This is a genomic window from Roseibium polysiphoniae, from assembly GCF_014842925.1.
Classification (GTDB): Bacteria; Pseudomonadota; Alphaproteobacteria; order Rhizobiales; family Stappiaceae; genus Roseibium; species Roseibium polysiphoniae.
Genome location: NZ_JACYXJ010000002.1, coordinates 454,822 through 512,492, shown reverse-complemented (window position 1 = coordinate 512,492; position 57,671 = coordinate 454,822). Strand labels below are relative to the sequence as shown.

48 protein-coding genes and 1 pseudogene (2 of these 49 only partly in view) are annotated in these 57,671 nt (G+C 58.5%); 28 read left to right on the top strand and 21 right to left on the bottom strand.

The genetic code is table 11. The features are described from left to right. The 8 genes from IG617_RS06075 to IG617_RS06040 form a co-directional block, all read right to left on the bottom strand. Window positions 1-2 carry a 2-nt sliver of a M20/M25/M40 family metallo-hydrolase gene (locus tag IG617_RS06075; RefSeq protein ID WP_192108262.1) on the bottom strand. The gene continues 1,129 nt to the left of window position 1, outside the view, so a 2-nt sliver of its 1,131-nt coding sequence is all that appears in the window; its start codon straddles the left edge of the window (only 2 of its three bases are visible, at window positions 1-2); the stop codon falls past the left edge of the window. A gap of 266 nt (window positions 3-268) precedes the next feature. Next, window positions 269-772 (bottom strand): cyanase, encoded by a 504-nt coding sequence (gene cynS / locus IG617_RS06070; RefSeq protein WP_254170447.1) that lies wholly within the window; start codon window positions 770-772, stop codon window positions 269-271. 165 nt (window positions 773-937) lie between these two features. Further along, complete coding sequence (locus IG617_RS06065) at window positions 938-1,792, bottom strand: sulfurtransferase (RefSeq protein WP_192108261.1); 855 nt, start codon at window positions 1,790-1,792, stop codon at window positions 938-940. A gap of 35 nt (window positions 1,793-1,827) precedes the next feature. Continuing rightward, on the bottom strand, window positions 1,828-2,982 hold the full coding sequence (locus tag IG617_RS06060) for an acyl-CoA dehydrogenase family protein (protein WP_192108260.1): 1,155 nt from the start codon (window positions 2,980-2,982) through the stop codon (window positions 1,828-1,830). Between the two features lie 83 nt (window positions 2,983-3,065). Next, window positions 3,066-3,602: an OsmC family protein gene (locus IG617_RS06055; RefSeq protein ID WP_192108259.1), complete on the bottom strand. Its 537-nt coding sequence runs from the start codon at window positions 3,600-3,602 to the stop codon at window positions 3,066-3,068. Window positions 3,603-3,639: 37 nt separating this feature from the next. Then, the gene (locus IG617_RS06050) at window positions 3,640-4,500 is read right to left on the bottom strand and encodes an ABC transporter permease (RefSeq protein WP_338109940.1); all 861 of its coding nucleotides are present in this window, start codon (window positions 4,498-4,500) and stop codon (window positions 3,640-3,642) included. Next, window positions 4,497-5,783 (bottom strand): ABC transporter substrate-binding protein, encoded by a 1,287-nt coding sequence (locus IG617_RS06045; protein WP_254170446.1) that lies wholly within the window; start codon window positions 5,781-5,783, stop codon window positions 4,497-4,499. The genes IG617_RS06050 and IG617_RS06045 overlap by 4 nt, the downstream gene beginning before the upstream one ends. Window positions 5,784-5,814: 31 nt before the next feature. Next, window positions 5,815-6,648: an ABC transporter ATP-binding protein gene (locus tag IG617_RS06040; protein WP_192108258.1), complete on the bottom strand. Its 834-nt coding sequence runs from the start codon at window positions 6,646-6,648 to the stop codon at window positions 5,815-5,817. Between the two features lie 292 nt (window positions 6,649-6,940). On the opposite strand from IG617_RS06040, the gene IG617_RS06035 reads away from it, so the two are divergent. After that, the gene (locus IG617_RS06035; RefSeq protein ID WP_338052169.1) at window positions 6,941-7,558 is read left to right on the top strand and encodes a TetR/AcrR family transcriptional regulator; all 618 of its coding nucleotides are present in this window, start codon (window positions 6,941-6,943) and stop codon (window positions 7,556-7,558) included. 19 nt (window positions 7,559-7,577) lie between these two features. Here IG617_RS06035 and IG617_RS06030 read toward each other — a convergent pair whose 3' ends face one another. Further along, window positions 7,578-8,471: a LysR family transcriptional regulator gene (locus IG617_RS06030; RefSeq protein WP_192108256.1), complete on the bottom strand. Its 894-nt coding sequence runs from the start codon at window positions 8,469-8,471 to the stop codon at window positions 7,578-7,580. A gap of 141 nt (window positions 8,472-8,612) precedes the next feature. Between IG617_RS06030 and IG617_RS06025 the strand changes: the two genes are divergently transcribed. The 17 genes from IG617_RS06025 to hpxZ all read left to right on the top strand — a co-directional run bounded on the left by IG617_RS06025 (window position 8,613) and on the right by hpxZ (window position 26,982). Then, on the top strand, window positions 8,613-10,235 hold the full coding sequence (locus tag IG617_RS06025; protein ID WP_192108254.1) for an ABC transporter substrate-binding protein: 1,623 nt from the start codon (window positions 8,613-8,615) through the stop codon (window positions 10,233-10,235). Between the two features lie 3 nt (window positions 10,236-10,238). Continuing rightward, the gene (locus IG617_RS06020; protein ID WP_192108252.1) at window positions 10,239-11,267 is read left to right on the top strand and encodes an ABC transporter permease; all 1,029 of its coding nucleotides are present in this window, start codon (window positions 10,239-10,241) and stop codon (window positions 11,265-11,267) included. Beyond that, window positions 11,264-12,148: an ABC transporter permease gene (locus tag IG617_RS06015; protein ID WP_192108250.1), complete on the top strand. Its 885-nt coding sequence runs from the start codon at window positions 11,264-11,266 to the stop codon at window positions 12,146-12,148. Before IG617_RS06020 ends, IG617_RS06015 begins: the two co-directional genes overlap by 4 nt. Further along, window positions 12,145-13,794 carry a dipeptide ABC transporter ATP-binding protein gene (locus tag IG617_RS06010; protein WP_209008285.1) on the top strand — a complete coding sequence of 550 codons (1,650 nt, stop codon included), beginning with the start codon at window positions 12,145-12,147 and terminating at the stop codon, window positions 13,792-13,794. The genes IG617_RS06015 and IG617_RS06010 overlap by 4 nt, the downstream gene beginning before the upstream one ends. Window positions 13,795-13,823: 29 nt before the next feature. After that, window positions 13,824-15,647: an allophanate hydrolase gene (atzF, locus tag IG617_RS06005; protein WP_192108248.1), complete on the top strand. Its 1,824-nt coding sequence runs from the start codon at window positions 13,824-13,826 to the stop codon at window positions 15,645-15,647. A gap of 33 nt (window positions 15,648-15,680) precedes the next feature. Further along, window positions 15,681-16,664: an isopenicillin N synthase family dioxygenase gene (locus IG617_RS06000; RefSeq protein WP_192108246.1), complete on the top strand. Its 984-nt coding sequence runs from the start codon at window positions 15,681-15,683 to the stop codon at window positions 16,662-16,664. Window positions 16,665-16,908: 244 nt separating this feature from the next. Further along, window positions 16,909-18,021 (top strand): BMP family ABC transporter substrate-binding protein, encoded by a 1,113-nt coding sequence (locus tag IG617_RS05995; protein WP_192108244.1) that lies wholly within the window; start codon window positions 16,909-16,911, stop codon window positions 18,019-18,021. 124 nt (window positions 18,022-18,145) lie between these two features. Then, complete coding sequence (locus IG617_RS05990; RefSeq protein ID WP_192108242.1) at window positions 18,146-19,258, top strand: ABC transporter permease; 1,113 nt, start codon at window positions 18,146-18,148, stop codon at window positions 19,256-19,258. Beyond that, entirely contained in the window at window positions 19,258-20,181 is a 924-nt protein-coding gene (locus tag IG617_RS05985; RefSeq protein WP_192108240.1) for an ABC transporter permease, read from the top strand. The genes IG617_RS05990 and IG617_RS05985 overlap by 1 nt, the downstream gene beginning before the upstream one ends. A gap of 11 nt (window positions 20,182-20,192) precedes the next feature. Continuing rightward, complete coding sequence (locus tag IG617_RS05980; protein ID WP_192108238.1) at window positions 20,193-21,212, top strand: formamidase; 1,020 nt, start codon at window positions 20,193-20,195, stop codon at window positions 21,210-21,212. A gap of 6 nt (window positions 21,213-21,218) precedes the next feature. Then, window positions 21,219-21,956, top strand: coding sequence for a biuret amidohydrolase (gene biuH / locus IG617_RS05975; RefSeq protein ID WP_192108236.1), 738 nt, complete (start codon window positions 21,219-21,221; stop codon window positions 21,954-21,956). Beyond that, window positions 21,953-23,500 (top strand): ABC transporter ATP-binding protein, encoded by a 1,548-nt coding sequence (locus IG617_RS05970; RefSeq protein ID WP_192108234.1) that lies wholly within the window; start codon window positions 21,953-21,955, stop codon window positions 23,498-23,500. Before biuH ends, IG617_RS05970 begins: the two co-directional genes overlap by 4 nt. Continuing rightward, window positions 23,497-24,183 (top strand): cysteine hydrolase family protein, encoded by a 687-nt coding sequence (locus IG617_RS05965; protein ID WP_192108232.1) that lies wholly within the window; start codon window positions 23,497-23,499, stop codon window positions 24,181-24,183. The genes IG617_RS05970 and IG617_RS05965 overlap by 4 nt, the downstream gene beginning before the upstream one ends. Continuing rightward, window positions 24,180-24,365 carry a DUF4089 domain-containing protein gene (locus tag IG617_RS05960; protein ID WP_192108230.1) on the top strand — a complete coding sequence of 62 codons (186 nt, stop codon included), beginning with the start codon at window positions 24,180-24,182 and terminating at the stop codon, window positions 24,363-24,365. The genes IG617_RS05965 and IG617_RS05960 overlap by 4 nt, the downstream gene beginning before the upstream one ends. Further along, window positions 24,362-25,762, top strand: a complete 1,401-nt coding sequence (locus IG617_RS05955; protein ID WP_192108228.1) for an AtzE family amidohydrolase — start codon at window positions 24,362-24,364, stop codon at window positions 25,760-25,762. Before IG617_RS05960 ends, IG617_RS05955 begins: the two co-directional genes overlap by 4 nt. Before the next feature lie 21 nt (window positions 25,763-25,783). Beyond that, window positions 25,784-26,557: a 5-formyltetrahydrofolate cyclo-ligase gene (locus tag IG617_RS05950; RefSeq protein ID WP_192108226.1), complete on the top strand. Its 774-nt coding sequence runs from the start codon at window positions 25,784-25,786 to the stop codon at window positions 26,555-26,557. 32 nt (window positions 26,558-26,589) lie between these two features. Further along, window positions 26,590-26,982: an oxalurate catabolism protein HpxZ gene (gene hpxZ, locus IG617_RS05945; RefSeq protein ID WP_192108512.1), complete on the top strand. Its 393-nt coding sequence runs from the start codon at window positions 26,590-26,592 to the stop codon at window positions 26,980-26,982. Here hpxZ and IG617_RS05940 read toward each other — a convergent pair. The 5 genes from IG617_RS05940 to IG617_RS05920 form a co-directional block, all read right to left on the bottom strand. After that, complete coding sequence (locus IG617_RS05940; RefSeq protein WP_192108224.1) at window positions 26,979-28,553, bottom strand: amidohydrolase family protein; 1,575 nt, start codon at window positions 28,551-28,553, stop codon at window positions 26,979-26,981. The two genes, hpxZ and IG617_RS05940, sit on opposite strands and share 4 nt — an antisense overlap. Window positions 28,554-28,582: 29 nt before the next feature. Further along, a complete protein-coding gene (locus IG617_RS05935; RefSeq protein ID WP_192108222.1) occupies window positions 28,583-29,806 on the bottom strand; it encodes an amidohydrolase family protein in 1,224 nt (407 codons plus the stop codon). Continuing rightward, window positions 29,803-32,319, bottom strand: a complete 2,517-nt coding sequence (locus tag IG617_RS05930; RefSeq protein WP_192108220.1) for a branched-chain amino acid ABC transporter ATP-binding protein/permease — start codon at window positions 32,317-32,319, stop codon at window positions 29,803-29,805. Before IG617_RS05930 ends, IG617_RS05935 begins: the two co-directional genes overlap by 4 nt. Before the next feature lie 9 nt (window positions 32,320-32,328). Then, a complete protein-coding gene (locus IG617_RS05925) occupies window positions 32,329-33,204 on the bottom strand; it encodes a branched-chain amino acid ABC transporter permease (RefSeq protein WP_192108218.1) in 876 nt (291 codons plus the stop codon). A 91-nt stretch (window positions 33,205-33,295) separates the two neighbouring features. After that, window positions 33,296-34,480: an ABC transporter substrate-binding protein gene (locus tag IG617_RS05920; protein ID WP_192108216.1), complete on the bottom strand. Its 1,185-nt coding sequence runs from the start codon at window positions 34,478-34,480 to the stop codon at window positions 33,296-33,298. Window positions 34,481-34,719: 239 nt separating this feature from the next. Here IG617_RS05920 and IG617_RS05915 point away from each other — a divergent pair, with 239 nt between their 5' ends. Further along, the gene (locus IG617_RS05915; RefSeq protein ID WP_192108214.1) at window positions 34,720-35,136 is read left to right on the top strand and encodes a nuclear transport factor 2 family protein; all 417 of its coding nucleotides are present in this window, start codon (window positions 34,720-34,722) and stop codon (window positions 35,134-35,136) included. A 27-nt stretch (window positions 35,137-35,163) separates the two neighbouring features. On the opposite strand, the gene IG617_RS05910 is transcribed toward IG617_RS05915, so the two are convergent. The 4 genes from IG617_RS05910 to IG617_RS05895 form a co-directional block, all read right to left on the bottom strand. Beyond that, on the bottom strand, window positions 35,164-35,856 hold the full coding sequence (locus tag IG617_RS05910) for a GntR family transcriptional regulator (RefSeq protein WP_192108212.1): 693 nt from the start codon (window positions 35,854-35,856) through the stop codon (window positions 35,164-35,166). 205 nt (window positions 35,857-36,061) lie between these two features. Beyond that, complete coding sequence (locus IG617_RS05905; protein ID WP_192108210.1) at window positions 36,062-36,427, bottom strand: cupin domain-containing protein; 366 nt, start codon at window positions 36,425-36,427, stop codon at window positions 36,062-36,064. Between the two features lie 23 nt (window positions 36,428-36,450). Further along, window positions 36,451-37,944, bottom strand: coding sequence for an aldehyde dehydrogenase family protein (locus IG617_RS05900; RefSeq protein ID WP_192108207.1), 1,494 nt, complete (start codon window positions 37,942-37,944; stop codon window positions 36,451-36,453). Window positions 37,945-37,946: 2 nt separating this feature from the next. Then, window positions 37,947-39,215 carry a mandelate racemase/muconate lactonizing enzyme family protein gene (locus IG617_RS05895; protein WP_254170445.1) on the bottom strand — a complete coding sequence of 423 codons (1,269 nt, stop codon included), beginning with the start codon at window positions 39,213-39,215 and terminating at the stop codon, window positions 37,947-37,949. Here IG617_RS05895 and pdxR point away from each other — a divergent pair. The 9 genes from pdxR to IG617_RS05850 all read left to right on the top strand — a co-directional run bounded on the left by pdxR (window position 39,185) and on the right by IG617_RS05850 (window position 52,938). Further along, window positions 39,185-40,666 (top strand): MocR-like pyridoxine biosynthesis transcription factor PdxR, encoded by a 1,482-nt coding sequence (gene pdxR / locus IG617_RS05890; RefSeq protein ID WP_192108205.1) that lies wholly within the window; start codon window positions 39,185-39,187, stop codon window positions 40,664-40,666. The genes IG617_RS05895 and pdxR overlap by 31 nt on opposite strands. Window positions 40,667-40,779: 113 nt before the next feature. Next, window positions 40,780-41,856, top strand: a complete 1,077-nt coding sequence (locus IG617_RS05885; protein ID WP_192108203.1) for an extracellular solute-binding protein — start codon at window positions 40,780-40,782, stop codon at window positions 41,854-41,856. Between the two features lie 167 nt (window positions 41,857-42,023). Continuing rightward, window positions 42,024-43,145 carry an ABC transporter ATP-binding protein gene (locus IG617_RS05880; protein WP_192108201.1) on the top strand — a complete coding sequence of 374 codons (1,122 nt, stop codon included), beginning with the start codon at window positions 42,024-42,026 and terminating at the stop codon, window positions 43,143-43,145. Continuing rightward, window positions 43,145-44,014 carry an ABC transporter permease gene (locus IG617_RS05875; protein WP_192108199.1) on the top strand — a complete coding sequence of 290 codons (870 nt, stop codon included), beginning with the start codon at window positions 43,145-43,147 and terminating at the stop codon, window positions 44,012-44,014. The genes IG617_RS05880 and IG617_RS05875 overlap by 1 nt, the downstream gene beginning before the upstream one ends. An 11-nt stretch (window positions 44,015-44,025) precedes the next feature. Next, window positions 44,026-44,886, top strand: coding sequence for an ABC transporter permease (locus tag IG617_RS05870; RefSeq protein ID WP_192108197.1), 861 nt, complete (start codon window positions 44,026-44,028; stop codon window positions 44,884-44,886). A gap of 7 nt (window positions 44,887-44,893) precedes the next feature. Beyond that, on the top strand, window positions 44,894-46,516 hold the full coding sequence (locus IG617_RS05865) for a GMC family oxidoreductase (protein ID WP_192108195.1): 1,623 nt from the start codon (window positions 44,894-44,896) through the stop codon (window positions 46,514-46,516). 11 nt (window positions 46,517-46,527) lie between these two features. After that, entirely contained in the window at window positions 46,528-47,829 is a 1,302-nt protein-coding gene (locus IG617_RS05860) for an FAD-dependent oxidoreductase (RefSeq protein WP_192108193.1), read from the top strand. A gap of 905 nt (window positions 47,830-48,734) precedes the next feature. After that, window positions 48,735-49,577 (top strand): helix-turn-helix domain-containing protein, encoded by an 843-nt coding sequence (locus tag IG617_RS05855; protein ID WP_192108191.1) that lies wholly within the window; start codon window positions 48,735-48,737, stop codon window positions 49,575-49,577. A gap of 568 nt (window positions 49,578-50,145) precedes the next feature. Beyond that, complete coding sequence (locus IG617_RS05850; RefSeq protein ID WP_192108189.1) at window positions 50,146-52,938, top strand: Ig-like domain-containing protein; 2,793 nt, start codon at window positions 50,146-50,148, stop codon at window positions 52,936-52,938. Window positions 52,939-53,337: 399 nt separating this feature from the next. On the opposite strand, the gene IG617_RS05840 is transcribed toward IG617_RS05850, so the two are convergent. From IG617_RS05840 to IG617_RS05830, 3 genes and pseudogenes are all read right to left on the bottom strand, one after another. Beyond that, window positions 53,338-54,039, bottom strand: a complete 702-nt coding sequence (locus IG617_RS05840) for a DUF1499 domain-containing protein (RefSeq protein ID WP_209008284.1) — start codon at window positions 54,037-54,039, stop codon at window positions 53,338-53,340. 103 nt (window positions 54,040-54,142) lie between these two features. Further along, window positions 54,143-55,501: an efflux transporter outer membrane subunit gene (locus IG617_RS05835; RefSeq protein WP_192108186.1), complete on the bottom strand. Its 1,359-nt coding sequence runs from the start codon at window positions 55,499-55,501 to the stop codon at window positions 54,143-54,145. Further along, window positions 55,498-57,671, bottom strand: a pseudogene (locus IG617_RS05830) (efflux RND transporter permease subunit) (it continues 933 nt past the right edge of the window). Before IG617_RS05830 ends, IG617_RS05835 begins: the two are co-directional and overlap by 4 nt.

The window sequence follows — 57,671 nt, the reverse complement described above, 5'->3', positions numbered from 1 at the left end:
ATTGAGACCTCTTTTTGACCATGAAATGCGGAGAAGCCCGCGAGAAGATGGAGTGAGACGCGCTGGAAGTTGCGCGCTGCTCATCAAACATGATCATGGCACAGGCTGAGAACCGCTTCAAACAGCCTGATGCCCTAAACGTCGCATTCAACACATCTGGCTGGTCACTCTCGGCGAGAACATTGCGCAGTTCACCAACGCATCAGAGCCTGCCAGCTGAAGCGCTCCGCCGAACCCGAGGACGGTCCGGCAGAGTTTGCCGAGGACATCACCACTGATTGTACGGCAGGAACTTTCCGCACATGGTGATCTTGACCCTGTCGCCCTTGGGGTTTTCTTCCCGCTCGATCTTCAGGTCAAAATCAATCGCACTCATGATCCCGTCGCCAAATTCCTCGTGGATCAGCTCCTTGATGGTGTCACCATAGACATAGGTGATTTCAAAGAAGCGGTAGATCAGCGGATCCTTGGAGACAGTCTCAGCTTCCTGCGCCTTCTTGGGCGGTAGCTGCAACGCAATTTCCACATCCTTGGTCCGATTGCCAAGGCCCAGAAACGCCGCCACTTTTGCCGCCGCCTCGGCGGGCAGTGCATTCTGGCCAAGACATGCGGAAACGACAAAGACATCAGACATGCCGGCGGCGGCCGAAATGTCGGCCCAGCTCGCCTGCCTGGCGAATTTCGCTGCCAATACCAGCTCGGTCATTTCCAGCTTCGTCATCAGCGGTGCCAATGTCACATCAGCGGACGGCATGGTCGTCACGGTGCTCATAATTGCTCTCCAGTAATAGGTTGTCGGTTCATTTGAATAAGTCATGCAGGCAGAGGCCGGCATGCCCGCCAGACCACCCGCGGCATGCGGTCGTGGCTCTCGGGCTCAGCTCCTTTGCCGAGCAATGCGCCGGCGGCAGGCTGCCACCACCAGCGCAGTCTGCTCTTAGAACGGCAGACCTTCTTCGATCGGGAGCGCGGGATCCCGGGACCACTCATTCCACGAGCCGAAGTAGATCTTGACGTCTTTCACGCCAGCTTCCTTCAGCGCCAGGTAGGTGTTCGATGCGCGAGCGCCCTTGAAGCAATAGAGCGCGACGGGCGTCTCCGGCGTGATGCCAACCGTGGCGCATTCAGCAAGCACCTCTTCCTTGGACTTGATCATCGGCCCGGACGCCGTCGGCTTCATCATCCGGTACCATTCGATCCATTTGGCACCTGGAATGCGACCCTTGCGCGGGCAAAAGTCCTTGCCATAGGGCGAAGAGCTTTCGGCGATCCACTCATCAATGTCGCGCACGTCCAGCTTGACGACTTCTTCGCTGTCGACAGCGCTCATCATGTCGCTGACATTCATCATCAGGTCAGCGCCTGCATCAGAAACTGGGAAGGCCTTTGGCTCCGGAGCAACAGCGTCGGTTGATGCTGTAAGACCAGCCGCGGTCCAGGCTTCATAGCCACCATGGAGAACCTTGATCTTCGGATAGCCGAGATACTGCAGCAGGAAGTACCCCCGGCAAGACTGTCCAAACCCAGACGCCATGGATTGCTCGTAGATCACGGCCGTCTCCGCACCCGACAAGCCGACAGAGCCGAACTCTTCGGCGAACTTGCCACGCAATTCGGCAATGCCTTCCGGTGATGACGTCGCCAGGTAGGTGAAGATGTCATGCAGGTTGACAGCACCGGGGATATGACCGGCGGCATAAGCCTCTGGTGCCCGCGTGTCGATCACGACACAGGGTTCACTGGCGCACAGGCTTTCAAGGCCTTCGGGAGAAATCAAAGTACCATCGGTCATTGTCACTACTCCTTCTTCAAAAACAATCGGTGAGATCAGGCGGCCCCGAGATCGGACAGCATTTTTCTGAGTTGCTTGGTGGCAGGCGTCACGATGGCGACGAAATAGGCCTCGCGCAGCCGGCGCTGAGCAGCACCGCGGCGGACATAGCCACGCGCGCCGCAATGGAGCATCGCGTTGTGTGCAGCAGCGACGGAGGCATCACCGGCGGCCAGGCGCGCCTTGATGACGCGAATGAAATACTCCTTCGACGGGTCGAAGGGCGTGCGTGCGAGCTCAAAGACCTCGCGCTCCATGGCGTCCAGCTGAACCCTGAAGTCTTCCGGCTGATCTGGAAGATGGCAATTGACGTGGGACAGCGTCTGGCCGGCCTGTTCCATCAGATCGATGCATGACCGGATCATGCCGAAGGCCATACCTGCCTGAAGCAGGATGAAACCAGCGCGGATGCGCGGAATATACTCGTCGATCGGGTCGGCGAGCACACTTTCAGCCGGAATAAACGCCTTGCGCAGCTGGATAGCAAAAGTCCTCGTGCCGTCCAGTGCAACGAAATCATCGTTTTCCGAGATCTTCACGCCCTCGGCTGAACAATCGGCAACGGCCATGACCTTGCGATCCTCCTCGCCGGGAAGTGCAAAGACGATGCCGAAATGATGATCTTCACCAAGGTTCGAGACCCAGGGCAAAGTGCCCGTGACCTCAAACCCGCCATCAACCCTGACGCCCTTGAGGCGAAGCTTCTCGATGCCGAAGAGCGATTTCATCGGGTTGGACAGACCCGTGCCGCCAAGAACCTCACCGCTGGCCACCTTCGGGCCGAGGTTTTTCTTCAGCAACTCGTTGCCGGAGTTGGCGATGTACCAGGCGAGCGCATCCTGACACCAGACGCAAAAGGCGGTCGAGAGGCACTCTTCTCCGACAATGGACATGGCGCGGATCGCGGTCTCCAGATCAAAGGCGTCAGGAGAAGGCGACGATGCGGACGTCATCGGCGCATGCTGCCCATAGGCCCCGGCTTCCCCAAGCGCGCGCATCACGTTTTCCGGATAGACACCCTTGAGATCGATATCGTGAACGAGCGGCGCGAGGTCGGTCTTCGCGATCTGCGTCACATTCGCCAAGATGCTTTCGATCCTGTTCGGCGAGACCACATCGTCGACCGTTTTAAGCTGTACCTGTGCGTTCATCTTCGCGCCTCCTCGTTCCCCTGATCCGGGTTTGATTTCGGGAAGGTCCGCCCGGCTCTGAACAGGCCAGGCGGACCGTTTGATCAAGCGGAGGCCGCAACCATGGTCACGGGCCGCGAGAAGGTGTTGAACACCGGTGACCACTGACACACATGGGCGACCAGCTCGTCGATGGTCTCCTGGGGCGCGTCGGCGTCCATGTGGACATTGATCCTCACGTCCGTGAAACCGACCGGCTTCTCGCTGACGTCGCCGGTTCCCCAGACGGCGGTGATGTTGAGATCACCTTCGAGCTCAACCTCGAGCGAATTGATCGTGATGCCCCGGTGAACGGCATTGGCGTGCAGGCCGACGGCAATGCAGGAGCCCAGAGCTGCCAGAGACGCTTCCGAAGGGTTCGGCGCCGTGTCGTCACCCAGAAGACCCGGCGGCTCGTCGACGATGTAGGGCTCTAGATCGCGGATATAGTTGGCATGGCGAAAGCGACCTTCGGCAACGGTCTTGCACTTCAGGGTCTTGACCGCTTTCGGGTCTTTCTTGCCATTCTCGATCAGGGCATCGAGACCACCCTTGTCGATCGGCGCCAAACACCCGGTCAGGGCTGTTGCGGGTTCGGACATCTATTTCTCCTTCTTGGTTTCCTTGGGCAAAATGAAATCAGGATGATCGCAGCCAGCTGAGCTTTGCGATGGCCAGCTGCAACAGGGAATCGAGGCTGAAACCGATCACCCCGATGATCACGACGGTGGCCGCGAGCCGGTCGTATTCGAGCGTGTCGCGGGCGTCATTGATTGCGTAGCCGAGGCCGGATGTGACCCCGAGGTACTCGGCTGGAACCAGGATGATCCAGGCCACACCGAGTGCCAGACGAATGCCGGACAGGATGTCCTGCGAGATCGCCGGCAGGATGATGACAAACAGCAGGTGCCAGGGACGCGCACCGAGATTGCGCGCAACCTTGAACCAGGATGGTTCGATGCGCCTCAGTCCAGAAGCTGTTGAGAAGAGCACCGGCCAGATGGCGGCAACCGTAATCAGGAAGACAATTGCACCTTCCCACGTGGCAAAGGCCATGACGGCAATCGGCATCCACGACAGCGGCGAGATCATTCTCAAGAACTGAAACGGCACATTGGTGAGCTTGCGAAAACCCGTGATCGCCCCGACCAGAATGCCGACCGGCACCCCAATCGCGATGGCCCAGAACAAGCCGGAAGCAACCCTGATCAGGCTGGGGATCGTGATCTGAATGGCTTCTCCTGTGCGGATCATCTCCGACAGCCGTTCCAGGGTTTGGGCCGGTGCGAAATCGGCGAAGGCGTAGAGGTCGTCAGACGCCTCGACAATGCGGCCTCCAACCCACCAGACAGCGAGGAGCAAGGCGAGACCGGCGAGCGAATAGCCGAGGCTCTCCAGCGCATTCTTCATGCCGTCCGACACCAAGGGTTTGCCGCTGGTCGCTCTGGACGCGGGTGTAAAACCCGCCTCCGGGTTCAGGGCGTGGCTCGTCTCGCTCACAGCGACAGAACCTCCTCGCGGTTGAACGGGTCGTCCGGATTGACCGAAGGATCGTTCTTCCACTCAGGATATTTTTCGAGGGAAGCCTTGACGAAACTGCGGTCCACCAGATCGCCGGCAACGAAAGAGGGATCGAGATCGGCCAGGAAGTTCTTGTCGCCGCCCACAACCGTCTGCTTCATCTGCTCGACGGTCAGTTTGGTGGCTGAGGGATAAGGCCAGGGCTGGAAGTCGATCCGGCCATTGCCCCATTCGTCAACGTGCTGGACCGCCCCACTCTCGCGATAGGCCGGCAGGTCATATTCGGTCATTGCGCGCTTGACCACCGGACCTGGCGCCGGCAGGTAGCCTTCGCCATTCTTCGAGATGATCTCGGCAACTTCCGCCTTGTTGGTCGATGCGTAGATGGCACCCCGGACCACGGCGTTGACCACTTTCTGGGTCCACTCGGGTCGGGCCTTTGTTGCCTCCTCATGCATGCAAAGCACACAGCACGGGTGGTTTTTCCAGATATCACCGGTAAAGCGCAGCATCCGCGCGCCGGCTTTCATCTCTCCCAGGGCGTTGAACGGCTCGGCAACAATGTATGCGTCGAGCTTCCGGGCTGCGAGCGACGCCGGCATTTCCGGCGGCGCCATGACCTGAAGGTTGCACTCGTTTTCCGCCAGGGGCTCTCCCGGTCCCTTGATCACCGGAGTGACGCCGGAGGCTCTCAGCGCATACTGAAGCACAATATTGTGCATCGAATACCAGAACGGCACTGCGACCTGCTTGCCGCCCAACTGGGAAAAATCGGTGATGTCGGTGTGTTTGCCGACGACAAGGCCGGACCCGTTGGTATGCGCCCAGGCCATGATCTTGACCGGGAAGTCGTTGTTGTAGCGCATCCAGATCGGGATCGGATTGAGGAAGTGCACCACGTTGAACTTGTTGGATACAAAGCCCTCGATCAGCGGTGACCAGCCACGGATCAACGTCGGCCGCTCAGCCTCCAGTCCCTCATCTGCAAAGAAGCCCTTCGCGTGCGCCACCAGCAAGGCGGTGGCATCGGTGATGGGCAGATAGCCGATGCGCACCACTTCATCATCCTGGGCGTAGGACATCTGCGGCAGTGACGAAAGAAGCCCCGACAGCGACGCGAACAGACCGCCCTTGGCGAACATGTTCAGCATTTCGCGGCGGGAATAATCACCCGCATAGGCCTCGCCGGCCCATTTCTGCATGGCCCAATCAAATTCCTCAGTTTTCAAGCTTTCGAGATAGGTGCTTTCGGTCTTGCTCATGATCTGATGCCTTTGCGGTCTGAAACAGGGGTCAATTGGCTGCCAGTCGTTCAACTGGCGCTGGTGCGTTCAAGCTCTTGTCGGAAATGAAACCTTGCGCCTCGGCCATCGTCAGGCCGGCAGCCGCCTCATAGGCCGCCACAAGCTGGCGGCGCACATCGGAAAATTCCTGCATGGAGGGCAGTCGGCCCCCGGGGATCGGGATCGCAATCTCGGCATCGATGTCGCCCGGGTCGGCCTTCAGCACCAGTGCACGATCCGCCATCATCACAGCCTCATTGATGTCATGGGTGACAAGTATGAGCGTGATGCCAAGATCCTTGCAGATCCGGCGAATATCTCTTTGAAGGGCATGACGGGTAAAAGCATCGAGGGCCGAGAGGGGCTCATCGAGAAGTAGAACGTCGGGTTTCAAGGCCAATGATCGTGCAAGGGCAACCCGTTGCTGTTGCCCGCCGGAAAGATCCTGAACGTTGCGCTTGGCATAGTCGCCGAGTTCAACCAGCTCCAAAACCTCGGGAATGCGGTGGCCGGCCTCCTTCATCTTGCCATTGAAACGCAAGCCAAGTCCGACGTTCTGTTCAACGCTCATCCATGGATAAAGGCTGGGCGCCTGGAACATCATGATCCGGCTCGGCGACGGCTCAGTGATAAGCGCGCCATCCACCAGGACTTTGCCGACAGACGGCACAGACAGACCAGACAAAATGTGCAGGAGGGTAGATTTGCCGCAACCAGAGCGGCCAATCAACGCCAGAGCCTCGCCAGGGCGGATTTCCAGATCTATCTGTCCGAGGACTTTTGCCCCTCCACCCTTGTAGGTATGCGAGACACCGATCGTCTGAATGTGGGCACCGCCAGCCATGAACTGCTCCAAATAGAAAACATACCGTTCTGTTTCCTATAAGCAGAGACCGTGCCAAAGTGCGCCAAACATCCTTACCTATTGTTATTGCTGAATGTTTGACGAAGCAGTCGAGATCCCAGGCGAAAACGCACTGCACAATTAGCGACCGTCCGCCCGGTTAAAGCGCCTATTTCTGCGCCCGGTGTACCTGAAGTTCACCGAAACAATGCCCATTCCCTGATTGAAATGCGTGCGCAGCTCCGTTAGTCAAAAGAAACAGATCGGTCGGTATTCTGAAAAAGGCTTCGAAGTGTCTCTCGCTGAAAATGACGCATCAAATGCAATTGCGACTTCCAACCTAGCATCAGGACGCGGGGCCGCCCGCGAACGGCTTCTGCTCGCCGCATCTGACTTGTTTTGCAAGCAAGGCATCAACGCAACTGGCGTCGATGCGGTCATCGCGGCGGCCGGCACAGCCAAAACGACCCTCTATAAGGCCTTCGGCTCCAAGGAAGGACTTGTCGAAGCCGTGCTGGAACGCGAGGGCGAAACCTGGCGCAAATGGTTTGTCGCGGAGGTCGATGCCCTGCCCGGTTGCCCGGCTGACAAACTCGTTCACCTGTTCGATGTCCTGAAGAAGTGGTTTGCCGAGGAGCATTTTTACGGCTGCCCCTTCATCAACGCGGTTGCCGAACACGACAAGGATGACGACCGGATGCGTGCAATTGCGCTTCGGCACAAGACGGTCGTTCTCGACAAGATTCGCGAGTTGGCGCGTGAGGCGCGGCCGGAAGACGCGGAAGGCCTGACCCATGAAATGGCGCTGCTGATCGACGGGGCCATTGTCGCAGCCCTGATCACCCGCGATCCGAACATTGCCGATCACGCCCGCAATGCGGCTGCTCGAATATTAAACAACTACAACTAGTTATCGGCCTTGGCGGCGACTATAGGTCGGCAAGTGCGAGCGCCAGCTGATTGGCGAACCGTGCCGAGGCCACCGGCAGCGTACGACCCTTCATCTGCAGCAGAGACAGATTGCCCGGCGAAATATCGCGCACGGACAAAGGCTTGAAGGCAAGCCGGTCGTCGAGGCCGATATTCAGGCCGATGGGAAACTGAAAACCGATGGCCTGATCATTCTGGACGTAATGGCGCATGAACTCGAACGACTCTGCCTCGATCGTCGGCGCTAGTTTCTGGGACATGCGGCCGACCGCTAAGTCAAGAAGGTAGCGAATGCCGATCGCGGGCGGCGGCACCACATGCGGATACGCCAAACAGTCTCTGAGCCGAAGTTCGTCCTTCGCCGCCAACGGGTGGTTCCGCTCCATCACCGCATAGACCGGCTGAGTGATCGACATGATCACATCGAATTCGGCCAGATGACGCGGCTCGAACACAAGCGCAAGATCGCTGTTGTAGTTGCGCAGCTCCATCTCCGCCGCATCCCTGTCGCGCACATTGACCGAAAAGGTGACACCTGGGTGCTCACGCCGGTACTCGGCGATCTTGCTCGGCATGAAATAGGGCTGAATGGCCTGTGAGCAGGAAATCGAAACGCGCCCCCGGCGAATACCGGAAAGGTCGGCAACCTGCGCCCTCACCCGTTCCAGATCAGAAGACTGCGCCCGAATGTGCTGGATCAGCAGTTCTCCTGCCGGATTAAGCCGTACGCCACGTGGAAGGCGCTCAAAGATCGGTGCGCCGAACTCGGCTTCGAACCCCTGGATCCGCCGGTTCAAGGCGGAAGAGGTGATATTCATGTCTTCTGCCGCTTTTCGAATAGAGCCCGCTTGAGCGACGGCTTCGATCAACAGCAGTGTCTGAAGGTGCTTCATTTTCAGAACCTTAGAGAGAGCGCTGCATTTAGAGAAGCGCAAAGCTGCAAAATTAGCAATAGAAGTACTCACTAATTCTGCGCATCGTTGCCTCAACAGATCGGAAGCAGGGCTTCCTTCATCACTATGAGGACCGACGCGATGAACGACACTTCCCGACGCAGTTTCTTGAAGGGAGCTGGTGCAACGGCTCTTGGAGCATCTGTCTTACCGTTCCTGAAGGTTCTTCCCGCCTCTGCAGCAAGCGGCGACGTCGTCGTGGCCGTCACGGGCCAGACAATCAACAGCCTGGACATCCATCGCACGGGAACCAACCGCCCCAGCTATCAGGTCGCGGTCAATGTCTATGACCGGCTCGTCAGCTTTGGCACCAAGACGCTCGCGGACGGCAGCCTGTCTTACGATTATTCCGTGATCGAGCCGGAAGTTGCCGAGAGCTGGGAATTTGCCGACGACGGCATGGCAATCGTGTTCAAGCTGCGCCCGGAAGGCAAATTTCAGGATGGATCGCCGATCACCGCCGCAGACGTGAAGTGGTCCTTTGACCGCGCCGTCAGCGTCGGCGGCTTCCCGACGGTCCAGATGAAAGCCGGCTCCCTTGAAAAACCGGAACAGTTCGAAGCCGTTGACGACCTGACCTTCAAGATCAACCTTCTGCGCAAGTCCAAGCTGACACTGCCTGATCTCGCGGTCCCGGTTCCGATGATCATCAACTCCAAGGTTGCCCTTGCAAATGCGACCGAGGAAGACCCCTGGGCGATGGAATATCTGCACAAGACGCCGGCCGGTTCCGGTGCCTTCAAGGTTGCAGCCTGGAAACCCGGTGAGCAGCTTGTTTACGAGCGCAACGACGACTGGACCTCAGGTCCTTTGCCGGCCGTCAAGCGCGTGGTCCTGCGGGAAGTTCCAAGCCCGGCCACCCGGCGCGCCCTTCTGGAGCGCGGCGATGTGAACATGTCCTTCAACATGCCCAACAAGGACGCGAAGGAATTGTCCGATCTCGACGGCATCACCGTCGCGACCACGCCGATCGAGAACTCGATCTACTGCCTGTGTCCAAACCTGGCGTTCGAACCGTTCAAGGACAAACGCGTCCGCCAGGCCATCGCTTTCGCCGTCCCATATGATGAGGTTTTCCAGACCGCAGCCTATGGTAGAGGTGCCCCCATGTGGGGCGGCGAAAACGCCACACCGACCGACATTTCCTGGCCTCAGAAGTTCCCTTATTCGACAGATCTCGAGAAGGCCAAGGCGCTCCTGGAAGAAGCAGGCTACGGCGACGGCTTCGAAGTGCCTTTGTCGATCTCGCAGAGCCAGGCCGACTGGATGGAGCCGACTGCGCTGCTCATTCAGGAAAACCTTGCCAAGATCGGCATCACCGCAACCATCGAAAAGGTTCCCGGCGCCAATTGGCGCACGGCGTCTCTCGTCGAAAAGCGGCTGCCGCTTCATCTTGAGACCTTCGGCGGCTGGCTGAACTACCCGTGCTACTACTTCTTCTGGGCGTATCTGGAAGGCCACCTCTTCAATTCCTCCAACTACCGCAACGAGGAAATTGAGGCCCTGACCGCAGAGACCCTGCACATGTCCGTGGAAGACCCGGACTACGCCCCGAAGATCAAGCGCATGATCGAAATCGTCTGGGATGAGGTGCCTCGTATCGCCCTGTGGCAGCCGGCTCTCAATGTGGGCACCCATGACGTGTCGGGCTACGAGTACTGGTTCCACCGTCAGCTCGACGTCCGCGGCCTGAAAAAGGCATAAGACATGCTGCCGGATCGCCTTTTGACCATCGGGCTCAGGGTCGCCCAGGCCTTACCTGTCATCTTTGGTGTCATCGTGGTCAGTTTCATCCTGACCCGGGCACTGCCAGGCGACCCGGCAGTTTATTTTGCAGGCGCGGCTGCGGATGAGGCATCGATTGCCGAAGTCCGTAGTGCCCTCGGACTGGACAAATCCCTGCCCGCACAGTTCTGGATCTATCTGACGGATCTGGCGTCCGGCGATCTGGGTCAGTCCATCTCAACCGGACAGTCCGTTGCTTCGGACCTGGCGACCCGGCTTCCCGCATCGCTCGAACTGACCCTGATCTCGCTCGTCCTGTCCTGTTCGATCGCCATTCCTCTGGGGATTCTCGCAGCCACCCGCCCAGGATCGGCCGTCGATCATCTGTGCCGCGTTCTCGTCACCGCAGGCGTCTCACTTCCTACCTTCTTCACCGGTGTCGTGCTGATCTACGTCTTCTACTATCTGCTTGGAATAGCGCCCTCACCGCTTGGCCGGCTCGATTTCGTCTACATCGAGCCAGATCAGGTGACCGGATTCTATCTGATTGATGCGGCCATCGCCGGCGATTGGGAAACCTGGACAGGTTCGCTCAAGCAGCTGGTCCTTCCCGCGATCACGCTGGCACTTTTCACCCTCGCCCCGCTGGCCCGAATGACCCGTGCTGCCATGCTCAGCGCGCTCTCTTCCGACTATGTCCGCACGGCGCGCGCCGCTGGCCTCACGGAAGAAAAGGTGCTGTCCACCTATGCCTTCCGCAACGCGCTCTTGCCGGTCGTGACAACGCTCGGAATGGTCTTCTCCTTCACACTTGGCGCCAATGTGCTGGTCGAAAAGGTCTTCGCCTGGCCAGGCATCGGTTCCTACGCGGTCGAAGCGCTTGTCGTGTCCGACTATGCTGCCGTGCAGGGCTTTGTTCTTGCCATGGCCTTGCTGTTCGTGGCGCTCAACCTCGTCATCGATCTCACCTACACCATGATCGACCCGCGCATCGGATTTCAGACCAAATGACCGACAGCGCCCAAGACCTCAGTCCGCAAACAACAACCGACGGCCCACTGGCGCATATGGTCTATGTGCTGCGGTCCAATCCGGTCACCCTGCTCGCCTTCGCGATGTTCCTGGTGCTCATCGTGGCGGCACTCTTCGGTCCCTCGCTCGTTGCCTATGATCCGCTCGCCTCAAACGCATCGCGGGCACTCCAGCCACCCTCGTGGGACCATCTCTTTGGCACCGACAACCTCGGCCGGGATGTCTTCAGCCGGGTCATCGTTGCCACGCGGCTGGATCTGGCGATTTCGATCGCCGCCGTCGCCCTGTCTTTCGTCATCGGCTCGGTTCTGGGAGCTATTGCCGGCTATTGGGGCGGCTGGCTCGATGCTGTGCTCAACCGCCTGTTTGACACGATCATGGCCTTTCCGCTGTTCGTGCTGGCCATGGGCATCGTCGCAGCTCTGGGCAACACGGTGGAAAACATCGTTTACGCCACGGCCGTCATCAACATTCCCTTCTACGCCCGTCTCGTCCGGGCAGAAGTCAACATCCGGCGCGATTCCGGGTTTGCGCTCGCAGCAAAGCTGTCCGGCAATTCCGACCTTCGCGTCCTTGCCCTTCATATCTATCCGAACGCACTGCCGCCGATGATGGTTCAGGTCTCACTCAACCTGGGTTGGGCGATCTTGAACGCGGCCGGTCTCAGCTTCATCGGCATGGGCGTCCGTCCGCCGACCGCGGAATGGGGCATCATGGTGGCCGAGGGTGCAAACTTCATCGTATCCGGCGAATGGTGGCTGGCCTTTTTCCCCGGCTTTGCCCTGATGTTCGCGGTGTTCACTTTCAATCTTCTGGGAGACGGGTTGCGCGACATGGTCGACCCCCGGCAGCGCACATGAGCCTGCTTTCCATCGAAAAGCTCAAGGTCTCCTTTCAGACCCGACGAGGCGAGGTTCAAGCCGTTCGCGGTGTCTCGCTCAACGTCGACAAGGGCGAAATTCTGGGAATTGTCGGCGAGTCCGGCTCCGGCAAATCAGTCACCTCCTACGCTCTGATGCATTTGCTGGACAAAGGTGGTTCGATCACCGGCGGCGCCCTTTCCTACGGCGGGCTTGATCTCAAGAACGCCAAGGAGAGCGCCATGCGCGACCTTCGTGGCCGCGAGATCTCGATGATCTTTCAAAACCCGCGCGCAGCTCTCAACCCGATCCGCAAGGTCGGCCACCAGATCGAGGACGTCTTGCGCCGCCATGCCAAGGCAACCCGTTTCACGGCCAGGGCGGAGGCAATCAAAGCACTGGAAGCCGTCCGCATTCATGACGCCGAAGCGCGCTATCACGCCTATCCCTTTGAGCTGTCCGGTGGCATGTGCCAGCGCGTCGTCATTGCCATTGCCCTGGCCTGCGACCCGAAACTGCTTATCGCGGACGAGCCGACGACGGGCCTTGATATCACCACCCAAAAAGCGGTGATGGACCTCATCAGCGAGTTGATCGCAGAACGCGGCATGAGCGCATTGGTCATCACCCATGATCTGGGTCTGGGGGCTCAATACTGCGACCGGATCGTTGTCATGAAAGACGGAGAAGTCGTTGAAGAAGGTGCGCCTGAGCAGCTTTTTGTCGCCCCCAAGCACGCCTACACCCGAAAGCTCGTGGACGCGACGCCACGTGCGGGAGCTGAAGTGCGCTCGCTCCTGCCCAAGAGCAAACGCACGCCAATGCCGCAGTTTCATCCCTCAGGCACGCCGCTTCTGGAAGTCCGCGATCTTGTAAAGACCTATCAGGGCAAGTTCGGTCCGGTGCACGCGGTCAAGGGCATCTCATTCGATGTTCAAAAGGGGCAAAGCGTCGGCCTCGTGGGGGAATCCGGCTGTGGCAAGTCGACGACATCCTCAATGCTTGTGCGTCTGGACGATCCGACAAGCGGCGTCATTCGCTTCAACGGTGAGGATCTTGCGCAAACCCCGGCACAGTCCTTTGCCCGCGATCCGCGCCGCGCGTCGATCCAGATGGTTTTTCAGGATGCGACCGATAGCTTCAACCCGCGCCATACCGCGCGGCAATCCATAAGCGAGCCTCTCGCACGTCTGGCCAAGATGGACCGTACACAAAGGCGCGCACGCGTTGCGGAATTGTCAGACCTTGTCGGACTTCCGCAGCCCTTGCTCGACCGGTTTCCGCACCAGCTCTCCGGGGGCCAAAAGGCACGTGTCGGGATTGCCCGCGCGATCGCTCTCAATCCCGAGTTTCTGGTGCTTGATGAGCCAACAGCCGCTTTGGATGTCTCCATCCAGGCGGTCGTTCTGAACCTTCTTGTCGACCTGCGCGCCAAGCTCGGCGTCAGCTATCTCTTCGTCAGCCATGATCTGCATGTCGTTCGACTGCTGTGTGACCATGTGGTCGTGATGAAGGACGGCGAGATCATCGAGCAAGGGCCTACGGCTCAGGTCATGGACACGCCTTCTCACCCTTATACCCGTGCGTTGCTATCAGCAGCCCCAAAGCCCCCGACTTTGACGAGACCGACCTTTTCGGCGGCCTGACAACAACAAGAAAATGTTGAGGTATTTCGATGTTTGACCTTCCCTTCACTCTCACGTCACTGCACACCGCCTATCGGGACGGGTTGCCGGCGAGCGATGTCGTTGAAGAGGTCTATCGCCGGATAGAGGAAGTCTCCGACCCGGGCATCTTCATTCACCTGATCGACAAGGCGGAACTCCTCGAAGAATCCGCTGCGCTGGGTTCGTTTGATCCGGCCAGGCCGCTCTGGGGAATTCCCTTCGTGATCAAGGACAACATCGACGCGGCCGGAAAACCGACGACCGCTGGCTGTCCGGCTTACCAATTCCTCGCCGAAACGGACGCCTTTGTTGTTGCCAAGCTGAAAGCTGCCGGAGCGCTTTTGATCGGCAAGACAAATCTCGATCAGTTTGCGACCGGGCTTGTTGGCGTGAGGTCCCCCTACCAGCCGCCAAAGAATGCGGTCGACCCGGCCATGGTTCCAGGCGGTTCCTCATCAGGCTCAGCTGTCGCTGTCGGCCACGGCATTGTCAGCTTTTCGCTCGGCACGGACACCGCCGGTTCCGGCCGCGTGCCGGCAGCCCTCAACAATATCGTCGGTCTCAAGCCAACCCTTGGCGCACTCTCAGCAAGCGGCGTCGTGCCAGCGTGCCGCAGCCTCGACACCATTTCCATCTTCGCCCTGACGGTCGAAGACGCATACGCGGCATACCAGGCAGCTGCCGGCTTTGACGCTGCGGATGCCTATTCGCGCGCAATAGCTGCTCCCCCCCTCTCTGCTGTCCCGCCAAAGTTGCGCATTGGCATCCCGGATGCTGCGTCGATCGAGTTCTTTGGAGACGAGGCGCAGGCGCAATCCTTTGCCGCTACGATTGCGCTTTTGAAAGATGACGGCGCCGACATCATCGAAGTCGACTTCACGCCCTTTTATGACGTCGCCCTCATGCTCTACGAAGGCGCCTGGGTTGCTGAGCGTCACACGGTTCTCGAGGACCTGATGCGCAACACGCCGGAGGTCGTCCATCCGGTGACGCGGCAGGTGGTGGGTGCCGCGTTGAAACTGTCAGCAACCGACGCTTTCCGCGGGATCTACCGGCTGAAGGAACTGGCCCGCAAGACAGAACCGGTGATGCAATCGGTCGATCTGCTGTGCGTGCCGACCATGCCGACCTTCTATTCCGTCGCCGACCTGGACGCAGATCCCATTGGCCCCAATTCGCGAAACGGCACATATACCAACTTCGTCAATCTGCTCGACATGTGCGGCCTGGCCGTTCCGGTCGCGCCACGCTCAGACGGCCGCCCCGCCAACGTGACATTGCTTGCAGCCGCAGGGCGCGACGGCTTCCTCGCCGCCCTCGGATCAAGGCTAGAGCAAGCTGCGCCCCACACGCTCGGCGCGACTGGCTGGGCCTTGCCCAAATCAACAGATCTCGTGCCCGGGGCAACGGCAGGCGAGCTCGCTCTTGCCGTCTGCGGCGCCCACATGTCGGGCATGGCGCTCAATCATGAGCTCACCTCCCGTGGCGCACGCTTTCTCGAAACGGCCGCCACCAGCGAAGCCTATTCATTCTACGCGCTGGCGGGCGGTCCGCCCAAGAGGCCTGGCCTCGTACGCAGCAAAGACGGGTCGGGCGGAGAAATAGACCTGGAAATCTGGGCGCTCCCCCTGAGCCAGGTTGGCAGTTTTCTTGCAAGCATTCCTGGGCCACTTGGACTTGGAACAGTCGAACTGGCCGATGGTCGATCGGTTCAGGGCTTCATTTGCGAAGCCGCCGGAACCGATGGGGCCGAGAACATCACGCACCTGAAGAGCTGGCGCACCTACATCGGTACGCTTGGACAAAAACAACCCGTTGCAGCAGCGGAATAGACCGCTCCGGGTCAAAAGGCAGAACGGAAAACAATGAGCGAACTTGAGCTCCCAGTGATTGATTTGGCACCGGCTTTTGCCGGCACACCGGAGGGCTCGCAACAAGTTGCAAGCGCACTGGGAAAGGCCGCGCGGGAAACCGGTTTTTTCTACGTCCGCAACCACGGCATCGAGGCCGAACTGATCGACGCGACCTTCTCAGCCGCCCATACGCTTTTCGCTCAGCCGGCAGATGCCAAAGCCGCCTTGAGCCGGAACTTCTTCAAGACCAATCGTGGCTACGTGCCGATGAAGGGCGAAAACCTTGATCCAACGAAGCCCTCGGACCTGAAAGAAGCCTATAACATCGGCCTCGATCTGAGCGCCGATGACCCCCGCATCCTGGCCGGCGAGCCCTTTCGGGCCGTCAATCTCTGGCCGAAGCTGCCCGGTTGGAAGGACACGGTTCTAAGCTATTTCAACGCGATCTGGGATCTTGGCCGCACTCTGCACAAGGCCATCGCGCTTGACCTTGGCGTCGAGCAGACCTTCTTCGAAGACAAACTCGACGCTCCCTTGGCGACGCTTCGTCTGCTGCATTATCCGCCACAGCCTGATGATGCGGATGCCGGGCAGATCGGCGCCGGTACGCACACCGACTACGGCAACATCACCATCCTCCTGCCCGACGCCGTTGGCGGCCTCGAGGTCCAGCGCCGCGATGGCATCTGGCTGAAAGCCCCGACCATCGAGGGCGCATTCGTCTGCAACATCGGCGATTGCCTGATGCGGTGGACCAATGACATCTACGTTTCGACACCTCACCGGGTGGTCAACACGGGCGGCAAGGAGCGTTACTCCATCGCCTTTTTCCTAGATCCCAATCCGGACGCCGAGGTTGCCTGTCTGCCGACATGCCAGAGTTCGGATAAGCCGGCGAAATACCCGCCGGTCAGTGGCGCCGATTATCTGCGCATGCGCCTCGATGCCAGCTATGAACCGGTCAAGGCAGCTGCGAGCGAGGACACCCGCTTATGAGACCAGCTGCACAAATTCTACTCACCACCAGCAAGACTGGTGGCTTTTTAGCACCTTATCGACCTTCGGGCTGCCCTCTCGCAGCTCGCAAACCGATCTCGTTGCCGAAATCGTCCGTTCGGCAGCCTTTTAGACCATCTGCAGCCGCAGATGGCGCACTTGGCATGCCGGTTGCTGATGAAAATACGAGGTCAAGCTTGGGCAAGACGCCCGCTCCAACCCGCACTTATATGGGAGTCTGAACATGTCAAAATTCCAACTCAACCGCCGGTCGCTGCTGCAAAATTCTGCAGCCGGCATCCTTGGCCTTTCCGCCGCCGGCATCGCCAAGTCCGCTTTTGCCAGCGATCTGACTGTCGGCATTGTTTACGTCGGCCCGCGTGACGACTTTGGCTGGAACCAGGCACATGCGGTTGCCGCCGCCGCCCTGAAGGAAGTCCCTGGTGTCACAGTGGTCGAAGAGGAAAGCGTTCCTGAAACCATCGCCGTTCAAAAGTCGATGGAATCCATGATCAACCTCGACGGCGCGAAGATGATTTTCGCGACCTCCTTCGGCTACTACAAGCCCTTTGTTCTGGATGCCGCCGCCAAGTATCCGGATGTCGAATTCCGTCATGCAGCTCCGCTTTGGACAGACGCAGATCCCAAGAACGCAGGCAGCTATTTCGGCTACCTCGATCAGGCTCACTACGTTGATGGCGTAGCCGCCGGCCTGTCGACCACGACCAACAAGCTCGGCTTCGTCGCGGCCAAGCCAATCGGAACGGTCCTTCGCAACATCAACTCCTTCCTTTTGGGCGCCCGCAAGGTCAACCCGGATGCGACCGTTCAGGTCATCTTCACCGGTGAATGGTCCATGCCCGTCCGCGAAGCCGAAGCTGCGAACGCGCTCGTGGAAGCTGGCTGCGATGTTCTCACCTGCCATGTCGATGGCCCGAAGGTCGTGATCGAGACGGCCGAGGCCCGCGGCATCAAGTGCTGCGGCCACAACGCCTCGCAGGCGCCACTCGCCCCCAACGGGTTCATCACCGGCGCCGAATACAAGTGGGAGACCATCTACAAGAACTTCGCGGCCGATCTCGCCGCAGGCACGGTCCTGCCGAACTTCACAGGCGGCGGCTTCGATGTCGATTTCGTTCGCAGCACGCCATACGGCGCAGGTGCCAGCGAAGCGGCCATTGCAGCGGCAGACGCAGCACGCGCTGACGTGACAGCGGGCAAGCCGATCTTCACCGGACCAATCAACAAGCAGGATGGAACGCCGTTGCTGGCTGCTGGTGCAAACCTCGACAACTACGAGCCATCGCTCGATCAGACCGACTTCCTGGTTGAAGGCGTCATCGGCTCAATCACCTGACGGTTCATCTGGACTGAAACCTCTCCGGAGCTGGCCGATGCGCCAGCATGCTGACCCGGCTCCGGAGCGGCTGCATACTTTTCGGCAAACCGCCACTAAATGCGAAATTCCAACAGGACAGAGAATGGCCGATACGACCGAGACATTGCCCCTGACAGCGGAAAAGGGTCGCTTCAGCGAGACCCTGGAAAGGGTCCGGCGCTCGTCGGAATACGTCGTCATGCCGATCCTCGCCCTGATCGTCTCCGGAATTTTGTTCTCAATCTTCCTGTTTGCCCTCGGCAAGTCTCCCGTTGATTTCTTTTCCCTGGTCTGGCGCGGCGGTTTTGGCACCAGCTTCTCCTGGCAAAACACGCTCGCGCGATCGGCGCCCCTCGTGTTCACAGCTCTCTGCGTTGCCATACCGGCCCGTCTGGGACTGGTCATCATCGGCGGAGAAGGAGCCCTCGTTCTCGGCGGCTTCGCCGCAGGGGCCATCGCGATCCCGCTGATCGGCGTGGTGCCCTCCTACGTCCTGCTCGCCGTCATGCTCTTTGCGTCCATGATCGCCGGCGGCGCGTGGATTGGATGCGTCGGTGCCCTTCGCCATTTCAGGGGCGTGAATGAAACCATCGCGTCCCTCTTGATGTTCTATATCGCCGTCTCGATCCTGAACTTTTTCGTCGAAGGCGCGCTTCGTGATCCATCCGACCCGAACAAGCCCTCCACGGCGCCAATTGGCTCGGAAAACATGGTGGGCTTCATTCCTGGCACAGACGTCCACTGGGGACTGCTCGTCGGCATTCTCCTCTGCGGTCTCCTGTACCTGCTGATGAACCGGACGACCTTCGGTTTCGCGGCACAGATCGCAGGCGGAAACCTGCGCGCGGCCCAGGCCCAGGGACTTCCCGTCGGCAAGCTGATGGTGATTTCCTGCGCGATCGCAGGGGCCTGCGCGGGGCTTGCCGGTTTCTTCGAGGTCGCGGCCATCCATGGCAAGGCCAACGCCTCACTGATCGCCGGTTACGGCTTCACCGGCATTCTCGTTTCGTTTCTCGCCCGACATAACCCGCTTGTCATTGTTCCTGTGGCGATTTTCCTCGGCGGAATTGCCGCATCAGGCGGACTTGTCCAACGGCGAATGGATCTGCCCGACGCGACCGTGCTGCTGCTTCAGGGCCTCATCTTTCTGGTGCTCCTGGTCTCCGAGACCTTCTACGGGCGTCTGCCATTCTTTCGTTCAAAAGGAGCACAGTGATGGGTGACGACACCGGGCTGATGACGGTCCTGCTGGCCATGTTTGCCGGCGCGATCAGGGTCTCGACGCCCTTTCTTTTCGTCAGCCTCGGAGAGATGCTCACCGAGAAATCGGGCCGCATCAATCTTGGCCTCGAGGGCACGCTCGTCTTTGGCGCCATGTCAGGTTACGCGATCTCCTATCACACCGGGTCACCCTGGTTCGGCGTTCTTGTGGCAGGAGTGGCCGGCTCCTTGTTTGGCGCTCTCCATGGCTATCTTTGCAAGCTTCCGAAGGTCAACGATATCGCCATCGGCATCGCAATGATGCTCTTCGGTACGGGCCTCGCCTTCTTCTTTGGCAAGGCCTACATCCAGCCCTCTGCCCCGCGCCTGCCCGCGCTTTCCCTTGGCGGCTGGAGCGACCATCCCGGCATCCGCCAGGCGCTTGAAATCAATCCGCTGTTCCTGCTGGGCGTCGGTCTAGCCGTGCTCTTGTGGTGGGCGCTGAAGAACACCCGCTACGGGCTTGTCCTACGCACCACCGGTGACAGCGCTCCGGCGGCGCTCGCACTTGGCATCAACATCAATCTGGTGCGCCTGCTGGCGACGACTGCAGGAGGCTTTTTAGCCGGCATCGGTGGGTCGTTTCTTTCCCTCTACTATCCAGGCAGCTGGACCGAGGGCCTGTCTTCAGGTCAGGGGCTCATGGCCGTGGCTCTGGTGATTTTCGCAAGATGGAACCCGATCTACTGCTTCTGGGCAGCTCTCCTGTTCGGGGCTGCCGGCGCCCTTGGCCCTGCCCTTCAGTCCATAGGCATTTCGCGTGGCTATCACTTCTTCAATGCCGCGCCCTACATCCTCACGCTTTTGATCATGATTGTCAGCACATCGCCGAAACGGTCGCTCAAGGGCGCACCCGGCGAACTGTCCATCACCAAATAAGGAGCCACAGCATGAACGGACTTGGAGGCCTCAACAAAGCGCCAAACGGCGTGGTCCTTGGCATGGTTCAGCTCCAGCTGCCAACTGTAGAAACGGAAATCGACCTGGCAAACCAGACTCGGGTTATCGTCGACATGGTGGCCAAAGCCCGCCGCAACATGCCGACGATGGATCTGGTGGTTTTCCCCGAATACGCCCTCCACGGCCTGTCCATGGACATCAATCCGGACATCATGTGCCGTCTCGACGGTCCGGAAGTCTCAGCCTTCAAGAAGGCCTGTGTGGACAATGACATCTGGGGCTGCTTCTCCATCATGGAGCTGAACCCGGGCGGCATGCCCTATAACTCGGGCCTGATCATCGACAATGCCGGCGAGCTGAAACTCTACTATCGCAAGATGCACCCCTGGGTCCCCGTCGAGCCCTGGGAACCGGGCGACCAAGGCATCCCGGTCATCGAGGGGCCCAAGGGATCCAAGATCGCCTTGATCATCTGCCACGACGGGATGTTCCCCGAGATGGCGCGCGAATGTGCCTACAAGGGCGCGGAGATCATGATCCGCACGGCAGGCTACACCGCCCCGATCCGGGAGAGCTGGAAGTTCACCAACCAGTCCAACGCCTTCTGCAACCTCATGGTCACGGCAAACGTCTGCATGTGCGGGACAGACGGAACCTTCGATTCAATGGGTGAAGGCATGATCGTCAATTTCGACGGCTCAATCATCGCCCACGGCACCAGTGGCCGTCCCAACGAAATCATCACCGCCGAGGTCCGTCCGGACCTGGTTCGTGAGGCGCGGATCAACTGGGGTGTCGAGAACAACATCTACCAGTTCGGTCATCGCGGCTATGTCGCCGTCAAGGGCGGGGCTCAGGATTGTCCCTATACCTACATGACCGACCTTGCCGCCGGCACCTACAAGCTGCCTTGGGAAGACGACGTCATCCACACGGACGGAACCTCTTGCGGCTTCGAAGAGCCAACGAGAACCTTCGGCGAAAACGCCCACAAAGATGCTGCGGAGTAATCCAACATGAGCCTTGCAGAAGATCAGCAGCCTTTTGTCGTCGAAGGTCCCGTTGCAGCGACCCCCTACCCCTGGCCATACAACGGTGATCTGAGACCGGAAAACACCGCGCTCGTAGTCATCGACATGCAGACTGATTTCTGCGGGCCCGGCGGCTACGTCGACAGCATGGGGTATGATATTTCGCTTACGCGCGCACCGATCGAGCCGATCAAGAAGGTGATGGCGGCAATGCGCGCGACTGGCTTTCACGTCATACACACGCGTGAGGGACACCGGCCCGACCTGGCCGATTTGCCGGACAACAAGCGCTGGCGTTCCCAGCGTATCGGTGCGGGGATCGGAGATCCCGGGCCGTGCGGCAAGATCCTGGTGCGCGGGGAACCAGGTTGGGAGATTATTCCCGAGCTCGCGCCGCGGCCGGGCGAGCCAATCATCGACAAACCGGGCAAGGGGTCCTTCTGCGCGACGGATCTGGAGCTTCTCCTGCGCACCCGTGGCATCGACAATCTCGTCCTGACCGGTATCACGACGGACGTCTGTGTTCATACCACCATGCGCGAAGCAAACGACCGGGGCTTTGAGTGCCTGATCCTGTCGGACTGTTGCGGCGCCACGGATCCGGGCAATCACGAAGCTGCCCTCAAGATGGTCACCATGCAGGGCGGCGTATTTGGCGCGGTCGCCGATAGCCATACCTTTCTTGAAGGCCTTGGCAAGGTCACCGGGAAGGCAACCGCATGACGTCGCTTGCGCATCAACAGACGGCGCCTTCAAGAGCCGTTGGCATCGAAACGCTTGGCATGACCAAGGTCTTTGGCAGTCTTACGGCCCTTGATGATGTCTCCATTCGGGTCGCGCCTGGATCATTTCATGCCCTTCTCGGAGAAAATGGCGCCGGCAAGTCCACCCTGGTCAAATGTGTGATGGGTTTCTACCAGCCCACCCGCGGCACGCTTCTGGTCAACGGCAACGAGGAGACTGTCGCCAGTCCGCGCGCGGCCCATTCGCTCGGCATCGGCATGGTCTACCAGCACTTCACCCTAGTTCCCTCGCTCACCGCAGCCGAGAACCTTGTCATTTCAAGAGCAGACGCCCCGCAAGTGATTGACTGGCAGAAGGAACGCCAGGCACTTTCCGACTTTCTTCAGACGACGCCCTTCCGAGTTCCGCTGGATGTGCCCGTGTCCTCACTCTCGGCCGGTGAAAAGCAGAAGCTGGAGATCCTGAAACAGCTCTATCTGGATCAACGTTTTCTCATCCTCGATGAGCCGACCTCTGTCCTGACACCTGATGAAGCCGATGAGGTTCTCGGCCTTGTCCAGGACATGACAAAGGCGGGCGATCTGACCGTGCTGATGATCACCCACAAGTTCCGGGAAGTGACCAGCTACGCGGACGAAGTGACGGTGCTGCGTCAGGGCAAGATGATCGGCGGCGGCAAGGTTGGCGAGATCTCGGTGGCCGACATGAGCACCATGATGATCGGCGAGACCCAGATCAGGGAGCGCGCCGCGCGAAGTCAGACAAGCAAAAAGACGCTCAAGCTCGAACTGGCCGGCCTGTTCGCCGAAAACAACGAAGAAGCACCTGCCATTGAGGCGATCAGTCTGAAGGTCCACAAGGGTGAGATCCTGGGCATTGCCGGCGTCTCGGGCAACGGACAGTCAGAACTCATCGAGGTCCTTTCCGGCCAGCGGATCCCGAGTGACGGCCGCATCTTCGTCGACAAAAAGCCCTACGAGCCAACGCGGCAGCATATGGACCAGTTCAAGGTCTTCGGCTTCTCGGAAGAACCCTTGAGGAATGCCGCTGTTCCACGCATGAGCGTCGCAGAGAACATGGCGTTTCGCACCTTCGACAAGTCACCCATTTCACCGTTCAAGGGCTGGCTATCGCCTCCGCCCATGCGTGAACGCGCGCGGGAATTGATCTCGGCCTATCGCGTCAAGACACCAACGCCTGACGAGCCAATCGAAAACCTCTCCGGCGGCAATGTCCAGCGGGCGATCCTCGCCCGTGAGCTGTCAGGCACCGTTGACATTCTCATTGTCGCCAATCCTTGTTTCGGGCTCGACTTCGCCTCGGTCGCGGAAATCCGCGCCCAGATCATGGACCAGCGAAACAAGGGCGCGGCTGTCTTGCTCGTATCCGAAGACTTGGATGAGATTCTGGAACTCTCCGATACTGTTGCCGTCATGTCGGAGGGACGCATCACCTATTCCTCGCCGATTGCCGAAACAGACCGGGCAACAGTCGGTCACGCGATGGCAGGTCAACACGCATGATTTCCGTGAAGGCAGCGCCCTTTTCCTTCGACTTTGAGCCCAGCGACGTCGCGCTGATCGTCATTGACATGCAAAGGGATTTCATCGAGCCGGGTGGCTTTGGCGAAACCCTGGGCAATGACGTCAGTCATATGCAACGGTCCATAGCTCCAACAAAGGATCTTCTAGCCCTGTTTCGCGCCCAATCCTGGCCAGTCATTCATACCCGCGAATGTCACTTGCCGGATCTGAGCGATTGCCCGCCGGCCAAGCGGGATCGCGGTGCGCCCAGCTTGCGCATCGGTGACCCCGGACCGATGGGTCGTATTCTCATCAAGGGGGAGCCTGGCGCAGAAATCATCGCCGATTGCGCCCCGGTCGACGGGGAACTTGTAATCGACAAACCCGGCAAGGGCGCTTTTTATGCGACCGGTCTTGGCGAGCGGCTGGAAAAGCTCGGAATCAAGAGCCTTGTCTTTGCCGGCGTTACCACAGAGGTCTGCGTTCAAAGCACCATGCGCGAGGCGAACGACCGCGGCTACAATTGCCTGCTGATCGAGGAAGCGACCGAAAGCTATTTCCCCCACTTCAAGACCGCCGCACTCGAAATGATCCGTGCCCAGGGTGGCATTGTCGGTTGGACAGCGCCACTCGATGCGCTTAAAAATGCGGTTCAGGGCCAATTCGAAGGACAGATTGCATGAGCGAGACTTTCGATGCCAAGGCGCATGTCACTCATATGCAGGCGCTGAATGAGTTGACCATCGAAGACGACTGGCGCCCTGAGGTGGAAGCCCATATCACGGCGACGAAAAAGGCCGCCGATCTGCTTCTGTCCTTCCCGCTCGATGACGCCGAAGAAGCAGCCTCGGTGTTCGTGCCATGACCAGTTTCGACAGCATTCAAGCGGATGCCACCGCCATCGCCGACTCGGTCAAGACCACAGAGTTGACCGCGACACATACCGCCACAGCCAGCCTTGATCGCATCAAGCAGCTAAATCAAGCACTTGGCGCATTCACGGACGTGATTGAGACAAAGGCACTGAGTGACGCGCAGGAGGTCGATCGGCAGGTCGCAACCAGCGCTTATCTTCCCCTCGCCGGAGTGCCCTTTGCAGTCAAGAACCTGTTCGACATCGAAGGAATGTCCACGCGCGCGGGTTCCAAAATCAACCGCACCAATCCGCCAGCAACTGCGGACGCATTTCTGGTATCACGGCTAAAATCGGCTGGAGCAATCCTCACAGGCGGCTTGAACATGGGCGAATATGCCTATGACTTCACTGGTGAAAACATACATGACGGCAATTGCCTGAACCCGCATGACACAAGCCGCATGGCGGGCGGCTCTTCCAGCGGCTCAGGATCGTCGGTCGCCAGTGGCATGGTGCCCATTGCGCTCGGGTCGGACACAAATGGTTCCATTCGGGTGCCGTCCTCATTTTGTGGATTGTTCGGCCTGAAGCCAACTTACGGCCGCCTATCCCGGCATGGCACATTTCCCTTCGTGGGAAGCCTCGACCATCTGGGTCCGATGGCAAGGTCCGCCCGCGATCTCGCCCTTGTCTTCGATGTCCTGCAAGGACCAGATCCAATGGACCCCGCGCAGGCGGACAAGCCGTTTCTGGCAACAACGACAGAGCTCAGGAATGGCATCGAGGGGTTGAGAATTGCCACGGCAGGCGGCTATTTCCGAACAAACGCCGAACCAGAGGCCCTGGCCGCTGTCGACGCGGTCGCTGCAGCTGTTGGCGCAAGCCGAGAGGTTGAGATCCCAGAAGCTGCCCGCGCCCGCGCGGCAGCCTATGTGATTACGGCCAGCGAGGGAGCGAACCTCCACTTCGACCGGATCCGGTCGCGGCCGGAAGACTTTGACCCCGACACGCGTGATCGCTTCCTGGCCGGGACGATGATCCCTGCCCTTTGGGTCCAGCAGGCGCATCGGTTCCGCAGCTGGTTCCGTGACTTGATGAGCAAGATGTTCGAAGAATTCGACATCATACTGACGCCCACGACGCCTTTTACCTCTCTGCCGTCCGATACCAAGACAATCACGCTCGCCGGTCAGATCATGCCGGCCCGGCCGAACATCGGCCTGTTCACCCAGCCGATCTCCTTCATCGGGTTGCCCGCGGTGTCCGTACCGATCTGGCTGGAAGGCGCATCCCTGCCGATCGGCGTTCAGGTGATTGCACCTGCCTGGCGCGAGGACCTGGCCCTGCGCGTGGCGCACCATCTGCAAGAAATCGGCGTCGCCAAAGCGCCGGTCGCAGCACTTTGAACCTCGAAAGTGGATAGCCCCATGGAAACGGCACGTTGGTCAGGACGAAACGAAAACAAGGATGAAATCAGGCATCAGATCTGGTCGGGCCTGGTGTCGGGTGGCGTCAACGTCGGCCCCGTCGACAGCCGCATCCCGAACTTCGCCGGTGCCGACCAGGCAGCTCTGAATCTGGCTCAGCTCCCTCAGTGGAAAGCGGCGCGAACCGTCAAGTGCAACCCGGATCCGCCGCAGATACCCGTGCGTCTCAGGGCCCTCTACGACGGCAAGATTGTCTATGCGCCTGTCCCCGAGCTCCTGAAGCCCTACCCGTTCGTGCGCCTCGATCCGGAGGCTCTTGAGAAGGCCGGCATCCAGTTCGAGCTCGCCGCGACCTCACAGGGCTTCGTCGAACATGGAGAGCCAGTCGAATTTATCGACATGGAACCCCTCGATTTTGTGGTCGTCGGCTGTGTTGCCGTCAGCCGCAACGGCGGACGCACCGGCAAGGGTGGCGGTTTCGCCGATCTTGAACTCGGCATCTTTCGCGAACTTGGCAAACTCAAAGTGGACACATTGATCACAACGACCGTTCATTCGTTGCAGGTCGTGGACGACAGCAGCCTTGTCATGATGGACCACGACAGCGCCCTTCATGCCATCGCGACAGAGCTTGAACTCATCGAGACCCGGACACCCTACCCACAGCCGGCCGGCGTTGCCTGGGACGTGGTCCAACCCGATCAATACCGCGACATTCCCTTTCTCGAAACGCTCAGGGACCAGATCCAGGCCTATAAGCAGGAGCAAACTTGATGAGCGACACAGAGACCGCTGCCAGCGCTGCACTGGAAATCAACATTCCGGAGATCCAAGCAGAAGTCACTGCAATGTTTCATGAGTATGAGACGGCGCTTGTCTCGAATGATGTCGAAACGTTGGACCGCCTGTTCTTCAATGCGCCGACGACCATCCGCTATGGCGGCGGCGAGAACCTCTATGGATATGGGGAAATCGCGGCTTTTCGCTCTGGCCGCCCGAATGTGGATCTCGCCCGCACACTGGAGCGCGTCGAGATCACGACCTATGGGCGGGACTTCGCCACCGCCTCGACGCACTATATCAAGCCCAGCGCCCCCACCAAGGTGGGACGGCAGATGCAGACCTGGGTGCGCACGCCGGAAGGCTGGAAGGTGGTTGCAGCCCATGTCAGCATGATCGAGCGGCCCGATGGCAGTTAGAACGGCGGTCTACGTGCCAGGCTGTTAAACCTGTAGGGCTGGCGTCCACTGGCAGGATAGGCCTCGGCATACCAATTGCGGATGTGGCTCATCAGAGCCTCTGTTCTCTCACGCGCTTCGGTCTCGACCGGCGACAGGGCAGAGCTTAGAATGTCGGAGATTTCTTCCAGCACCTGCTCCCGGTCGATGGAGATCACCCTCCCCGCATCAACGACCTTCTCCCCGCCGACGAAAACGGTCTTCGCCGGCATCTGCCGGCTTCGCAGCAAAACAGCGTCTAGCAGCGGGACCCGCTCATCGATGAACGGACGCGCTATGTCCTTCCAGTCAAGCAGCACGACGTCTGCGGCTTTGCCTGGATCCAGACGGCCAATCCGGCCCTCAAACCCTGTGGTCGCTGCCGCATGCTCGGTTGCCATACGAAAGACATGGGCCGCCGAAGGACGCGGTGTCCACAATCCCGGTTCCCGGTGCAGCGACCAAACAAGCCGCATCTCCTGCAGCATATCGCGATCATCATTGATCCCAGATTGGTCGATGCCCAGCGCCACCGGAATTTTCCGGCGGATCATGTCGTTGACCGGCGCAACCCCGCTGGCAAGGCGCAGCCCCGAACTCGCATTGTGACAGACCGAGCAGCCGCAGCTGCCGATCAGGTCAAGATCGTCTTCGTCCATCCAGATGCCGTGGCCCAGGGTCAGATTCGGGCCGAGACATCCAAGGTCCGACAAGTGCTGCACAGCCGACTTGCCATAGTGTTTCTGGGCGAACTCGGCCTGCAAGTGGGTTTCCACCAGATGCATATGAACTTTCGAACCGGTACGCTCCGCCGTGTCGAAAATCGCCGTAAGGCAGCCGTCCGTACACCAGTGAAGATTGGCCGGCGCCAACTGCCAGGACACCTTATCAGCATCCATCCCCTGCCAATGCGCCTTGCGGCGTTCGAACCACGCCATGTAATCCGCGATAGGAGCCTTGCTGGACGCAAGCCTGGGGCGCCAATAGTCGGCGTCAATCTCTGGAAGACGATCCAGGAATGGTTCATCGTCTTCGTGAACCAGCTGGTTCCGGTCCCGGATCATGAAGGAAAACGACGAGCGCATCCCGATCTCGCGGTATGCCCCAATGACCGCGTCAGACAGGGTGGTCCAGTCATCCGGGTGACCAGAGAGGCCCGGATGAATGTGCTGAACGGTGGTGGTTCCGGCCTCCAGCATCTCGATTGCGGAATAAAGCGTATCCAGCCGGTGACCGACATAGCGCATGCCACGGAACTGCGGCAGCCAGAACTCCAGTGGCTCGAGCGGAACGCCCAGTTGAAGCGGCGTCAGGCCTGAGTGATGATGCCCATTGATCAGCCCCGGAAGAACGATGGCATTGCCGTCTCCCTCGACAGGCAGATCCGGATGCCCTGCCTTGAGCTCATCGAAGGGCTCAACAGCGACAATCACACCGTCTTTCACATGTAGACCGGCGCGCTCAACCACTTCGCCCGTATTGTCGCGCGCCACCCCGATGATCGCGGCGCGTGACTGGATGAGAAACTCTTTGGACGGGGGCTGCGCGGTCATGGCTGGTTCTCCCTCAGGCCCGGTTGACATCAAGCCGGCTGGAAAAGCTCGGCCGGCGCTTGTTCAAAGGTCATTTTGCCATCCTTGAAGCCCCACAGCGGCCTTGCGATTTCGGCGACCGCCTGACCGCCGGTAAGCGCGGGCAGAGCCACAAAGGTCGCTGCCTCGCCAACCGCAATCCGGCGCGACTGATTGATCAGTCTCCGCGGAATGTCGGTGACCATATCAAAACAGGCTTGAAGCTCGCTTTCCGTGCTGAGCTGTTGAACGTTGGCAAAGAGATTGGCCATGCGGGGCAGCGAACAATCCCCGTAAGGCGTGAAGGGGTTCAGCACATTGTTCGTCGCCACCGTGCAGCACACACCATGCTCATGAAAGACCTGTGCCGGTGCCACACCACGTGGCACCAGATGGTCTTCACCGCGCCCCATCAAGAACAGGTCCGTCGCCGGCAGAACGGTCAGGGCAATTCCGGCATCCTTGAGCAGCGCAACCACATCCATAAGCTCTGCATGCGGCAGCGCGGACAGCTTCGTGACATGGCCGATCGCCACCCGCCCTTGCCAACCATGCGCAATCGTCTTGCGTGCGATTTCATCCAGATGACGCCAGCTCGGGTCGAGATCGAAATCGAGATGGAAGTCGAGATCCACGCCGTGGCTTTCTGCCATCTCGAACAGGATAGAAATCTGCGCGTTCGGGTCGCTGTCCGTATAGGGGCAGCCACCAAGAAGATCGCCTCCACGGGTGAGAGCTTCCTCCAGAAGCGCCTGCGTTCCCGGATAGTTGGTCAGACCTTCCTGCGGAAAGACGCAAATCTGCAGGTCGACCGCCCAGGCATAGTCCTTCTTCAGCGCCAGTACGGCATCGAAACCGGCAAGGCCGATCCCAGGGTCGATTTCCACATGGGTCCGCATCGCATTGGTGCCCTGGACAATCGCCTTGTCCAGCACCTGTTTGCCCCGGTCATAGACATCACTGGCGGTGAAGTTCCGTTTCGCCGTCCCAACTGAAGCGATCGCTCCTTCGAGCGTGCCGGTTTCGTTGCGGCAGCGATCCAGTATACAGGCCTTGTCGAGGTGGATATGGCTCTCCACAAATCCCGTAACGAGCAGAGCGCCGTTCCCGTCTCGTTCGGGCGCTTCGGCGACCAGACCAGCCCCTATTTCCTCAATCCGGTTGCCGACGATCAGAAGGTCGACAAGCCCCTCGGTTTCCGAAGTTCTGACATTGCGGATGATCAGATCGCTCATCGCGCCGCCTCCTGCATGGAAACATCCTCTCCGCCACCCAGATAGGCTGCCGTCAGCCTTTCATCTGAGATCAGCTCGTTGGCAGGCCCTTCCATGACGATACGACCCTGCTCGAGAACGTAGCCATAGTCGGCCACCGAAAGCGCAAGCGAGGCCATCTGATCGACCAGCAGGATGGTGGTTCCCTCATCACGCAACTCCCCAAGGATTGCGTAAAGCTCATTGATCATCGCCGGAGCCAGGCCAAGCGACGGCTCATCCAGCAAAAGCACACTCGGGCGTGCCATGAGACCACGGGCAATGGCCATCATCTGCTGCTCGCCGCCTGAAAGAAGCCCTGCCCGACTGTGCAGCCGATCCTTCAGCCTCGGAAACCGCTCGAGCAAAGCCTCGACTTCATCGCCCGACATATCCCGCTGCCGCTTGTAAGCGCCAAGTTCGATGTTCTCGAGGACCGTCAGTTCGGGAAACACCTGACGTCCTTCGGGAACCAGAACCAGGCCGCGTGCAACCAGGTCATGAGGAGCAAGCGCATGAACGGGCTCGTCCTTCAGGATGATGCTCCCGTCTACCGGGCGGTGAAGACCCGACACTGCGGACAGGAAGGTGGATTTGCCTGCCCCATTGGCGCCAAGAAGAGCCACCATTTCTCCCGGACGTACCTTGAGTGTCACATCCTTGAGGACTGGTGCCGCCCCATAGCCGGCGGTCAGTTTCAAGGTCGACAGAACAGGCGTTTCCACCGTTTCGAGGAGATCTTTGCGCGGCAAAGCTGGCGCGGATCCATCGCCCAGATAGGCAGCGATGACGATCTCGTTCTCCTGGATTTCGGAAGGCGTGCCGAACGCAATCGGCTTGCCCGCATCGACCGCCTGGATCCGGTCTGAAATGCCCATGACCAGCTCCATGTCATGCTCGACCAACACGACCGCCAGCCCAAGGTCCGCGATTTTGCGAAGGATGACGGCGAGCTGGTCCTTGTCGGCCCGCATCAACCCGGCGGCAGGCTCATCCAGCAACAGAACGCCCGGCTTCATGGCAAGTGCCCGGGCTATCTCGACAAGGCGGCGGTCAACGTGAGGAAGATCGCCGGCACGCTTGTCCAGATCTCCCAGATAACCGCAATACCGCAAGAGCCCGGCCGCGAGCTCAAGATTTTCCGGGGACTCGATCCGCGCCAGGGGCTGGCCGAGCCTGCCTCTGGACAATCCGGAGATCACATTGGCAACGACGCTCATGTTCTCGAACAGTTTTGTCGTCTGATAGGTGCGTGCGATCCCGCTGCGCGCGGCTTCGAAGGCTGGCAGCCCGGCAAGTGACTTACCGGACAAGGTGATGTCCCCATCCGTAGGCTTGTAGAAGCCACTGATCATATTGAGAATTGTCGTCTTGCCCGCGCCATTCGGCCCGATGATGGACGTCACAGCGCCCGATGGCAGCGACAGACTGACGTCATCTACCGCGCGCACGCCGCCAAATGAAATGCCGAGCCCCTGGATCTCAAGCTTGTCCGGCTTGGAATACTCTGCCAGCAGCGCTTCGATTTCCGTCGCCGGACGGGGATCTATGGCGCGCGAGGGTCGTGGCAGGAAGGCGGCAATTGACCCGACAAGTCCGCGAGGTGCAATCAGAAGAACGCCGACAAGCAAGCCACCGAAAAACAACAGCCGGTATTCGGCCAGTCCGGATAGAAATTCGGGCAGCAGAACCGTGACGAGCGCGCCAGCCAAGGGTCCGAGGACACTGCCGGCCCCGCCAATCAGGACGGCGAAGAGAAACAGGATTGACTGCGAAAAGGGGAAGTTGCTCGGAGCGATGAACATCATCAGCGGCGTGAACAAGCCGCCCGCGACACCTGCCATCGCAGCTGCGATCGCGAATGCAGTCGATTTCACGACAAATGGTTTGTAGCCAAGCGACGAGGCGGCTGTTTCAGCATCCCGCATGCCGGTCATCGCCATGCCCCAGCCACTGTCGGCCAGACGGCGATACAAATAGAGCGACAGACCTGCGAGACAGATGCTGAAGAGCACGAGATCCGTTTCTGAAAGCGTATATCCGCCAATCATGGGCATCTGAAAGCCCATCAAACCGTTCTGGCCGCCCGTCACCGAGCGCCACTCGACAGCGCCATGTTCGACAATAAAGGCAAAGGCGATTGTCACCATCGCCAGAAATGGCCCGGCCATGCGGACCGCCGGGATCGCAAGCAGCCAACCGGAAATGCCGGCGGCGACTGCCGCAGCTGGCAAGGCAATCCAGAAGCTGACGTCATTGAGCAGCAGAACACCGGTGGCATAGGCACCGATGGCGAAGAAGCCGACCTGTCCGAGCGACACCAGCCCGGTCAGGCCGTAGAGCACATTCAGCCCAACGCACAACACAGTCGTCAGCGCCACCAAGCCCATGACGAATTGAATATAGCCGCCACTGGCAAGCGTGAGCACAAGTCCGCCGATTGTCAGCGCAAGAATGAATAGGTCCAACCCGGTCCGGGAAATGAGATGTTGCATCTTGTTTTCTCAGACCTTCTTGACTGCTGGTCGCCCGAACAATCCGTCCGGTTTCCAGGTGAGCGCCAGGATGACGAGCGCAAAGACAACGATGTAAGTGGAAGACGAGCCGAGATAGGAGGTCACAAGCGCCTCCACCAACCCGAAGATAAACCCGGCGAGCATCACCCCGGATGCTGACGTCATGCCGCCCAAAATGGCAACGGCGAATGCTTTAAGGCCAAACAGCGTCCCCATGTCGGAGTGAACCGAGAGCAAGGGCGCAATCAGCAGTCCGGCGCCGCCAGCAAGCATCGCGGAAAGAGCAAAGGAGCCGGATACCATGGCAGTCGTGTTGATACCCATCAGCCGCGCAGCCTGGACGTTTTGAACTACGGCCAGCAGAGCGCGTCCTTGCAGGGTCTTGCGAAACAGGAAATGCAGGGCAAGCGCAACGCCGACCGCGGCGATGGGAACCAGAATCTGCTGCGGATAGATGCCCGTTCCAGCAAACTGCCACGTCGACTGGGTCAGGGTAGAGGCGAGCGTTCGCGGCTCGTTGCCGAAGGTGAAGAGCACCGCATTATCAAGAAAGATGCCGCCGGCCACTGTCGCCATCAGCCAGGCTTCTGAGTTCCGCGCAACGAACAGACGCACCAGCAGGACCTCGACGATCATGCCAAAGCCACCGCAACACAGGATCGCCAGCGGATAGGCGATCAACCAGTTCAACCCGAGCCGCTCGATGAAAACATATCCAAGGACGGCGCCGAGCATGACGACGCTTCCCTGGGCAAAGTTCACTGTCTGCGAAACCGAGTAGGTGATCTGAAAGCCGAGGGCGATCAAGCCATACATGCTTCCAAGTCCGATCCCCGTTACCAGGGCGGCAATCAATAAGGTCATGGGTGTTTCCTGCGCGCTTGGGCGAGCGATGAAAGTCTTGTTGTCTTTTCAAAGTGCCTCCCGCCCAACGGGCGAGAGGCGATATCCTGGATCACTTGACCGGAATGATCTGACCTTCGACGAAATGGGCGAAGAGATAATCTTCAGGACCGATTGCATCCTGGTCTTCGGGCGAGAACGGATCGGTGTAGGTCTTGATCAGACCTTCGATGTTCTCGATCTCGTACATGGCCTGACGGATGGCTGGGCCTTCGGTCGAGCCTGCCTTTTCAATGGCCGCAGCCAGCAGCAGCATTGCGTCGTATGCATTGGCGATACCTGTGGCCGGTGTCACATCGGCCATGGTTTTGATTTCCGGATAAGCCTCTTGCAGCTTGGCAAACATGGCTTCACCCTTCGCATCACCTTCGACGAACAGGTAAGTCTGGATGAAATGCAGCTTCTCGCCGCTCTTTCCGGCCAGTTCGGTGAAGCGACCACCGGAAGGGCCCCAATGGGAAGCAAGTGGGACATCCCAGCCCATGCGATCAAGCGACTTGATCACCTGTGCCGTTGGCGCAACGTTCGCGACCACGAAGAGCGAATCCGCTCCGTTTTCCTTCAGCCGCGTGAGCTGCGGAACCACATCGACATCATTGGACTCGAACTTCTCAATGCCGGCTGTCTCCATGCCACGCTTTTCGAGCGCCTTGGTCAGGCCCTTTTCGTTGGACTCTCCCCAAGGGTTGTTGATGAGGATCATGCCCGGCTTTTTCACGGCGTGATTGGCCACGAGATATTCCGTGATCGCCTCATCGACATATTCGTCAACGGCGGACACGCGGAAAATGTAGTTTTCTTCAGCGCCGTTCTTGGTGATGCCGGTGCCGGCGGCCCAAGGCCCGACAAATGGCACCTTCGCCTGGTTGGCGAATGGAACAATCGCGAAGGAAACCGGTGTATCCAGACCTCCGATCAAAGCCGCGACGCCCTCGCGCTGCACCAGCTCGCGTGCAGCAACCAGACCTTTGCCGGGATTGCTTTCGTCATCGCGGCTGACGAGTTCGATCGGTTTGCCCAGAACGCCACCCTTTGCATTGATTTCATCAATCGCGATGGTGAGACCACGGGTGATTGCCTGGCCCGACTTTGCGGACTGACCGCTGAGCGCGGCAACAAGACCGATCTTCACGGTGTCGGCGGCAAGGGCCGGCAGACTGGTGGCAACTGCCAGGCCGACGACGCCTGACATCAGGGCACGGCGAGTTATTTGGGAAAGAAAGCGGGAAGTTTGCATGAATTACTCCTCTGGACGTCCGGAGCGCCTGTCCGAATGCGTCGAGCAATGCAAGCTCAATGCCAAGCAAATAAAACTATATATTTCAATTACTTAAAATACCTAACGTCTCAATCGTCAGTTTGCCGACAATTTTCCGATTAAATTGCATGCAAAAATTGCATGCAATTTGAGCATGCGAGTTTGACCGCAGTTTCTATAGTCAGACCTGATATGAGCCTCTGAAAAGGACCCCACCCATGAACGCCCCTTCTGATTCAGCTCTTCTGCCCGTAGAAGCGCAGATCGTCCGCGACTACCTAGACGCCTCCATGAAGCCGGATCCTGAGCTTGCCGCGACCTTCGTGGCCGATGATGTGGACATCACATTTACGGGTGGGCGCAAATTCACCCATCCGTCGGGCCCCACGGGCTTCAATGCGATGCGCTACAGCTGGGTGAAAAAGAAGATGGACCGCTTCGACGTCGCCGCTGGACCGGAAGGAACGGTGGTCTATTCAGTCGGTACGCTCTATGGCGAATGGCCTGACGGCACGCCTTTTGAAGGCAACCGGTACATTGACCGGTTTGAGGTTCGAAACGGAAAGATCGTGAAGATGGACGTGTGGAATGACAGTGCTGAACGCATTCTCATTCGCATGAACATCGAGGCCTGACCCCGCCTCGACCATGACCTCGCGCAGCTAGTCGCTTTCGCGAACCGCCTTGGCGTAGGGTTCAAGTGCGTCCAGATAGATCGTGCCCTGTCCCACGGTCTCTTCCTTGAGCAGGGCTCTGTCGGCCACGGCACCCAGATGATTCCGCATCAGATCCCGAGCGCGCATCTGGTCGCCCTTTTTCAAGGCCTCGATGATTTCGCGATGTTCATGAATGCCGCAGTCTGTCGAGTGCGGCCGGGAATAAAGCGCCAGTGTCAGGCCGCAGCGATAGCCGACATCCTCGACATATCGGATCAGAACCGGGCTTTCGGTGAGCTGCGCCATGAGAATATGAAATTCTGTCGCCAGCCGGATCGAAACCGGTTCGGGACCGCTTTCCGCCTGGATTTCCTTCGCCAGATGGCTCTCAAGAGCTTCAAGGTGCTTAGGCCCAAAATTCGCAATCAGCCGCGACACCACCAGATCCTCGATCTGGCATCGCAGGTCGAAGAGATCCCGTGCTTCTTCAAGACTAGGTGTTGCCACCACCGCCCCACGATTGCGCCGGAGCTCCACAAGCCCCTCGGCCGCCAGCCGTTCCAGAGCCTGACGCACGATCGTTCGGCTTGCTCCGAAACGCTCACCCAGGGCATCTTCGGGCAGCTTCATGCCCGGAAGAAGCGCGCGCTCAAGGATTGCGGTCCGCAGGGCCGCACAAATCTGTTCGGATCGGTTCATGCTGGATTGTAACACTCGCGCAAAGCCATTTAAGCACAAAACCAAATTCGCGCTGCTTTGCCAAGCTCATCAAGACATGTCCGTGCCGTTTCGACCGAATATCATCAGGCCCGTTCGGCTTGTGCCCAACCGTCATGCAGGAAAGAGCGAGCCTGCTCACCAGCTCGATGCGGCACCGCGCCAGCGTAAACCAGCCTGTCTTACCTCATGCTTTGCCAGAAGCGCTGATGACGAACAGTTTGCGCATATGCTCGTGGATCTCCCATTCGCCGGTCCAGCCCTGCGGCAGGACCAGCAGATCACCCGGGCCAATGTCCCGGGAGCCACTGCCATCTGCATTTGAGACGGAAGCACGGCCGGAGATGATATGACAGTATTCACCAGCGGCCTTCCGGTCGGCCGTGAAGCGCCCAGGCGTACATTCCCAGACGCCGATCTTGGTTGCTCCGTCGTCCGACACCCAGAGCATGCTTGACGCTTCTTGCTGGCCCGCGGTCAGGGTGGTTGGCTTGTCGGCAAAAGCGCCAAGCTCGGTCGAGGCAAGGCCTGCGAAGGCTTTCAAGTCGATCATGTTGTTCTCTCGTCGATATCGTCTCAGGAAATTTTGGCGGCGACACTCTTGGTCTTGCAGTAGCTCTTGAGGCCCTCGATACCTTTTTCACGGCCAAAGCCGGATTTCTTGTTGCCGCCAAAAGGAACTTCGACCCCGCCGGCAAAATACTCGTTGATGTAGATCTGGCCGGCATCGATTTGACGCGCCATTTGGTGAGCGGCAGAAAAGTCCCTGGTGAAAATACCCGCCACTAGGCCGTACTGGCAGTCATTCGCCAACGCCACCGCATGATCGGCATCGTCCGCGACCTGCACCGTCAGGACCGGCCCGAAGACCTCTTCCTGCGCAAGCTCATCCGCCTGATCGACACCATCGACAATCGTCGGCTCAAAGAACCATCCGGCACCGGTTTCAGGATCGACGGTGACATTGCCTCCTGCCACAATGTTCAGGCCGCGCGCCTTGGCGCGATCAAGAAAGCCGTTGATCTTGTCCAGATGCTGAGCGGAGTTCACCGGGCCGACGTTCGGGTCGCGCAATCCATGCCCCAGGCTCAGGGCCTTGGTCTTGGCGACAAGCTTTTCCAGGAACTCGTCGTGAATAGCCTTGTCGATGATCAAACGAGACCCTGCTGAACAGATCTGCCCGGCATGTTCGTAGATCGCGCCCAGAACACCGGCCACAGTCTTGTCCTTATCGCAATCCTTCATCACGACGACCGGTGATTTGCCGCCAAGTTCCAGGACCACGCGGGTGATGTCATCAGCCGCTGTCTTCATCACCGTGCTTCCCGTGAGGACGGAGCCGGTGAAGGTAATGTGATCCACGCCTGTGTGGCGCGTCAGCGGAGCGCCGACCTCCTGACCTGTCCCGGTCAGAACGTTGCAAAGACCATGGGGCAGCCCCGCCTGAGACAGCACCTCTGCCAACATCAGAGCTGTGAACGGTGTTTGTTCGGCCGGTTTCGCGACAACGGCGCAACCTGCAGCCAAAGCAGGCGCAAAGCCGCGAGCAGCCGTCGAAATGGGGAAATTCCAGGGGATGATATGGGCGGTGACACCAACAGGCTCATGAATGGAATAGCCAAGATAGTCAGGTCCAAGCGGGAAGCTGTCGCCCTGAAGCTTATCGCAGGCACCAGCATAATACTCGAATGTTCTCGCCGCGCCGCGCACATCGCCCATCGCCTCGTTCAAAGGCTTGCCGCTGTCGAGACATTCAACGATCGCGAGCCGATCGATGTTTTCAAGGATCAGCTGAGACGCCCTGAGCAGGATCCGCGCCCGCTCGACCGGCAGAACGTCACGCCAGGATGTATCGAACGCCTTGCGGGCACTGGAAACCGCATCATCAACATCGGCCTCGGTTCCAGCCGTGAAACTGGCAAATGCCTTTGCCGAGCCCGGATCGAGACTTTCCATCGAACGGTTATGAACGGGGCGGGAGAAGGCCCCGTCAATGAAGTGGCCGTTCGGAAGTCCTTCAAGGGTTCCTGTTTCCAGGTATTCGGCAGTCAGCTCAGCAGCGCTCTTCATGGTCAGGCTTCCAATTCACTGATCTTGTAACGGGACTTTTCAAGCCACGACGGATTGATGTCGACACCCCATCCAGGCGCGTCGGTGACCACGGCGTTGCCGTCAACAATATCAAAGGGAGAAGAGGCAAACAGGCCGTATTGCCAAGGATAGTAATCTTGTTTCTCGATGGAGAATTCCAGGTATTTGCCAGCGTTTGGAATGGCCCGCAGCAGATGCATCGTGAACAGCGTCACCATCGAGAGGTTGGCGGCATGTGGCGTACACGGCAATCCGGCCAGATGCGCCATCTCCGCCACTTTCATGGTCCGCAACATGCCCCCGAGATAGCAAATATCGGGCTGGATCACATCCACGACGCGGTCGTCGATCATGCGTTGCCAATCGACGAGCGAGCAATCCTGCTCGCCGCCGGTGATATCGATCTCCAACGCATCGGTCACCTGCTTGGTCTGATCATAATGCCAATAGGGGCAAGGCTCCTCGTAGTGGGAAATGCCGTTGTCCTGTAGGAACCTGCCGACCGCAATTGCTCTGGCTGGAGAGTAGCAGGAGTTTGCATCGACCAGCAAAGCGACGTCGTCTGAAAAAGCCTTGCGCATCGTCGGGACAATTTCTTCAGTCCGCCCAGGCCATTCGTCCTGATCGCGGCCACATTCCGCGCCGATGCGGAATTTGAAGGCTGTAAAGCCGAAATCGTCCTGCTCTTTCTTTAGCCGGTCCGCTTCATCTTTCGGCGTGATGTCGCGCTTCATGGAAGACGCGTAGGCCCGTACTTTTCCGGGCGTTCCGCCGAGCAATTCGCAGACTGGCTTGCCTTCGATCTTGCCACGCAGATCAAACAAGGCTGTATCCAGCCCACCCATCGCACGGCGCAAATAGGCCCCTGGAAACTTGTGTTCCCTTTCGGGAATAATGTCCATCAGATGGGCAATATCGTAGGCGTCCTGTCCCAGGGCGTAAGGCGCAACCTGGCGGTGAACAACCTCCGCGGTGATGTCGGCACAATATGGCGCAACCTGCCCCCAGCCCTGCGCACCAGTGTCTGTCGTCACACGAACAAAGCACACGAACTCATCTGTGAACGTCTCGATGGATTGGATCTTCATGGACCGATCAGACCTTTGTAATTTTTGTACCACCTGCGCAATCGCTTGGCAGCTTGACGCTAAAATAGTCATTATTGGACTTGAGTTAAGGTCCGTTTTGCGCAAACCTTCATACCAATTAAGAGGGTCCGATGAAGCATCATGCCGGCGTCCTGTTGTCATCCATCCGGATCGACAAAACCTCCAGCAGGCGCATTTCCGTACAACTCTATATGGCATTGCGCGAGCTGCTTCTGGCGGGCGGGCTGATGCCGGGCGAGCGTTTGCCCGCGACCAGAACCCTGGCCGAAGAGGTCGGAGTGTCCCGGACCACTGTGATTGACGCGGTCGACCGCCTCATCTCTGAAGGCCTTGTGGAATCGCGTGTCGGTGCCGGCACATTTGTCAGCGAAGCCTTGAAAGTCCGGCACAAACCAGGGTCGGCGTCCCTAGATAAGATCCGCGCCATCGCCGAGCCACGTCTTTCACACGCAGCAAGACATGCGACACCGGATTTTGCGCCACGCACCAGACTGCCGCACAAATCCCTGGCGTTCACGACCGCCCTTCCTGCTCTCGATGCTTTTCCCATGGCTCAATGGGCAAGATTGTCAGCCAGACATTGGCGGCGCGAACGGGATCAGGTCACGGGATATGGCGAGCCCTTCGGGTTTCCACCGCTTCGTGCTGCCATTGCGCGCCAGCTGAATGCCTCAAGAGGCATTAAATGCGACCCGGAGCAAATCTTCATCGTCAACGGTGCTCAGCAAGGTTTCTCGCTGATCAGCTCACTCCTGGTCAATCCGGGTGAACCTGTCTGGTTTGAAAATCCGGGCGCCATCGGTGCCCGCAATGCTTTCATCTCAACCGGCGCAAACCTGGTACCGATCGAGGTCGATAAAGAAGGTCTTTGTGTCGACGATGGCTTGAAAAAAGCGCCCCATTTCAGGCTGGCTTTCGTCACCCCCTCACACCAGCAGCCGTTGGGCCACGTGATGAGCCTGGAACGCCGGCTTGCCTTGCTCCAGGCAGCCCACGACGCAGATGCAATGATCGTGGAGGACGACTATGACGGTGAATTCTACTATGGCGAACAACCACCGCCGACCTTGAAGAGCATCGACACCCAGGAACGGGTTATTTATGTCGGCACCTTCTCCAAATCCCTGTTTCCGAGCCTTCGCCTCGGCTTTGTCCTGGCCCCCAGGGGTCTTGTCGAGAGCTTCAACCATATTTGCTCGGCGTGGCTAAGCGGCGTCCCGACAGCGACCCAGGCAATCACGGCCGACTTCATGGATGAAGGCATGTTCGCCACTCACATCCGGATGATGCGGCAACTCTACAAGGAGCGTCATGATGCCCTGATCAGCGCGGCATCATGTTTGGCAGGCAAGATTGATGTGCAGCCCACAAAGAGCGGATTTCACGCCGTGGGGCTACTGGCGCCTTCCCTGACCGAGGATTTCCTGGTGGCCGAAACAAGATCCGCCGGCGTGGTGACATCCCCTCTTGGGCGCTACGCCCTGGACAAGCTAAAGCAAAGTGGCATTGTTCTTGGATTTGGCAGTTCACCGCCCGAGGAAATCAAGAAAGGCATTGAAGTCATAAAGAGCATCGTGGGCCAATCAACATAATTGGTCTGCAATTTTATCCGTAATGGATATATTTATACAGACCAATTCAACATTAGTATTTTCCCCATCGCTGCCGACTGCAATTGTTATGACTGCTGAAAGGGAGATACTAAATGCGTTTGAACCCAACCGTCGCCGCCTTGCTCGCCGCGACCATGCTCACCGGGGCCGGCTCCGCTCAAGCAGAGACACTCCGGCTTCTGACCTGGGGCTCCTATGCGCCAGAAGAACTCGTTCAGAAATTCGAGAAAGAGTATCCTGACATTGACGTCGAGGTCACCTTCTCGAACAACGAGGAAATGATTGCCAAGCTACGCGCCACAGGCGGAGCTGGCTTCGATCTGGCCCAACCAAGCCATGACCGTATTTATGCGGCACAGCTCGAATATGACATCTACAAGCCGATGGATCTGTCCAAGATCGACACCAGCGTGATGGAACCTTCCCTGCTGGAAGGCGTCAAGGCGAATACGACCATCGAGGGCGAAGTCTATTCGGTCCCGCACCAGTGGGGCACCTCCGGCCTTATGGCCAACAAGGAGATGGCGCCTGACTTCAAGGGTTGGGGCGATCTCTGCGATCCAAAGTACAAGGGCAAGACATCAATGCGCTTGAAGCGCACCATCTTGCTCGGCACAGCCTTCGCAATGGGTGAAGATCCCTTCGCAGCCTATGCTGACCTGGACAAGTATCAGGAGATCCTCGACAAGGTCGCGGACAAGCTGATCGAGTGCAAAGGCAACATCAAAGCCTATTGGAAAGGCGGCGACGATCTGTCTGCCATGATGCTTTCCGGCGAAATCGTTGCATCCGAGACCTGGGACTCCACCGCGTACAAGCTGTTCGGTCAAAACGAAAACATTGTTTTTGTTCCGCCTGAGACCGGTGCACTGGCCTGGATCGACACCTTCACGCTGCCTCGCAAGGGCAAGGCTGATGATGCCGCCTACAAGTGGATCAATTTTGTTCTGCGGCCTGAAAACGTCACCATCATGTCCAGCAGCACTGGATCGATGGCATCCGTCAAAGGCGCCAAGGATCTGCTGCCACCTGAGAAGAAGGTCGCTGTCAGCGCCGCCTTCACCGATGCAGACATCAGCAACCTCAAGTTCTTTGCCAACATCCCTCCCGGCGTTGAGGACATGGAAGGCAAGACGCTGGAAAAGATCAAAGCAGCCACCGGCGGCTAATCCAATCCAGCATTTGACGAAAACGATAGGGCGCTCCGCAGCGCCCTATCAAACTTCCTAAGCACACAGGATCCGCCTAACGCTCGCCCCTCGCCTTGATCAGGGCTCAAGCGAAACCAGAGATCCGACCACCTTCCCTCAATTCTCAATCCGTAACTGGCACGCTCATGACACCCAATCCGACTTTTGACCTTGAATGCAACAATATCGCCAAGTCGTTCGGGAAGGTTCGCGCCGTAAATGATGTGTCTTTCACCATTCCAAGCGGGTCTTTTTTTTCCATTCTGGGTCCATCAGGCTGCGGCAAGACAACCTTGATGAGAATGATTGCCGGATTTGAGGAGCCAACGGGCGGGGACATAAAAATCAAGGGCAAGTCGGTTCTCGGGACGCCGCCCAACAAGCGCAATGTGAAGATGGTCTTTCAGCATTTGGCGCTTTTCCCGATGATGAATGTCTACGAGAACATTGCCTACGGATTGCGTTGTAGCGGCCACGACAAAGATGAAATCAAGCGCAAGGTCCATGATGTGCTTGAGCGGATCGCGCTGCCTGATGTCGCCGACCGTGAAATCCACCAACTTTCGGGCGGGCAGAAACAGCGCATCGCCATTGCCCGCTGCATGGTGCTTGACCCGGATGTTCTGCTGCTCGACGAACCCCTCGGCGCCCTCGATCTGAAGCTGCGCGAAGCGATGAAGATCGAGCTCAAGCTCCTGCAGCATCAGTTCAACACCACATTCATCTACATCACCCATGACCAATCCGAAGCCTTGGTCATGTCCGACCATGTGGCGGTGATGAACAAGGGCGACTTCGAACAGATCGGAACGCCCCAGGAACTCTACCATCGTCCAAACACGGCTTTCGTTGCCGGTTTCGTCGGCGACAGCAATCGCTGGACCGGGCGCGTCAAGAGCGGTGACGCCACCGGTGGCATGGCTGAAACGGACCAGGGCCTGCCGATCAAGTTCACGGCCAACGGCCAAAGCCAGATCTCTGAGGGTGAAACCGTAGATATCTTCGTTCGCCCCGAATTCATTCGCACCCTGCGCGGCGCCGACAGGCAAAGCCCGGTTGAACCCCATGAGACGTCGATCGACGGCGTTGTCGACAGCCTGCTGTTCAATGGCGCGAACAGCCGAGTGCTTGTGCGCGGCTCGACCGGACAACTTATCGAGGCCGACGTCACCTTGACCGGCAGCGGCGACCTGACACCCGGTGAAGATGTTCGCCTCGCATGGTCTTCCGAGCAGGCCACATGCTTTGCACGTCATGAGGCATCGTGATGCAACAAAAAGACATCAAACGCCTCACAATGCTGCTCCTGTTCGCCCCGTTCGCGCTCTGGATCTTGTTGCTGATCCTGCTGCCGCATATCGGCATGGTCATTCTGTCCCTACGCGAAAAAGTTGCTCCAAGGGTCTATGAGTTCGGTTTCGGCAACTACATCGATTTCGCAATGGAGCCGATCTACTGGAACACGCTCTTGCGGACTGGATCCATGGCATTGCTGGTCACGGCTCTTGCCTTGCTGATCGGCTTCCCGATTGCCTACTACATAGCCAAGGTTGCCGGCTTCAGAACCCGCGGCGCCTTGTTTCTGCTGTGTCTGATCCCCTTGTGGGTCAGCGATCTCATCCGCGCCTTCGGCTGGATATTGCTGCTGCGCGAAACCGGCGTCATTTCGACGTTCCTGCAATGGTCTGGTGCGATCGATGGCCCCATCGAGTTCCTCTACAATGATGCCACTGTCGTGGTCGGCCTCGTCTACACCGTCATTCTCTTCATGATCGTGCCGCTGGTATCGACACTCGATGGTATGGACAATTCCATGATCGAGGCCGGATACAATCTGGGCGGCAACGGCTTTACAGTGCTCCGACGGATCATCGTTCCTTACGCAATGCCGGGGATCGTGTCGGGTTGCATCGTGGTCTTCATGCTGACAGCCGGATCCTATCTGACGCCCATTCTCTTGGGCGGCAAGAACTCCAGCTGGTTCACCGAACAGATCTATGACCAGTTCATCACCCGGTTCAACTGGGAGTCCGGCGCAGCCTTTGGCTTCCTGCTTCTGGCCTTCACGTCGCTTGTCATCTGGTTGGGCCTGAAGCTCAGCGGACAGACACTCGCCAACACCGTCGCCAAGAGCTGAGGAGACCGAATATGCTGCTTCAAAGCAACCCATCTCCCTTTCTCTGGGGCTACCGTATCTACGTCGCGGCGTTCTTCATTTTCCTGGCAGCGCCTCTCGTTGCTGCAGGTGCGTTTGCGTTTAACGACAGCCTGTTTCCCGCTCTGCCGTGGCAAGGTTTCACGCTCGACTGGTTCTTCAACGACACCGAGCCGAAACTCGGCATGTTTCATGATCGCCGCCTGTTGCGCGGGATGTACTATTCCTTTGTCATCGCTTGTTTCGTCGCCTCTCTGTCTGTCCTGGTTGGAACGACCAATGCGTTTTTGTTTGTCCGCGGTGACTTCCCCGGCAAAAATGCGCTCTACATCGTGATGGTCATTCCACTTGTTATTCCAGGCGTGATTCTGGGCATATCGATCCTTGTTCTTGCGAGCGACACAGCCAACTATTTCGAGAACAGCTTTGACCTGGAACTGGAGTTCCTGCGCCCCGGGATTTTCCTGGTTGTGCTTGGTCAGTTTTCCTTCATCACAACGATCACCTCACTCGTGATCACGGCACGTTTGAAGAAATTCGACGACAGCATGGAAGAGGCCGCGCTGAACCTTGGCGCAAGCCGCGCACGGGTGCTGAGAACGATCACTTTGCCCTTCCTGCGCCCGGCAATGATCGCATCAGGCATTGTGGCTTTCCTTGTGTCCTTCGAAAACTTCAACACCACTTTGTTCCTGGTCGGTTCGGAAGCTCCGCTCACCATCACGATGTATGACCGGATGGCCAAGGTCGGCTCAACGCCGGTTCTGAATGCCGTTTCGTTTTTCCTGATGGTCGGGTCCGGCCTTCTGGCGCTGGTTTCGATCTTCATTCAACGCGACAAGTCGGTGCGGTAAACCAGCCATGATCGAGTATGATTTTGTTGTCGTAGGCGCTGGTTCCGCCGGCGCGGTGCTGGCGGATCGCCTGTCGGAAAGCGGCAAACACACTGTGTGCCTTCTGGAGGCGGGTGGTTCGGATCTGAACTTCTGGATCTGGATGCCAATTGGCTATGGCAAGGCGTTCTACAGTGCTCCAATCAACTGGAAGTACACCACGGAGCCCGACCCCGAGCTGAACAATCGCTCTGGATACTGGCCGCGCGGCAAGGTTCTGGGCGGATCCAGTTCCATCAACGCCATGGTCTATATTCGCGGACAACATGCCGATTTCAACGACTGGGAAGCCGAAGGCAATCCAGGCTGGGGGTTCGCGGATCTCCTGCCCTATTTCAAAAAAATGGAAACCAACGACCAGGGCGAAAGCGACTATCGCGGCGGCTCCGGACCTCAATATGTCTCGACGATGAAGCGCGACCTTCATCCCCTGTGCGACGTGTTTCTCAAAGGCGCTCAGGAAGCGGGATATACATACAATTCTGACTTCAATGGCCCGGATCAGGAAGGCGTCGGTCTTTATCAAAACACTGCCAAAGACGGCTTTCGCATGTCGACGGCACGTGCCTATCTCGGCCGCGCCCGCAAGCGTTCCAACCTGCACATAGAGACAAAGGCACATGCCAGCCGGATTATTCTCGATGGCCAGAAAGCCGTCGGCGTCGCCTATCGCCAAGGCGGCAGCGAGAAAACCGTCACGGCTCGCAAAGAAGTGGTTGTCAGCGCAGGTGCCGTCAATTCTCCCCAGCTTCTGATGCTATCAGGCATCGGCGACGGCGCGGAGCTTCAGGCGTCCGGCATTGATGTCGCCGTACACCGCCAGGCCGTTGGAAAAAACCTTCAAGATCATCTGGGCGTTGACTACCTGTATCGGTCAAAGGTTCCCACGCTGAACACCCAGCTCCATCCTTGGTGGGGCAAGCTCTACCAGGGCATCCGCTATGTTCTGACGCGTCGCGGGCCTCTGTCTCTCGGCGTCAATCAGGCAGGTGGTTTCGTCAAGACCGACACGAGCCCTTCGCGCCCCAATGTGCAGCTCTATTTTTCGCCGGTAAGCTACACAAAGGCTCCGGCGGGCCAACGGCCGCTCATGAACCCGGATCCGTTTCCCGGCTTCCTGCTCGGCATGCAGCCGACGAGGCCGACCAGCCGGGGCCATATCGCGCTTCGATCGTCAGATCCGACGGCGTCCCCGCTGATCCATCCCAATTCCCTCAGCACCGCGCATGACCGAAACGAAATGGTCGAAGCTTGCAAGATCCTGCGCAAGATTGCTGAGAGCCCGGCGATGCGGGCCGTCATTGATGAGGAAATAGCACCAGGTCCGTCTGTCCAGAGTGAAGATGATATGCTGCAGGATGCGCGCGCAAGGTGTTCAACCGTGTTTCATCCAGTCAGCACCTGCCGGATGGGACCCAACCCCGAAGAGAATGTCGTTGATGCCCGGCTGCGCGTCTATGGCGTTGACGGGCTTCGGGTCGCGGACACGTCGATCTTTCCAACGGTCACGTCCGGCAACACCAATGCCCCTGCGATCATGGTCGGCGAAAAAGCGGCTGCCATGATCCTTGAAGACCACAAGACGGCATAACGGAGATCAAAGTGACACCTGTTCAGCTGTTCGCCGATGACTTCAAGCCAGAGCCTTATTGGTGGCATTCAACCGCGCGACCCCAAACGCTGCCAATAGAGCTGCCGAAAGAAGCCGATGTGGTGATTGTCGGCGCCGGTTACACAGGTCTGAATGCGGCCCTTCAAACCGCCCGCGCAGGCCTGTCGACGCTTGTGGTCGATGCAGAAGCTGCTGGCTGGGGCTGCAGCACGCGAAACGGCGGACAGGTCTCCACAAGCATCAAGCCGAGCTTCAAGACCCTTGCGCGCCGCTATGGCGAAACGGTTGCGACCGACATCCTGCGCGAAGGGCAAGCATCGCTCGACTACATGCACAACCTCGTTCAGGACGAGGCCCTTGACTGTGAGTTCAAGGAAGTCGGACGCTTCCACGGAGTCCATAAGGCGCACCTTTATGACGCATTGGCCAGAGATTGCGCGTCCGGACATCCCGTCTGGAAAACCGATGCATTCATGGTGTCAAAAGCCGAGATGCAGAGCGAGCTGGGGACGGATGCCTATCATGGTGGCATGGTCCTGCCCCGTCACTGCAGCATCGATGTCGGCAGGTACCATCCGGCGCTGCGTGAGCGCGTCGTATCGGCTGGTGCCCTGATCAAAAGCCACTGCAAGGTGACATCGCTCGAGCGCACAACGACCGGATTTCTCGTCCACACGCAGGATGGACCAGTCCGCGCCGGAAAAGTCATTCTGGGCACAAGTGGCTACACCGGACCGCTTTCGAGCCATCACCAACGCCGGATCATCCCGATTGGCTCTTATGTCATCGCGACAGAGGAATTGCCCGCCGAGCTGATCGACAAGCTGTTCCCGACAGACCGGATCCTCTCCGATACGCGCAAGCTGGTCTATTATTACCGGCTTTCTCCGGACCGGAAGCGAGTGATCTTTGGGGGACGCGTATCGCTGAGCGAAACAGACCCTAGGAAGAGCGCAGTCAAATTGCACCGGGATATGGCGGCGCTCTTCCCAGAGTTGGCTTCCGCAAAGATAAGCTATTCCTGGATGGGATATGTCGGCTACACATTTGACGCACTCATGCACTGCGGAGAAGACAAAGGGCTTTTTCATTCAATGGGTTATTGCGGCTCTGGCGTTGGAATGGCCAGCTATCTGGGCTACCGCATGGGCCAAAAGGCGGCAGGGCTTGAAAAGACACCCTCACCTTTTGAGCGCATTCCAAATCCAACGCGACCCCTTTATTCAGGTAACCCCTGGTTCCTGGCACCATCCGTTCTCGTCTACCGGATCCGCGACAGGTTCGGGATTTAGCGCACTCGCCCGAGCACCTTCGTGCTTTTCAAACGCCTCACCTCCTCTGCACGAATGAGTTCGCACCCGACAAAGTATACCTGTCAGAATTAAACGGCACTGGCCGCAATTAATCGGCACCAGACAGTTTTTGCCGGGATTATCCGGGAAAATGCGCGATTTGGTGGTTTTGAGCCACGCAAAAGCATTGGGACTCCCATCCCCGTATCAGAAGTGCAAATCCCTCCCCTGCTATCCTTATGCCCCGCTCGGAAATCCCGGCGGTTTTTTGTTGACCAAAAATTTAGAAATATATGAAGCCACAAACACCCAAGATGTAGCCCGCAAAGCAGGACATGCTTGAGGGCATCGGGAAGTTCGGCAAACCGGCGCGATAAAACGTCAGAAACTGGATACTGTCGACCATAGAGTTCGAATAATAGAAGAAATTAAAAGCCGAGGGTGCCCAGAAAACGCGCGATCTGCTGAATCCCGGTGACGCTCGCTCTTCTGTCTCATGCTTCACTCCTGATCGGTGAAGATGAGCCTAAATCTCTCCCTTAAGCAATCAGCCTAGTCTGTTCCATACGCGCTGACGGGGAACAGCCCAGATATTGCGAATTTCCCCTTAGTGTCATCCGTTCTTGCGCGTCACATGAATACAAGTGACTTCTTTTACACCCCGCTGGCTTCGCTATACTCGCCGCGAATCTTTACTTGTCTCGGAGCGTGGTGAATTTGAATGGAGTCACAACCGGCCTGTCTCCTTGATGACTGACCAGAACCGTGAAACGCCGGGAGCCATTGGGGGGCAAGCCGGCCACAGCAGTCTTTTCCAATCGGTCCCTATCGAGGATGCTTCCTCCCAGGCCGCCTTGCAGCCGTGGGTAAAGATGGAGTGCTACCAGCTCAGCCGTGGGACTCCCGTGGCACACTTCGACTGTCTGGACCTCGGTACTCAGCAGATCGTTCGCGAGTGTCAGCATGTCTCTGTCCAGAAAATCGGCTGCACGCCATCGGATTTCTGCACCGTGTCCATCAGCACCGAAGGTCCAACAACCCGCTTCTCCGAGCATTGCGGCGCGCATGAAAATTCGGTCTTCTTTCTGCCTGCCAACGCCGAGTTCGACGTGCATGTACCCGCCGGAAGCGAGACCGCCTATATTGGTTTCAGTCAGACAGCATTTCTCCAGGGCGCGCGCACGCTCAATCCGGCGCTTTGGTCAGAACCGCCGGCCAACGTATTGCCACTGGCCACCAACCGGAGAGCCGACTTCCAGGAGATTGTCGATCTCAGCCTCCAGGCAGCACAGAGAACAATCGGCAATGGAGAGGTGCTCGACGAAGATACCCTTCGAAAGCATGTGTTTCACAGCGTTCTTCATATCACAGCAGTCTCGGAGGATGCAGTCTCACCATCGCTCAATGACCGCCAGAGAGCCTTGCAGATCGGCAGATCTACAAAAGAGTTGGTGGAAGAACGGCTAGAGGCGGACGAATTGCCAACGGTCGTGGAGATCTGCACCGAGCTCGGCATCTCTGAACGCACGCTTCAGTACGCTGTTCGCGAATATGTCGGCCTCACTCCGGTTGCCTACCTCCGCATGTGCCGGCTGAACCATGTTCGCCGCATGCTCGCGGCATCCGATCCGGAAACAACCACGATCACCCGGGTTGCCATGCGTTTCGGCTTTTTGCACCTTGGCCGCTTTGCCGGAGACTACAAGCGCGTATTCGGCGAAACGCCCTCGGAGACACTCAACTCCTGATCATCCAGGAATCCCTGCAAAATTTCTCAATGTTTCTATTGCCTTTGCGGAAATCGGATAGCTGACCCGCCCCCCTGTTTCTATGGTCCGCTCAACTACTTGGCATATTGCTCCAGGCTCAACAGGTCTATCTGCACTTGAGCCTGGATAGCTGCCTGACCGATATGAGCTCCCGAACGCAATGCAGACATCAACTCTTGTTTCAACCTCTTCTGTAACGTCAGACCTTCACCACCCGACATCAGTGGCCACGACAACAAAACGCCGCGACCAACTGCTCATGACGTCCGAACTTGCAGGAAGCTTCGTTCCGATTCCCGCAAGTGCGGCGCCGGTCGGGGCGCAGTCGCTGACGTGGGACATCACGTCCGGATACACGACTGTCGTCGGCGGTTCCGGGACATGGAGCTCTGGAGCGTGGAACGGATCAACACAGACCTGGGCAAATGAAGGCGGCACCGGCAACCAGGCCTGGACACCGGGGGGCCGGTTCTATTTTCGACGGCATGGCTGGAACCGTTGCGGCGCGCAGCGTGTTGATGGCCAGGCCTTCAAAACGGATGGTTACATGCTGACCGGTGACACCCTCACGTTCGAGGCAGGGGGCAATGAGGCTAATGTTGCGAAGGGGAACGCCACTATAGGTCTGGAACTGGCCGATACCCCAAGCGGCGCTGGCATGACAGAACCCGGCGATGGCAGTCCGGTTCTGTCCGGCCCCAATTCAATGAACGGCGTCATCGCCAAAACCAGCGTCGGAACGATTAATTTATCCGGCAGCACGCAGGGCGGCATATCGGGACCGATAGCCCCGCGAAAACGGTTCGCAGCCATTCTTAGAAGAGCCGGCAGGATCAGCGCCTGCGTGGCTGGCCTTCTGATGTTCATGCCGGGTGATGCGCAGGCATTTGATGCCCCATCACGTATCGATCAAATAGTGTCCCTGGATTCCCAATGCAGTTTCTACGTCTTCGTTACCAATAATAGTGGAGGTACTGCAGGTGTACGCATTAGACGTTTTGGAGTGGAAACCCGAGCGGCAGGGGGGGTGGGCTTTTTAGCAAGTGAACACTACACCAGTATTCCGGCGATAACTGCTGCATTTTTGCAAGCGAACTGCAAGCTTGCAGATGTCGCTAGCCTGGTTCAGCAAGGCGCTACAGGAACCTATACCGCCCAAGGCTACATGGGGGTTTCCTTTGAAGCGACACGTACTACCGACGGTGATCGCTACGCCTACCTTGCCGAAATCCGCGGGGCAACGGGAACAACCATTACGGTCAACCAGACCCTCGTCAATGCGGCGCCAACGGTAACGCTCGGCACCCCCAACGGACCAGATGGCAGCGGAAACTATACCGTGACCGCCACCTTGTCTGAAAGCAGCTCTGATTTCACGGCCTCTAGCCTGACGTTGACAAACGCCACAGCAACAGTGTCGGGCAGCGGCAGCAGTTACACCATTGTTCTGGACCCGGTGTCAGATGGGGCGGTCAGTGCATCCGTCCCAAAGGGGGCCTTTACGGATAGCGAAGGGCTTGAAAACTGGGTCGCCTCAAATGAAGTGACGTTTTTAGCCGACACAACGCCCCCCACAATCAGCATCGATCCCCTCTCCGGCCCGGTTGCCGGAGAATATACGGCGGCGATCACCCTGTCGGAGGCAAGCACCGATTTCACCCTCGCCGATTTAACCCTGACCAATGCCACCGCAACGCTGTCGGGATCTGGGACGAGCTACACCGCGACGCTGACACCTGTTGCGGATGGGACTGTGGCCTTGTCGGTTGCGGCAGGCACCTTCAGCGACGCCGTTGGAAATACGAACACTGCTGCCTCAAACGAGGTGACGGCAACCTATGACGCCACCGCCCCAACCGTCAGCATCGCCCCCCTCTCCGGCCCGGTTGCCGGAGAATATACGGCGACGATCACCCTGTCGGAGGCAAGCACCGATTTCACCCTCGCCGATTTAACCCTGACCAATGCCACCGCAACGCTGTCGGGATCTGGGACGAGCTACACGGCAGTTCTAACCCCGGAGACCGACGGGCAGATAGCTTTATCAGTGGCAGCGGGTAGCTTCACCGATGGATCCGGAAACACAAACGCGGCCTCAAATGAGGTGACGGCGACCTATGACTCCACCGCCCCAACGGTCAGCATCAAGGCGACCGAAACGAGTGTGACGGGTCCGGAATCGATCAACGTTACAGTCACGTTCTCTGAAGACGTCACCGGGTTTGAGATGAGCGATTTCTCCGTGGCCAACGGCGCAGTCACACAGCTGCAGGGGAGCGGCGCAGATTATATTGCAACAGTTGCATCGACAGGTCGGGGGGATCTTGAGATTTCCATCCCGGCAGGTGCAGCAACAGATGCTTCAGGAAATGAAAATACCGCTTCGAACACGCTTTCCATTGCCAATATAATTGTCGAACAAACGCAGAAAGTCATCGCGCAGTTCATGCAGACAAGGGCAAGTCAACTGCTTTCCAGTCAGCCCGATCTTACCGGGTTCCTGTCAGGCGGTAGCCAAGGCTCTTTTGACTTCGTGATGACAAGCCTGAATGGCAACTTCGACTTCGCGAGCCAGCCCGGCATAAACAGTGGCTTCTGGACAAGACTGAACGGGTCCTGGACCCGGGAAGGTACTGCAAAATCGCAGTATGTTTTCGGAGCAATCGGCCATCATTTCAAAATCTCGCCGACGCTGCTCGTGGGTGGAATGCTGGAGTTTGACTATCTCAGTCAACAGGATGAGCAGGCAAAGATAAACGGTCATGGATGGCTTGCCGGCCCCTATGCCGTGGCCCGTCTGCCGGATCATCCTCTCTTCGTTGAAGGACGATTGCTTTACGGGCAGACATCAAACGACATCTCTCCGCTAGGCACATACACAGACGGTTTCGACACCGAGCGGATCCTGGCGCAGCTCAAAATCTCAGGTGAACTGGGCTTTGAACAAACGGTGGTCACACCCTCGGTCAAACTGTCCTACACAAGCGACGATCAGGAAGCCTATGTTGATGGCCTCGGAAATGTCATTCCAGAACAGGGGCTTGAATTACTCGAGGGCGAACTCGGTCTCGATGTTCGTCATCAGGTCGATTTGCCCACAGACAGCGCAAGTCTGGAACTGATCGCCGGCCTATCAATGATCGGTTCGTCCACGAGGGGCTCGGGCAATGCCGCAAGGGTTGTGCCGGAATATGAAGGTGGCCGTGCCAAGGTAACGATGGGCGCGAACTACATCTTGCCAAATGGCGGCGACTTTCTGCTGGACGCCTATTACGACGGCATCGGGGTCCAGGATTATGAAAGCTACGGCCTTCAACTCGGCTTCAAACTGGCTTTTTGACGGGCTGAAAACGGCAGCGGGAAACCCGCTCCACCCTTCGACGCCGTCATCGGTGATGAACCGGACGATATACATCAAGACTTGGGTTTTGACCGTTCTGGAGTTGCCAATACCCACCTTGCAACTCCATGAGTTCCTCGTGCGTACCAGTCTCGCGCACATTTCCGTTTTCCATGTAAACGATCATGTCCGCGTCTCGGATGGTCGACAAGCGATGCGCAATCACAAAGCTCGTGCGGCCCCGGCGCGGATCGGCCATGGGCAGAGTTGTTTGCGAACACGGTGGCTGGCTCGTTCAGACCAACAAGGTGCTGCGCGCGCATGCTTGTTCGCCAGTTCTGATCGTCCACATTCGAGCAGGCTTGGAAGTAATGGTCCCGCGTTCTGCGAGACCGAAGGTTATCCATCGAACCGCTGCTGGAAATCGCGGATGCGTGCGGCATTGACGCCTTGATCGCTCCGGCCCACTCTCGATACACTGCGCATGTCAACCCGGCTTCCGTCACCTTGTCGCGTCACGACAAGCGCAACATCGTCTGCGAAGTAAAATACAGATGTACGCGCGGTTGCCTCAAAACGGCGACGCTCCGTATCCGAAACGATGATGTCCCACCCCATATCCTGGGCAACCGCCAGCGCGCGTTCATAGGCGGCATCCGCGGCCAAACCCGTTTTTAGGGGTGCGATGTCCGGATAAGAGATCGCCTGAATTTCGGCCACCTCGGACCCTCCATATTCGAGCGAATTACGGGCGCCTGCGCGGCTGTCATCGAGCACCTCGAAAGCGGGCGGATTGGCGGTATCGGTCGAGATGTCGTGGATCGGCGGCGCGCGTCGCGGCGGGTTGAGCGAACCGGCGATCAAGGGCGTCAGAATGACTAGCCCCACTAGTAACGCAACGCTGCCTAAAACTGTCCCGCGTTTTTCCTTGCGAATAAGGTGAATCACCAACGCCAGCGCGCCCAACCCGGCGACAGTCAAGCCGAGTGGATTTAGATAGGTGCGATAGAGACCGAAACCCGTGGTCGGCTCCCACAGCCCCAAACGAGCTCCAAACAGCAAAAATGCTACCCCTAGCACACCGATAAGGGCAACGAGCAAGGCTAATTTCCCAGTGTGTTTCATCATATAAGTCGTACCTTCATAATCGAGGTTTTGGTGCAGATAGCTTGCTCTCTCATCGAGCTCACCACATTTGTCCCAGTCAATTGCTTGCCGTTTCCGTCCCGGCGGCGCCCGCTCCTGTGGCGAGCTTCAACGTTGCCCAGGCCTGCGCTGCGTCATTCACAGCAGAGGCAGCAGTAATGCGTGCTGATGCGGTGTTCCGATCGGTTTCCAGCAGGTCCCAAAGCGTGATTGCGCCCCTTCGGTAATTTTCCTGGGCCAGTTTCAGAGCATGACCGTATTCGTCGGCTGCCTGACGCAGGAGCGCTGCCCGTTGGCGATAGCGGCTTAAATTGGACTGCGCGACCTGAACGTCCTCCACGGCGTCCATGACAGCAGCTCTCCAGGCGATCTCATATTGCTTCGCGGACGAGATGGCCGCATCCCGGGTTGCCCTGAGCTTGCCCTGATTCAAGATTGGCAGTGTCAGTGTCGGCCCGAAGCTCCACGAGTTCACCGCTTCGATACGTCCGACTGTGCCGGCGATCGAAAGCGATGGATACAACGCGGCTTCAGCCACGCCGATGTCGGCTACGGCGGCAGCAAGGTCGGCTTCCGCGCTACGCACGTCGGGCCGGTTGCGCAACAGATCCGCGGGAACGCCTGTCCGGGTCCCGCCAGGCGTGCGCAATTGCGCGGCACCTTTTTGCATCGTTGTCATGATCGGGCCGGCGGGCTCGTTCAACAACGTGGCGATGGCGTAGACTCGGGCGTCAAACAGCGCCGCATATTGTGGCAAGGCCGCGCGTGCGTTGGACAGGAGGGCTCGGGCCTCCGCGACCTCGTACTCGGTTGCCGCTCCTGCCTCATACTTGCTTTGCGTGATGTTAACGGTTTCCTGTCGAGCGCGGATCGTGCTGCGGGTGAGCGCAAGAGCATCCTGGTAATATCGTGCATCCGAGTAAGCCGAGATCAGTTCAGCCAGCCAGGCCAGGCGGATCGTTTCCGCATCTGCGCGCGCCGCGGTAACCGAGGCCTGCGCGCTCTCACGCTCGCGCCGGATGCCTCCGAAAAGATCGATGACCAACGACGCCCCCAGATCAACCGAGTTGACGATGCTGGTGCCGTCGATCGCATTGCCGCCGGACCATTCTCGCGATGCGGTCAGCGATCCGTCGATGGCAGAGTTGACGCCGGTTTCTCGCAGTTCTGCCTGTGCCTGTCGGATCGCTTCAGTCGCCGAAAGCGTGTCGAGGTTCCGTGCAAGGCCGCGCGTGATAAACCGGCTGAGCACCGCGTCATTGTAGCTGAGCCACCAGTTTTCCGAGGCCACGGCCGCGATCGCCTCGGCATCGCCGCCGACAAACCGGGTTTCCAGCGCGACCTCGGGGCGCTCGAAGTCAGGGCCGACAGCGCAGCTGCCGACAAGCAGACCGATCAGGAGGAAACGGGCTTTCACTGGGCAATCTCCCCTCGGCCACGGAACCGTTCCGTGGCCTTGATGACGGCGACGTAGAACACTGGAACCATCACGATCCCGATGACCGCTGAAAAGACGATCCCGCCGAGCATCCCGGTGCCAATGGACTTTTGGGCATTTGCTCCTGCTCCCGAGGCCAGAACCAGCGGCGTAATGCCAATGCCGAAAGTCAACGCAGTCATGAGGATGGGGCGCAAACGCAGGCGGGCCGCCGTGGTCGTCGCTTCCTGTAATGTCTTACCTTGCGAACGCAGGGATTCCGCAAATTCGACGATCAGAATGGCGTTTCTTGCGGCAAGGCCGATTGTAGTCAGCAGGCCCACCTTGAAATAAACGTCGTTCGACTGGCCGAAGTACCACGTCGTCACCAAAGCGCCCAGGATGCCCAGGGGAACCGAAAGCATCGCGGCAAAGGGCACAGTCCAGCTTTCGTAAAGGGCGGCAAGGCACAGGAAGACTACCAGCGCCGAGATCGCGTATAGAATGACTTCCTGATCCCCGGACAATTTCTCTTGGTAGCTCAGACCTGTCCAGGCGACGGCATAGGAGCCATCGAGATTGGCAGTTAGCTGCTCCATCATGTTCATGGCGTCGCCGGAACTAATGCCCGCAGCCGCCTCGCCAGAAATTTCCAGTGCGCGGGTGCCACCATATCTGGAGAGCTTGGGCGTGATCGTTTCCCACTCACGGCTGAGGAATGCCGAAAGCGGGACCATTTCGGCGTCGCTATTGCGCACATGCCATTGATCAATGTTCTCTGGTTGCATTCGCCAATTGGCGCCGCCCTGAACGATCACCTCGCGAAGATCGTTTCCAAGGGGGAAGTCGTTGACATATGAACCTGAAAACACGGTGGATAGCATTGCGTTGACGTCCGATAGGGACACACCCAACGCCTCGGCCTTCTGCTGGTCGATTTTCATTTTCAAGGCTGGCTCGGTTGCGTCATCGTTGCCGCGAAGATTGGTCACCCGCCCGTCCAGGAGTCCATTCGCCACGAGCTGATCGGCCGCAGTAGTCAAGACATCCAGCCCTGCACCTGATTGATCGACGAGATACATGGTGAAGCCGGAGGAGGTTCCAAGCCCCTGAATTGCAGGAGGCTGAAGGACAAAGACGCTGCCAAGTCGGGACTGGAAGAACTTCATGTTTGTCCGCATCATCAGATCAGCCGCATCCAGTCCGGGCCGGTCATCGTAGTCCTTGAGCCGGAAAAACATCATCCCGTAGTTTTGCCCCGTTCCGCTGAAACTGAACCCGACATTGGCAAAGACACCGTCCACGATGTCAGTTTCCTCGGTCAGCAGGTATTCCTCAATTTGCGTGATCATGTGTTGCGTCTGCTGGACAGTCGATCCTTGCGGCAATTCGAGCATGGCCATCAGAACGCCCTGATCTTCGGTCGGCAGAAATGATGAAGGCAGGCGGTCATAGACCCAATAAGCGCCCAGACCCACAAGCCCCAGGACCAGCAGCATTCGGAAAGGACGCAAAGAGAACCGCTCAACCACGGTGCCGTAGCCGCCTGTCAACCGATCAAGCCCCGCATTGAACCAGCGCAAGGGTGCTACGAGGGTCTTGTCGTGCTTCGGCTTGAGAAGCTGTGCACACATCGCGGGCGTGAGGATCAGTGCCACGAACAGCGACAGCACCATCGCCGAGATGATCGTGACCGAGAACTGCTTGTAGATCACCCCGGTCGACCCGTCCATGAAGGCCATCGGCAGGAACACCGCAGTCAAAACCATCACCATCCCGATCAGCGCGGTGGAGATTTCGCCCATGCTCTTTTCTGTCGCCGCAACCGCATCGAGCCCCTCTTCTTCCATCACCCGCTCGACATTCTCGACCACAACAATTGCGTCATCGACAAGCAGCCCGATGGCCAAAACCAGCGCAAACATGGAGAGGGTGTTGATCGACATACCAAAGGCCGACAACACGCCAAACGTCCCCAGCAGAACCACAGGCACGGCAATCGTCGGAATGAGTGTCGCCCGCCAGCTTTGCAGAAACAAAACATGACAAGAAACACGAGGATGATTGCTTCGATAAGTGTTTGATACACCTGCTCAATAGACTCTTCGACAAAGGGCGAGGTGTCATAGGGGTATTCAACGGTCACTCCCGCCGGCAAGGCAGAGGACAG

What these genes read in the sequence shown, in the direction of transcription:
- IG617_RS06030 (WP_192108256.1), bottom strand. Translation starts at nt 8,471, where the DNA reads ATGAAGCACCTTCAGACACTGCTGTTGATCGAAGCCGTCGCTCAAGCG.
- IG617_RS05985 (WP_192108240.1), top strand. Translation starts at nt 19,258, where the DNA reads ATGGGTGACGACACCGGGCTGATGACGGTCCTGCTGGCCATGTTTGCC.
- IG617_RS06010 (WP_209008285.1), top strand. Translation starts at nt 12,145, where the DNA reads ATGAGCCTGCTTTCCATCGAAAAGCTCAAGGTCTCCTTTCAGACCCGA.
- IG617_RS05955 (WP_192108228.1), top strand. Translation starts at nt 24,362, where the DNA reads ATGACCAGTTTCGACAGCATTCAAGCGGATGCCACCGCCATCGCCGAC.
- IG617_RS06025 (WP_192108254.1), top strand. Translation starts at nt 8,613, where the DNA reads ATGAACGACACTTCCCGACGCAGTTTCTTGAAGGGAGCTGGTGCAACG.
- IG617_RS05875 (WP_192108199.1), top strand. Translation starts at nt 43,145, where the DNA reads ATGCAACAAAAAGACATCAAACGCCTCACAATGCTGCTCCTGTTCGCC.
- pdxR (WP_192108205.1), top strand. Translation starts at nt 39,185, where the DNA reads ATGAAGCATCATGCCGGCGTCCTGTTGTCATCCATCCGGATCGACAAA.
- IG617_RS05915 (WP_192108214.1), top strand. Translation starts at nt 34,720, where the DNA reads ATGAACGCCCCTTCTGATTCAGCTCTTCTGCCCGTAGAAGCGCAGATC.
- IG617_RS06020 (WP_192108252.1), top strand. Translation starts at nt 10,239, where the DNA reads ATGCTGCCGGATCGCCTTTTGACCATCGGGCTCAGGGTCGCCCAGGCC.
- IG617_RS06060 (WP_192108260.1), bottom strand. Translation starts at nt 2,982, where the DNA reads ATGAACGCACAGGTACAGCTTAAAACGGTCGACGATGTGGTCTCGCCG.
- IG617_RS05865 (WP_192108195.1), top strand. Translation starts at nt 44,894, where the DNA reads ATGATCGAGTATGATTTTGTTGTCGTAGGCGCTGGTTCCGCCGGCGCG.
- IG617_RS05970 (WP_192108234.1), top strand. Translation starts at nt 21,953, where the DNA reads ATGACGTCGCTTGCGCATCAACAGACGGCGCCTTCAAGAGCCGTTGGC.
- IG617_RS05895 (WP_254170445.1), bottom strand. Translation starts at nt 39,215, where the DNA reads ATGACAACAGGACGCCGGCATGATGCTTCATCGGACCCTCTTAATTGG.
- IG617_RS06065 (WP_192108261.1), bottom strand. Translation starts at nt 1,792, where the DNA reads ATGACCGATGGTACTTTGATTTCTCCCGAAGGCCTTGAAAGCCTGTGC.
- IG617_RS06045 (WP_254170446.1), bottom strand. Translation starts at nt 5,783, where the DNA reads ATGAGCAAGACCGAAAGCACCTATCTCGAAAGCTTGAAAACTGAGGAA.
- IG617_RS05880 (WP_192108201.1), top strand. Translation starts at nt 42,024, where the DNA reads ATGACACCCAATCCGACTTTTGACCTTGAATGCAACAATATCGCCAAG.
- IG617_RS06055 (WP_192108259.1), bottom strand. Translation starts at nt 3,602, where the DNA reads ATGTCCGAACCCGCAACAGCCCTGACCGGGTGTTTGGCGCCGATCGAC.
- IG617_RS05995 (WP_192108244.1), top strand. Translation starts at nt 16,909, where the DNA reads ATGTCAAAATTCCAACTCAACCGCCGGTCGCTGCTGCAAAATTCTGCA.
- IG617_RS05940 (WP_192108224.1), bottom strand. Translation starts at nt 28,553, where the DNA reads ATGACCGCGCAGCCCCCGTCCAAAGAGTTTCTCATCCAGTCACGCGCC.
- IG617_RS05960 (WP_192108230.1), top strand. Translation starts at nt 24,180, where the DNA reads ATGAGCGAGACTTTCGATGCCAAGGCGCATGTCACTCATATGCAGGCG.
- IG617_RS05935 (WP_192108222.1), bottom strand. Translation starts at nt 29,806, where the DNA reads ATGAGCGATCTGATCATCCGCAATGTCAGAACTTCGGAAACCGAGGGG.
- IG617_RS05920 (WP_192108216.1), bottom strand. Translation starts at nt 34,480, where the DNA reads ATGCAAACTTCCCGCTTTCTTTCCCAAATAACTCGCCGTGCCCTGATG.
- IG617_RS05885 (WP_192108203.1), top strand. Translation starts at nt 40,780, where the DNA reads ATGCGTTTGAACCCAACCGTCGCCGCCTTGCTCGCCGCGACCATGCTC.
- IG617_RS05925 (WP_192108218.1), bottom strand. Translation starts at nt 33,204, where the DNA reads ATGACCTTATTGATTGCCGCCCTGGTAACGGGGATCGGACTTGGAAGC.
- IG617_RS05905 (WP_192108210.1), bottom strand. Translation starts at nt 36,427, where the DNA reads ATGATCGACTTGAAAGCCTTCGCAGGCCTTGCCTCGACCGAGCTTGGC.
- IG617_RS05870 (WP_192108197.1), top strand. Translation starts at nt 44,026, where the DNA reads ATGCTGCTTCAAAGCAACCCATCTCCCTTTCTCTGGGGCTACCGTATC.
- IG617_RS05965 (WP_192108232.1), top strand. Translation starts at nt 23,497, where the DNA reads ATGATTTCCGTGAAGGCAGCGCCCTTTTCCTTCGACTTTGAGCCCAGC.
- IG617_RS05930 (WP_192108220.1), bottom strand. Translation starts at nt 32,319, where the DNA reads ATGCAACATCTCATTTCCCGGACCGGGTTGGACCTATTCATTCTTGCG.
- IG617_RS05990 (WP_192108242.1), top strand. Translation starts at nt 18,146, where the DNA reads ATGGCCGATACGACCGAGACATTGCCCCTGACAGCGGAAAAGGGTCGC.
- cynS (WP_254170447.1), bottom strand. Translation starts at nt 772, where the DNA reads ATGAGCACCGTGACGACCATGCCGTCCGCTGATGTGACATTGGCACCG.
- IG617_RS06015 (WP_192108250.1), top strand. Translation starts at nt 11,264, where the DNA reads ATGACCGACAGCGCCCAAGACCTCAGTCCGCAAACAACAACCGACGGC.
- biuH (WP_192108236.1), top strand. Translation starts at nt 21,219, where the DNA reads ATGAGCCTTGCAGAAGATCAGCAGCCTTTTGTCGTCGAAGGTCCCGTT.
- IG617_RS06000 (WP_192108246.1), top strand. Translation starts at nt 15,681, where the DNA reads ATGAGCGAACTTGAGCTCCCAGTGATTGATTTGGCACCGGCTTTTGCC.
- IG617_RS05950 (WP_192108226.1), top strand. Translation starts at nt 25,784, where the DNA reads ATGGAAACGGCACGTTGGTCAGGACGAAACGAAAACAAGGATGAAATC.
- IG617_RS05900 (WP_192108207.1), bottom strand. Translation starts at nt 37,944, where the DNA reads ATGAAGAGCGCTGCTGAGCTGACTGCCGAATACCTGGAAACAGGAACC.
- IG617_RS05980 (WP_192108238.1), top strand. Translation starts at nt 20,193, where the DNA reads ATGAACGGACTTGGAGGCCTCAACAAAGCGCCAAACGGCGTGGTCCTT.
- atzF (WP_192108248.1), top strand. Translation starts at nt 13,824, where the DNA reads ATGTTTGACCTTCCCTTCACTCTCACGTCACTGCACACCGCCTATCGG.
- IG617_RS05850 (WP_192108189.1), top strand. Translation starts at nt 50,146, where the DNA reads ATGCTGACCGGTGACACCCTCACGTTCGAGGCAGGGGGCAATGAGGCT.
- IG617_RS05910 (WP_192108212.1), bottom strand. Translation starts at nt 35,856, where the DNA reads ATGAACCGATCCGAACAGATTTGTGCGGCCCTGCGGACCGCAATCCTT.
- IG617_RS06040 (WP_192108258.1), bottom strand. Translation starts at nt 6,648, where the DNA reads ATGGCTGGCGGTGCCCACATTCAGACGATCGGTGTCTCGCATACCTAC.